Origin of the sequence: Clostridium sp. SM-530-WT-3G (assembly GCF_012843905.1) — a bacterium.
Taxonomy (GTDB): domain Bacteria; phylum Bacillota; class Clostridia; order Clostridiales; family Clostridiaceae; genus Clostridium.
The window spans coordinates 1-45,452 of sequence record NZ_JABAGC010000027.1; the positions used below are offsets into that span (position 1 = coordinate 1).

General features: G+C 27.8%; 54 protein-coding genes and 1 pseudogene. 51 read left to right on the forward strand and 4 right to left on the reverse strand.

The genetic code is table 11. From position 1 onward, the window contains the following. Nucleotides 1-252: 252 nt before the first annotated feature. The 13 genes from HF850_RS10245 (at nt 253) to HF850_RS10305 (ending at nt 9,835) form a co-directional block, all read left to right on the forward strand. Nucleotides 253-1,041: an FtsQ-type POTRA domain-containing protein gene (locus tag HF850_RS10245; RefSeq protein WP_169105346.1), complete on the forward strand. Its 789-nt coding sequence runs from the start codon at nt 253-255 to the stop codon at nt 1,039-1,041. Between the two features lie 32 nt (nt 1,042-1,073). Then, nucleotides 1,074-1,799, forward strand: coding sequence for a DUF881 domain-containing protein (locus tag HF850_RS10250; RefSeq protein WP_169105347.1), 726 nt, complete (start codon nt 1,074-1,076; stop codon nt 1,797-1,799). A gap of 12 nt (nt 1,800-1,811) precedes the next feature. Then, the gene (locus HF850_RS10255) at nt 1,812-2,204 is read left to right on the forward strand and encodes a small basic family protein (protein WP_169105348.1); all 393 of its coding nucleotides are present in this window, start codon (nt 1,812-1,814) and stop codon (nt 2,202-2,204) included. A 13-nt stretch (nt 2,205-2,217) separates the two neighbouring features. Continuing rightward, nucleotides 2,218-2,958 carry a DUF881 domain-containing protein gene (locus tag HF850_RS10260; protein WP_169105349.1) on the forward strand — a complete coding sequence of 247 codons (741 nt, stop codon included), beginning with the start codon at nt 2,218-2,220 and terminating at the stop codon, nt 2,956-2,958. An 86-nt stretch (nt 2,959-3,044) separates the two neighbouring features. Next, nucleotides 3,045-3,725, forward strand: coding sequence for a YggS family pyridoxal phosphate-dependent enzyme (locus HF850_RS10265; protein ID WP_169105350.1), 681 nt, complete (start codon nt 3,045-3,047; stop codon nt 3,723-3,725). Then, on the forward strand, nt 3,718-4,185 hold the full coding sequence (sepF, locus tag HF850_RS10270; RefSeq protein ID WP_169105351.1) for a cell division protein SepF: 468 nt from the start codon (nt 3,718-3,720) through the stop codon (nt 4,183-4,185). The genes HF850_RS10265 and sepF overlap by 8 nt, the downstream gene beginning before the upstream one ends. Nucleotides 4,186-4,194: 9 nt before the next feature. Continuing rightward, the gene (locus tag HF850_RS10275; RefSeq protein WP_169105352.1) at nt 4,195-4,452 is read left to right on the forward strand and encodes a YggT family protein; all 258 of its coding nucleotides are present in this window, start codon (nt 4,195-4,197) and stop codon (nt 4,450-4,452) included. A 5-nt stretch (nt 4,453-4,457) separates the two neighbouring features. Beyond that, nucleotides 4,458-5,222, forward strand: a complete 765-nt coding sequence (locus HF850_RS10280) for a YlmH/Sll1252 family protein (RefSeq protein ID WP_169105398.1) — start codon at nt 4,458-4,460, stop codon at nt 5,220-5,222. A 14-nt stretch (nt 5,223-5,236) separates the two neighbouring features. Then, the gene (locus tag HF850_RS10285) at nt 5,237-5,857 is read left to right on the forward strand and encodes a DivIVA domain-containing protein (protein WP_169105353.1); all 621 of its coding nucleotides are present in this window, start codon (nt 5,237-5,239) and stop codon (nt 5,855-5,857) included. Nucleotides 5,858-5,988: 131 nt separating this feature from the next. Further along, nucleotides 5,989-6,903, forward strand: coding sequence for an RluA family pseudouridine synthase (locus tag HF850_RS10290; RefSeq protein WP_169105354.1), 915 nt, complete (start codon nt 5,989-5,991; stop codon nt 6,901-6,903). An 86-nt stretch (nt 6,904-6,989) separates the two neighbouring features. Beyond that, nucleotides 6,990-7,535, forward strand: a complete 546-nt coding sequence (gene pyrR, locus HF850_RS10295; RefSeq protein WP_169105355.1) for a bifunctional pyr operon transcriptional regulator/uracil phosphoribosyltransferase PyrR — start codon at nt 6,990-6,992, stop codon at nt 7,533-7,535. Between the two features lie 18 nt (nt 7,536-7,553). Beyond that, on the forward strand, nt 7,554-8,717 hold the full coding sequence (locus HF850_RS10300) for a class I SAM-dependent RNA methyltransferase (protein ID WP_169105356.1): 1,164 nt from the start codon (nt 7,554-7,556) through the stop codon (nt 8,715-8,717). A gap of 266 nt (nt 8,718-8,983) precedes the next feature. Next, complete coding sequence (locus HF850_RS10305) at nt 8,984-9,835, forward strand: MurR/RpiR family transcriptional regulator (RefSeq protein ID WP_169105357.1); 852 nt, start codon at nt 8,984-8,986, stop codon at nt 9,833-9,835. 147 nt (nt 9,836-9,982) lie between these two features. Here HF850_RS10305 and HF850_RS10310 read toward each other — a convergent pair whose 3' ends face one another. After that, the gene (locus HF850_RS10310; protein WP_169105358.1) at nt 9,983-11,731 is read right to left on the reverse strand and encodes an NFACT RNA binding domain-containing protein; all 1,749 of its coding nucleotides are present in this window, start codon (nt 11,729-11,731) and stop codon (nt 9,983-9,985) included. Between the two features lie 251 nt (nt 11,732-11,982). On the opposite strand from HF850_RS10310, the gene dapF reads away from it, so the two are divergent. The 37 genes from dapF (at nt 11,983) to HF850_RS10495 (ending at nt 42,060) form a co-directional block, all read left to right on the forward strand. Beyond that, the gene (dapF, locus tag HF850_RS10315; protein WP_169105359.1) at nt 11,983-12,822 is read left to right on the forward strand and encodes a diaminopimelate epimerase; all 840 of its coding nucleotides are present in this window, start codon (nt 11,983-11,985) and stop codon (nt 12,820-12,822) included. 64 nt (nt 12,823-12,886) lie between these two features. After that, the gene (locus HF850_RS10320; RefSeq protein WP_169105360.1) at nt 12,887-13,903 is read left to right on the forward strand and encodes a hypothetical protein; all 1,017 of its coding nucleotides are present in this window, start codon (nt 12,887-12,889) and stop codon (nt 13,901-13,903) included. A gap of 256 nt (nt 13,904-14,159) precedes the next feature. Next, complete coding sequence (locus tag HF850_RS10325) at nt 14,160-15,395, forward strand: GspE/PulE family protein (protein WP_169105361.1); 1,236 nt, start codon at nt 14,160-14,162, stop codon at nt 15,393-15,395. After that, nucleotides 15,388-16,425: a type II secretion system F family protein gene (locus HF850_RS10330; RefSeq protein ID WP_169105362.1), complete on the forward strand. Its 1,038-nt coding sequence runs from the start codon at nt 15,388-15,390 to the stop codon at nt 16,423-16,425. The genes HF850_RS10325 and HF850_RS10330 overlap by 8 nt, the downstream gene beginning before the upstream one ends. Beyond that, nucleotides 16,422-16,856, forward strand: coding sequence for a prepilin-type N-terminal cleavage/methylation domain-containing protein (locus HF850_RS10335; protein WP_169105363.1), 435 nt, complete (start codon nt 16,422-16,424; stop codon nt 16,854-16,856). The genes HF850_RS10330 and HF850_RS10335 overlap by 4 nt, the downstream gene beginning before the upstream one ends. Before the next feature lie 41 nt (nt 16,857-16,897). Continuing rightward, nucleotides 16,898-17,320, forward strand: a complete 423-nt coding sequence (locus HF850_RS10340; protein WP_169105364.1) for a hypothetical protein — start codon at nt 16,898-16,900, stop codon at nt 17,318-17,320. Beyond that, the gene (locus HF850_RS10345; protein WP_169105365.1) at nt 17,313-17,765 is read left to right on the forward strand and encodes a hypothetical protein; all 453 of its coding nucleotides are present in this window, start codon (nt 17,313-17,315) and stop codon (nt 17,763-17,765) included. The genes HF850_RS10340 and HF850_RS10345 overlap by 8 nt, the downstream gene beginning before the upstream one ends. Then, complete coding sequence (locus HF850_RS10350) at nt 17,756-18,202, forward strand: hypothetical protein (RefSeq protein WP_169105366.1); 447 nt, start codon at nt 17,756-17,758, stop codon at nt 18,200-18,202. Before HF850_RS10345 ends, HF850_RS10350 begins: the two co-directional genes overlap by 10 nt. A gap of 30 nt (nt 18,203-18,232) precedes the next feature. After that, on the forward strand, nt 18,233-18,871 hold the full coding sequence (locus tag HF850_RS10355) for a hypothetical protein (protein ID WP_169105367.1): 639 nt from the start codon (nt 18,233-18,235) through the stop codon (nt 18,869-18,871). A 151-nt stretch (nt 18,872-19,022) separates the two neighbouring features. Then, on the forward strand, nt 19,023-19,271 hold the full coding sequence (locus HF850_RS10360; RefSeq protein ID WP_206151648.1) for a hypothetical protein: 249 nt from the start codon (nt 19,023-19,025) through the stop codon (nt 19,269-19,271). Then, nucleotides 19,264-19,635, forward strand: coding sequence for a hypothetical protein (locus HF850_RS10365; RefSeq protein WP_169105369.1), 372 nt, complete (start codon nt 19,264-19,266; stop codon nt 19,633-19,635). The genes HF850_RS10360 and HF850_RS10365 overlap by 8 nt, the downstream gene beginning before the upstream one ends. Nucleotides 19,636-19,807: 172 nt before the next feature. After that, nucleotides 19,808-20,365 (forward strand): elongation factor P, encoded by a 558-nt coding sequence (gene efp, locus HF850_RS10370; protein ID WP_169105370.1) that lies wholly within the window; start codon nt 19,808-19,810, stop codon nt 20,363-20,365. Nucleotides 20,366-20,452: 87 nt separating this feature from the next. Further along, on the forward strand, nt 20,453-20,821 hold the full coding sequence (locus HF850_RS10375) for a CD1247 N-terminal domain-containing protein (protein WP_169105371.1): 369 nt from the start codon (nt 20,453-20,455) through the stop codon (nt 20,819-20,821). A 347-nt stretch (nt 20,822-21,168) separates the two neighbouring features. Next, nucleotides 21,169-22,089 (forward strand): stage III sporulation protein AA, encoded by a 921-nt coding sequence (spoIIIAA, locus tag HF850_RS10380; RefSeq protein WP_169105372.1) that lies wholly within the window; start codon nt 21,169-21,171, stop codon nt 22,087-22,089. After that, entirely contained in the window at nt 22,077-22,595 is a 519-nt protein-coding gene (locus HF850_RS10385; protein ID WP_169105373.1) for a stage III sporulation protein AB, read from the forward strand. The genes spoIIIAA and HF850_RS10385 overlap by 13 nt, the downstream gene beginning before the upstream one ends. A gap of 154 nt (nt 22,596-22,749) precedes the next feature. Then, nucleotides 22,750-22,947 (forward strand): stage III sporulation protein AC, encoded by a 198-nt coding sequence (gene spoIIIAC / locus HF850_RS10390; RefSeq protein WP_169105374.1) that lies wholly within the window; start codon nt 22,750-22,752, stop codon nt 22,945-22,947. Between the two features lie 14 nt (nt 22,948-22,961). After that, nucleotides 22,962-23,345, forward strand: coding sequence for a stage III sporulation protein AD (gene spoIIIAD, locus HF850_RS10395; protein ID WP_169105375.1), 384 nt, complete (start codon nt 22,962-22,964; stop codon nt 23,343-23,345). Between the two features lie 8 nt (nt 23,346-23,353). After that, nucleotides 23,354-24,652, forward strand: coding sequence for a stage III sporulation protein AE (spoIIIAE, locus tag HF850_RS10400; RefSeq protein ID WP_169105376.1), 1,299 nt, complete (start codon nt 23,354-23,356; stop codon nt 24,650-24,652). Nucleotides 24,653-24,662: 10 nt separating this feature from the next. After that, nucleotides 24,663-25,268, forward strand: coding sequence for a stage III sporulation protein AF (spoIIIAF, locus tag HF850_RS10405; protein ID WP_169105377.1), 606 nt, complete (start codon nt 24,663-24,665; stop codon nt 25,266-25,268). Nucleotides 25,269-25,279: 11 nt separating this feature from the next. Further along, nucleotides 25,280-25,921, forward strand: coding sequence for a stage III sporulation protein AG (spoIIIAG, locus tag HF850_RS10410; RefSeq protein ID WP_169105378.1), 642 nt, complete (start codon nt 25,280-25,282; stop codon nt 25,919-25,921). A gap of 39 nt (nt 25,922-25,960) precedes the next feature. Beyond that, nucleotides 25,961-26,515 carry a SpoIIIAH-like family protein gene (locus HF850_RS10415; protein ID WP_169105379.1) on the forward strand — a complete coding sequence of 185 codons (555 nt, stop codon included), beginning with the start codon at nt 25,961-25,963 and terminating at the stop codon, nt 26,513-26,515. A gap of 124 nt (nt 26,516-26,639) precedes the next feature. Then, a complete protein-coding gene (locus HF850_RS10420; RefSeq protein ID WP_169105380.1) occupies nt 26,640-27,020 on the forward strand; it encodes an Asp23/Gls24 family envelope stress response protein in 381 nt (126 codons plus the stop codon). A 121-nt stretch (nt 27,021-27,141) separates the two neighbouring features. After that, the gene (gene nusB, locus HF850_RS10425; RefSeq protein WP_169105381.1) at nt 27,142-27,537 is read left to right on the forward strand and encodes a transcription antitermination factor NusB; all 396 of its coding nucleotides are present in this window, start codon (nt 27,142-27,144) and stop codon (nt 27,535-27,537) included. 225 nt (nt 27,538-27,762) lie between these two features. Continuing rightward, nucleotides 27,763-28,611: a bifunctional methylenetetrahydrofolate dehydrogenase/methenyltetrahydrofolate cyclohydrolase gene (locus HF850_RS10430; RefSeq protein ID WP_169105382.1), complete on the forward strand. Its 849-nt coding sequence runs from the start codon at nt 27,763-27,765 to the stop codon at nt 28,609-28,611. Continuing rightward, a complete protein-coding gene (gene xseA / locus HF850_RS10435) occupies nt 28,601-29,800 on the forward strand; it encodes an exodeoxyribonuclease VII large subunit (RefSeq protein WP_169105383.1) in 1,200 nt (399 codons plus the stop codon). Before HF850_RS10430 ends, xseA begins: the two co-directional genes overlap by 11 nt. Before the next feature lie 10 nt (nt 29,801-29,810). Then, complete coding sequence (locus HF850_RS10440; RefSeq protein WP_169105384.1) at nt 29,811-30,032, forward strand: exodeoxyribonuclease VII small subunit; 222 nt, start codon at nt 29,811-29,813, stop codon at nt 30,030-30,032. Then, complete coding sequence (locus HF850_RS10445; protein ID WP_169105399.1) at nt 30,022-30,891, forward strand: polyprenyl synthetase family protein; 870 nt, start codon at nt 30,022-30,024, stop codon at nt 30,889-30,891. The genes HF850_RS10440 and HF850_RS10445 overlap by 11 nt, the downstream gene beginning before the upstream one ends. A gap of 16 nt (nt 30,892-30,907) precedes the next feature. Further along, nucleotides 30,908-32,764: a 1-deoxy-D-xylulose-5-phosphate synthase gene (gene dxs, locus HF850_RS10450; protein ID WP_169105385.1), complete on the forward strand. Its 1,857-nt coding sequence runs from the start codon at nt 30,908-30,910 to the stop codon at nt 32,762-32,764. An 11-nt stretch (nt 32,765-32,775) separates the two neighbouring features. Beyond that, nucleotides 32,776-33,588, forward strand: a complete 813-nt coding sequence (locus tag HF850_RS10455; protein WP_169105386.1) for a TlyA family RNA methyltransferase — start codon at nt 32,776-32,778, stop codon at nt 33,586-33,588. A gap of 17 nt (nt 33,589-33,605) precedes the next feature. Beyond that, on the forward strand, nt 33,606-34,502 hold the full coding sequence (locus HF850_RS10460) for an NAD(+)/NADH kinase (RefSeq protein ID WP_169105387.1): 897 nt from the start codon (nt 33,606-33,608) through the stop codon (nt 34,500-34,502). Beyond that, nucleotides 34,499-34,951: an arginine repressor gene (locus tag HF850_RS10465; protein WP_169105388.1), complete on the forward strand. Its 453-nt coding sequence runs from the start codon at nt 34,499-34,501 to the stop codon at nt 34,949-34,951. The genes HF850_RS10460 and HF850_RS10465 overlap by 4 nt, the downstream gene beginning before the upstream one ends. 18 nt (nt 34,952-34,969) lie before the next feature. Continuing rightward, nucleotides 34,970-36,658 carry a DNA repair protein RecN gene (gene recN, locus HF850_RS10470; protein ID WP_169105389.1) on the forward strand — a complete coding sequence of 563 codons (1,689 nt, stop codon included), beginning with the start codon at nt 34,970-34,972 and terminating at the stop codon, nt 36,656-36,658. 317 nt (nt 36,659-36,975) lie between these two features. Further along, nucleotides 36,976-38,163 carry a SpoIVB peptidase gene (spoIVB, locus tag HF850_RS10475; RefSeq protein ID WP_169105390.1) on the forward strand — a complete coding sequence of 396 codons (1,188 nt, stop codon included), beginning with the start codon at nt 36,976-36,978 and terminating at the stop codon, nt 38,161-38,163. A gap of 615 nt (nt 38,164-38,778) precedes the next feature. After that, complete coding sequence (gene spo0A / locus HF850_RS10480) at nt 38,779-39,609, forward strand: sporulation transcription factor Spo0A (protein ID WP_169105391.1); 831 nt, start codon at nt 38,779-38,781, stop codon at nt 39,607-39,609. A gap of 182 nt (nt 39,610-39,791) precedes the next feature. Beyond that, on the forward strand, nt 39,792-40,319 hold the full coding sequence (locus HF850_RS10485; RefSeq protein ID WP_169105392.1) for an isochorismatase family cysteine hydrolase: 528 nt from the start codon (nt 39,792-39,794) through the stop codon (nt 40,317-40,319). 81 nt (nt 40,320-40,400) lie between these two features. Further along, a complete protein-coding gene (locus HF850_RS10490) occupies nt 40,401-40,736 on the forward strand; it encodes a hypothetical protein (protein ID WP_169105393.1) in 336 nt (111 codons plus the stop codon). Between the two features lie 187 nt (nt 40,737-40,923). Then, complete coding sequence (locus tag HF850_RS10495) at nt 40,924-42,060, forward strand: TIGR02391 family protein (RefSeq protein WP_169105394.1); 1,137 nt, start codon at nt 40,924-40,926, stop codon at nt 42,058-42,060. A 36-nt stretch (nt 42,061-42,096) separates the two neighbouring features. Here the strand turns inward: HF850_RS10495 and HF850_RS10500 are convergent, their stop codons facing one another. Next, on the reverse strand, nt 42,097-43,023 hold the full coding sequence (locus HF850_RS10500; protein WP_169105395.1) for an alpha/beta hydrolase: 927 nt from the start codon (nt 43,021-43,023) through the stop codon (nt 42,097-42,099). A gap of 161 nt (nt 43,024-43,184) precedes the next feature. Next, the gene (locus HF850_RS10505) at nt 43,185-44,162 is read right to left on the reverse strand and encodes a diaminopimelate dehydrogenase (protein ID WP_169105396.1); all 978 of its coding nucleotides are present in this window, start codon (nt 44,160-44,162) and stop codon (nt 43,185-43,187) included. Nucleotides 44,163-44,412: 250 nt separating this feature from the next. Here HF850_RS10505 and HF850_RS10510 point away from each other — a divergent pair, with 250 nt between their 5' ends. After that, a complete protein-coding gene (locus HF850_RS10510) occupies nt 44,413-45,039 on the forward strand; it encodes a hypothetical protein (protein ID WP_169105397.1) in 627 nt (208 codons plus the stop codon). A 242-nt stretch (nt 45,040-45,281) separates the two neighbouring features. On the opposite strand, the pseudogene HF850_RS10515 reads toward HF850_RS10510, so the two are convergent. Then, nucleotides 45,282-45,452: pseudogene (locus tag HF850_RS10515) on the reverse strand (IS701 family transposase); the annotation flags it as partial.

The window sequence follows — 45,452 nt, forward strand, 5'->3', positions numbered from 1 at the left end:
ATAAAAAAATTATAATGGTAAAACATGAATTAAAAACCAATGGTAAATTTTCTCAAATTAATGCACAAGTCAAGTAAATAACTCATTAAATTAATGAGTTATTAATTTAATGAGAAAAATATACAATATACTGAAAAAAGATTTACAATAGGAAATTAATTAATGAAAATATCATGCTAAAGTGTTATTATTATATATGAAATTATAGTGAAGGATTATGTGTAATTTAGATTATAAGAGATAGGTAAGTAAATGGTAAAAGTAAATAAGAGTAAAAAGAGAAAGAAAAAAGTAGTAAATAATAAGTTTATATTAAAGGCGCGGCGAAAAAGGCTTATTAGAAGACTTATTATTATGGCTATAATTTTATGCATTGGGATTGGGGTTTTTATTACTAGATCTGATGTATTTACAATAAAAAAAGTATCAGTACTTGGAAATCCAATTATGAGTGGAGAAGATGTCAAAGCTAATACTGAATATCTTTTAGGACAGAATATTTTTTTAATAAATGAAGGTGACATAATAAAAGAAGCAAAGAAAAATCCATATGTAGAAAATGTAACTGTAACAAGGGTATTTCCTAAACAAATAAATATAAAAATAACTGAAAAGCAAGGAATGTATGATGCTTCTTCAGAAGATGGGCAATATTATGTTTTAAGTGATGAAGGAGTTTTGCTTGAAAAAACAGATAATGTTGATAATAGAAAACTTATAAATATAGTAGGGCTTGATATGAATAATGTAAGTCTTGGAAATGAAATTTCAGATAATCATAGGGTTATGAAAGTATTAAAGATTTTTTCGGAAATTGCAAAAGCCAATACGAGTAGTTTTAATATTGATTCAATTGATATGACTGATTTGATGAATATAAAAGTATATATTGGAGAGATTGAAGGTAAGCTAGGTAATGATGATAATATACCTGAAAAGATGAATAAACTAATTCATATTATAGAAAATCCTGAAATATCAATAAAAAAAGGATATGTAGATGTAGGATTTGATGGCTCCCCAATTTTTTATAAGGAATAAACAAATAGTTAACAGGAAGGAATATAGGTAAAATGAAAATATCTAAATCACAAATATTCGTTGCACTAGTTTGTGCCCTATTAGGATTTTTATTAGCATATCAGTTTAAAGTTCTGTCCAATAAAAATACAGGGAACATAAGTGGTTTTGATCAGAATAGTATAATTTCAGAAGTTGAAACGTTGCGAAAAGAAAAAGAAGAATTAAGTGCAACTAACTCAAAACTTTCAGAAGAATTAAAGAAACTTGAAGAAGTAGCTACTAAAGATGGTAATGTAAACAAAGAAATAAAAAGTCAACTTGATGATGCGAGAATGCATTTGGGTGTTGTAGATGTAAAGGGACCTGGTATAGTCATTACAATAACTCCTAAGACATCTATTTTTAATTCTAATTCTATAGATACAAGCAGAGACTTAGGTGAAGATGAAATAATTCATTTAGTTAATCTTTTATGGTATTCTGGTGCAGAAGCAATAAGTATTAATGATATAAGAATAACACCACAGACTGGAATAAAGACTGCGGGAAATGGGATATCAATTGGCTCTGTAGGACGTATATATCCTAAAGAAAAGATAGTAATAAAAGCTATTGGAGATAAAGGAAGACTTAATGTGGGAGTATCATTTCCAGGGTCGTTAGAATATCTAGCTCTTCCTAATTATAATATAGAAGTAAAAACAGAAGATGAAATAGCTATAGGAAAATCTACTCAATCACTTAAGAGTGAATATATAAAATCAGTTAAGGAATAGGAGCGAGATAAATTGATTGCAGTTATTGGATTGTTAATAGGAATTATATTAGGCTTTGTATTAGATATAAATATATCAGATAAATTTTCTCCATATATGTCTGTTGCAATTCTTGCGTGTTTAGATTCAGTTTTTGGAGCCATAAGGGCAAATCTTTCAAAGAATTTTCATCCGGATATCTTTATTTCGGGATTCTTTGGAAATTCACTACTTGCCGCACTTCTTGCGTATTTAGGCGATAAGCTTGGGATTCCAATATATATAGCTGCTGTTATTGTATTTGGTGGTAGAATTTTTAATAATTTTGCTATAATAAGAAGACAGCTTATAGAAATGTTTAAAAACAGAAAGAAAAGTGTGGAGAATGATGGACTTGGAGATAAAGAAAATTTAAATGATGCTTAAATGAGGTGAAGTAATGAAAAAAAATAAAGCAAATTTCTTTATCTTTATTGCAACATTATTATTGGGGATGTTGATTTCACTTAATTTTAATTTTAATGCAATAACCTCTCATAATGAACTTAATACTTCTGAATATCAAAATGCAGTAGAGGAAAGAACACGGCTTTATAAAGAGATAGGTGATTTAAAGGATAATAATATAGAAGTTACTGAAAAAATAAATCAATATAAATATGATGATGAAAAAAATAATAAAATATTGGAAGATATGAAGGAACAAATTAATGACTATAGTATGTTTACAGGGAGTAAGGAAGTTGAAGGACCTGGTATAATTCTTACGATAGATGATGGAACGACTAATGTAACGAAAGAAGATATATCTGATGTTATGAGTAAGCTTCTTCATGATAGTGATATGGCACTTATAATAAATGAGCTGAGACAGGCAGGGGCAGAAGCTATATGTGTGAATAATCATAGAATTGTACCATGGTCTGGAGCTGTATGTGCCTGGGCTTTTATTCAGTTTGATGATGGAAATCGTGAATCAGCACCATTTAAAATATATGCGATTGGCGATCCTGAAAAACTTAAGGCAGCATTACTTGCAGAAGGAAGTCATATAAGAGAACTTATGGTAAGAAAGTTACATGTAAATATAGAAGAAAGTGAAAAAATATCCATGCCTGCATCTTCACAAAATGGAAATGTATCCTTTATGGAACGAGATGAGAAATCAAATTCAAAATAAATTAAATTTTTTAAAGGAAATTAGAGTTTTATATAGAATATAAATTAAATGAACAAAAAAGAATAGTTGAAATAAGGTGTTAAACAATGGGAATAAAAGAAAATATTCAAGAACTTAAATCAACAATTCCAGATGGAGTTAAACTTTTAGCAGTATCTAAAACAAAACCATTGGAATACTTAGAAGAAGCATATAAATGTGGAATGAGAGATTTTGGTGAGAATAAGGTGCAGGAGCTTGTATATAAGTCTGAAAACTTTCATGATGATGTAAGATGGCATTTAATAGGTCACCTTCAAACAAATAAAGTTAAATATTTGGTTGATAAAGTGTATCTTATTCATTCACTTGATAGTATAAGTTTACTAAATCAGGTAGAAAAGGTATTTAAGAAAGCAGGTAAAACTGCAAATACACTTATTCAGATTAATATAGGCAGAGAAGATAGTAAAAGTGGAGTGTATGAAGAAGACCTTGAAGAATTTATACAGGAAATAGAAAAATGTAACCATGTTCTTGTAAAAGGAATTATGGTAATAATACCTCAAGGCGATGAAGAAAGTAACAGATTTTATTTTAAGAAAACAAAAGCAATATTCGATAGTCTTAAGGATAGAAAATTTAAGAATATCAGTATGGAAGTATTATCCATGGGTATGACTCATGATTATATAATAGCAATTGAAGAAGGTTCCAATCTTGTAAGAATAGGAACTGGGATTTTTGGGGAAAGAAATTATAATACAGGAGGAAATGAAAATGAGTAATAATGTTATTTCAAAAGTTAAAGCTTTTTTAGGGTTTGATGAGTACGAAGATTATGAAGATTACGAAGATGAAGAATATGAAAGTGAAACAGGTGAAGAAGAGGATTCAATAGAACCTGTTATTACAAGTAAAAAAAATATAAATAACAATAAGGTAGTTAATATTCATACATCTTCATCAATTAAGGTTACAATTACAAAGCCAGTTGATTATGAAGAAGCAACTGAAATCTGTGAAGCATTAAAAAATAGAAGAATAGTATTAGTAAATACTACTGCATTAGAACTAAAGATTGCTCAAAGATTATTAGATTTTATTAGTGGTTCATGTTATGCATTAGGAGGGGAATTACAACAAATAGAAAAAGGTGTATACCTTCTTTCACCTTCAAATGTTGAAGTAACTAATGAATTAAGAAATGAAATTAGTTCTAAGGCTTTATTTAACTGGTCTAAATAAGGTGGTTTTATGATATTATATAACGTTGTTGATAGTGTATTTAGAATATTTGAAATAGCAATACTTATTGAATGTATAGCTTCCTGGATACCACAAATTAGATACAACAAATTTATAGAAATTATACACATGATTACAGAACCAGTTTTAGAACCGTTTAGAAGACTTCAATACAGATTCTTATCCAATATGCCAATTGATTTCTCTCCAATTATTGCATTATTAGCTATGGATTTTATAAGAATGATATTAGTTGCGGTATTGTAATGAGTATAAAAGAAGTAATTAGCAAAACATTTAGTGATACTGATAAAGTTGAAGCTTTGAGCCTGTATGAAAAATATGAATTGGCTAGGAATAAAGATATACCTGTATTTGGAAGTGATTTTTATCCGCCGAATATATGGAAGTGGTTTGAAATAAATACTGGAAGCAAATCATTTAAAGTTGAATGTAACGGTATTTTTGAAGAAGCAGAAAGAAGAATGATAGCTTTTAATAATATTTATGATATTCCATATCCTATGTTTCTTATAAAAATATCTCATAATTCTAAATTCTCAAATTTATCTCATAGAGATTATTTAGGTGGAATATTAGCATTAGGGATAGAGAGAAATAAAATTGGTGATTTATTAGTTGAAGGTAATAACTGTTATGTACCTGTTCATGAAGACATAAAAGATTATCTTGTATATAATATTGATAAAATAGGAAAAACATCATGTAAAGTAGAAGTATTAAATGATTTTAATGAACTTCCACAATTTAAATTTAAAGAGGAAGTTATACTAGTTTCTTCATTAAGAGCTGATGGGCTGGTATCTAAAATATGTAATATATCGAGATCAAAAGCTCAAGAGTTCATAGATCAAGGGCAGGTACTTGTAGATTATTCAAAGATAAAAGATAAAAGTCAAGAACTTAAGGTTGGGCAGAGGATAACAATACGAGGAAGCGGTAAATTTATATTAGGCGAAGAGATTGGTAATAGTAAAAGTGGCAGGATTAAAATTATAATAAAAAAATACACATAGTAGAGGTGAAAAATATGAAGTTAACTCCAATGGATATCAATAATAAGGAATTTAAAAAAGGACTTAGAGGATATAACCCTGAAGAAGTAGATGAATTCCTAGATGAAGTTGTTGATAATTTTGAAGAATTATTTAAGGAAAACACACACTTAAAAGAAAAAATTCAAAGCTTAAATGAAAAAGTAGAACATTATTCACAAATTGAGTCAACTATTCAAAATACTTTATTATTAGCACAAAATGCTGCTGAGCAAGCAAAAAATTCTGCAAGAAAAGAAGCTGAATTAGTAATGAAAAATGCTAATGAAAGTGCGCAGAAGATTTTAGATAAAGCCCATAACGATGTTGTTGAAATTAATGATGAGTATGAAAGAGTTAAACAAGAGTTTATAAAATTTAGAGCAAAATATAGAAATTTCATGAATACTCAATTAGAAACTTTTGATGATTTAGAAAAAGATTTTATTAAAAATTATAATGTTTCAGAACCAGTAGATGAAGAAGATGTTCAAGAAAAGGCAGCTGATATTTCAGAAACTGTTCCAACAGTAGAAGAAATTGTTCCTCATGAGGAAGAAGTTAAAGATGAAATAAATGATTTAGAAGAAATTAAAAGCTTTTTTGTAGAGAATTAGTTTTTAAAACAAAGCCCCATTTTCAAAAGAAAGTGGGGTTTTATTATTGAGGGAAAAAATAATTGTTAATTGTCATTTAAAAAGTATTATATTATAATATTTAAAGAATATAAGAAGAAAGGGTTTAACTAATGGATAAAACTGTATTTATAGTTGAAGAAAAAGATAAAGGAACTAGAATAGATAAATACTTAAGTGATGCTATTGAAGGAAAATCTAGATCTTTTATTCAAGGACTAATTGAAAAGGATAGCATTAAGGTTAACGGAAAAATTCCTAAAAGCAATTATAAGTTGAAGGCCCTTGATGAAATTGAAGTTATACTTCCAGAACCAGAAGTTCTAAATGTGGAAGCAGAAAATATACCTATAGACATTATTTATGAAGATGATGATGTTGTAGTAGTAAACAAAGCGCAGGGAATGGTAGTACACCCTGCACCAGGAAATTATAATGGAACTCTTGTAAATGCATTATTATATCATTGTAAAAATTTATCTAGCATTAATGGAGTTATAAGACCAGGGATAGTACATAGAATAGATAAGGACACTTCAGGAGTTTTAGTTATTGCTAAAAATGATGAAGCTCATACTTTTTTATCAGAACAACTTAAAGATCACTCTATGAAAAGAGAATATTATGCTCTTATTGAAGGAAGATTAAAGAATGATAGCGGTACTATTGATAAACCTTTAGGTAGAAATAAAAAAGATAGACTTAAAATGGGCATTGTTGAAGATGGAAAAAGAGCTGTGACTCATTATGAAGTTATTGAAAGATTTAATGGATTTACACTTATAAAATGTGTTTTAGAAACTGGTAGAACCCATCAAATAAGAGTTCATATGGCATCAATTGGATTTCCTCTTGTAGGTGATCCCCTTTATGGATTTAAAAGACAAAAAATTAAAGTAGAAGGTCAGGTACTTCATGCAAAGACTTTAGGATTTATTCATCCAAGAACTAAAGAATATATGGAGTTTACTACAGATTTACCAGAGTACTTTACAAAAATATTGGATAAATTAAGAAATGAAATGTAATGATTAACTTATTATAAATGTACTTATGTAGTATTTTTTAAAAAATATTATAAGAATATTTTATGTGGAAAGTTTAGGAGGTAACTATGAATTTAAAAGCTATATTATTAGATGAAAAAGCTATAAATAGAACTTTAATAAGAATATCTCATGAAATAATTGAAAGAAATAAAGGTGTAGAGGATATTGTATTAATAGGAGTTAAGACAAGAGGTTATCCTTTAGCAGAAAGAATTGCAGAATATATAAAAGGGATAGAGGGTAATGAAGTTCCAGTAGGGTATGTTGATATAACTCTATACAGAGATGATCTTTCAACAACTGAAGAAGCTCCAGAAGTTAAAAGTGCTGATTTAGGTACAGATATTAAAAATAAGAAAGTAATAATAGTTGACGATGTTTTATATACATGTAGAACTGTAAGAGCAGCTATAGATGCAATTATAGATGTGGGCAGACCACAAGGAATTCAGCTTGCAGTATTAATAGATAGAGGACATAAAGAACTTCCTATAAGAGCGGATTATGTAGGAAAAAATATACCAACATCTAAGAATGAAATAATAGCTGTTGATTTAAAGGAAATTGATGGAAAGGATTCTGTTAAGATTTTTGAAAATAAAAGTAACTAATAGAAGGAGAATAAAAATATGATGTACGACTTAATTGCTACTAGTACTTTTGGTATAGAAAGTATAACAGCAAAGGAATTAAGAGCTTTAGGATATGAAGATTTAAAAATAGAAAATGGAAAAGTGACTTTTGAGGGTGATGAAATGGATATAGCTATTGCTAATGTTCATTTAAGAACTGCTGATAGAGTGCTTATAAAAATGGCAGAATTTGAAGCAAGATCATTCGAAGAACTATTCCAAGGAACTAAAAATGTAGACTGGAGCAAATTGATTCCAATTGATGGAGTTATGCACGTTACTGGTAAATCTATTAAGTCAACACTTCATAGTGTTCCAGATTGTCAATCTATAGTTAAAAGAGCTATAGTAAAAAGTATGAGTGAAAGTTATGGAATAGAACAGTTTAGTGAAACAGGTCCAGTCTATAAGATTGAAGTTGCAATACTTAAAGATGTTGTTACGTTAACAGTAGATACAACAGGACCAGGGTTACATAAAAGAGGATATAGAGAACTTGCTGGTATAGCTCCATTAAAAGAAACTTTAGCTGCATCTATGTTATTAATATCAAGATGGAGAGATGACTGCGAGCTTATTGATCCATTCTGTGGTTCAGGGACTATTTTAATAGAAGCAGCTATGATAGCGCTTAATATTGCTCCTGGAGTAAATAGAGATTTTGTCTGTGAAACATGGCCATCAATGCCTAAGCATATATTTGAAAGTGTGAGAGATGGTGCTAGAAATTCAGAAAAACATAAGGATTTAAAAATTATAGGATATGATATTGACTATAAAACTCTTAAGGTAGCTATGGAAAATGCAAAAAAAGCTGGAGTAGATAGATATATTCAATTCCAAAAGAGAGATTTTATGGAGTTTTCAACATCTAGAAAACATGGATTTATTGTATCAAATCCACCATACGGTGAAAGAATAGGTGAAGGAAAGAAGCTTATAGAGTTATATAAGCACATGGGAAGAGTTAAAAAGAAATTAGACACTTGGGATTTCAATATTTTAACTTCATTTGAACCATTTGAAAAAACATTTGGTATGAAGTCAACAAAAAATAGAAAATTATATAATGGTAAGATTAAGTGTTATTACTATCAATATTTCCATAATGACATAATTAAAAATGATGGGGATACACTACTTCATGAAATGATGAGATAATATCTCAGTAAAATATATTAAGTTTATATATATAAAAACATTCTTAAATAAAAAAATTTAAGAATAAGAGTTTACAAAATAAGAAAAAGTGAAAAGCTATGAAAATACATTTACAATAAAGTTTTTTAATGGTAAAGTATTTATAAAGATATTTAGCGACAAAGGTGTCAAAAACGTTAGTTTTTGATACCTTTTTATTTTTAGCCTATATAAAATAATTAATAAAATTTTAATGGTAATTAAATTGGAAAAGGGGGAATATAGTTATGGCTCAAGTATATCAAAAAATAGCAGAAAAGATGTCTTCAATGAGTAAAGCACAAGAGAAAATAGCAAAATATATTTTATCGCATCCAAACACCATACCTTTTTTGACTGTTGAAAAACTAGCAAACCTTTCTGAAGTAAGTATAGCTACAGTAACAAGGTTTGTAACTTTTTTAGGATATAAGGGATATCCAGATTTTTTAAAGGAAACACAGGAAACTATAAAGGAACAAGTAGAATCAATCGAGAGAATTAGAATTAGAGATGAATTAGAAAGTGATACAAACAGAAAATTATATGAAGTATTTGAAGATGATGTTAATAATATAAGGTATACTATGGAAGAACTTAATATATTTGAACTCAAGAAAGCAGTAAATTTTCTTGTGAATGCAGAAAGAATATATATTGTGGCCAGGAGAAGTGCAGCATCTCTTGCTATATTCTTTAAATATTATTTGGAATTGATGTTTAACAATGTTATTTTATTAGAGAATATTGAACAGATTCCTAAGCATATTAATAGAGATACTGGAGAGGATGTTATAATAGGAATAAGTTTTGATAGATATTCTAAAAGTACAGTAGATATATTTACTCATTTAAAGAACAGAGGAGCAAAAACTATAGCAATTACGGATAATATGTTATCACCATTAGTGCCTTATGCTGATATTACACTTAAGGCTTCAGCTGGTATCAGTAATTCAGTTTTCAAAGGGTCATTTGCTGGTCCCCTAAGTCTTATAAATGCAATAATAATATCTATTGAAAATGAGAAAAAAGATTGTTACGAAAATAATGTTAAAATTTTAGAAGAAGCTCTTAGTAAGTTTGAGCTTGTTATGTGATAATATATTTAAAAGCTCCTAATAATAAATTATAGAAAGTACCCATAAATAAGACATTCTTGATGTCTGGTATATTATAGGTACTTTTTTATGATTTTAATTGCTAAGTCATTAAATAAATTAGAAGAAATTATATTGATTTAAATATTATTCTGCACATGATAATTTTTTCATTACATTATCAAATTCACCAGGATTTATTAATACTGTTTTATTTGTATGGTATATTACCATTCCAGGTTTGGCTCCATTTGGCTTTTTAAGTTCTTTAACTTTTGTATAGTCAATATCAACCTTAGGAGAATTTTTACCTTTGCTGTAGTAACCAGCTATTATAGCTGCTTCTTCTAAAGTGGTATCTGGAACATCAAAAGAACATACTATTACGTGAGAACCAGGTATATCTTTGGCATGAAGCCATAAATAATTTTTATTTGCAAATTTTAAACTTAAATAATCATTTTGAAGATTATTTTTACCTACATAAATATCAATTCCATCACTTGAAATAAAGTGATGAGGCTTTGATGTTTTTTGTTTTTTAGGAGATTTACCATTTTTCTTGAATCTTATATATCCTGTTTCAATAAGTTCTTTTTTTATTTCGTCAATTTCATCATAGCTTTCAACATTTAATATATTAGTAAGAACTGAATTTAAATATTCTTCTTCTTCTAAATTTTTTTCAAGCTGAACTTTTGCATATTCTTCTGAGGTTTTAAGCTTGTTATATTTTTTATAGTATTTTTGAACATTTTCAGAAGGAGTTTTATTTGGATCTAAAGCAATAGTCATATATTCTTCTGCATTTTCATTATAGAAGTTAAGAAGAGTACATTCCTTGTCGCCTTTCTTTATTGTATATATAAATGATGTTAAAAGATCTCCTTTAATTCTTAATGATTCTTTTTCTTCACATTCTTTTAATGTTTCTCTTAATATTTTAGATTTTTTGTGACATCTTTCTATATTTGTATGAATAAGCTTTTGAAGGTCAGTTGACTTATTTTGAAGTCTATCTTGCTTATCCTTTTTACTATAGAAATCATCCATAAGTGTATTTGGATCATCATATGGAATCAAATTATAATCATCTTTTAATGTATTTAATTTTATACAATAGAAGTCTTTTAAAATACCTGATTTATTTGTATATATATTAAATGAAAGATTTGAATCTAAATTTTCTATAAAATTCTTAAGATTTTCATAAATTTCACTTCTTGTAGGTGAAGAATTTACATTAGTAATGTTATAATATAATTCACTTGATAAGAGCTTACTTACACCTGTAAAGGTATTAGAATAAAATTTTTCATCAAATTCGATAGAATTATTGCTTATGTATGAATTAAATTCATCATATTTTGTAGTAAATGGATTAAGCTTGGTTGATTTTGGAGGATAAACATATGTTACTCCAGGATAAAGAACTCTATAACTGTTTATATCTGGAGTAATATGTTTTATGGATTCCATAACTTTATTATCTCTATTTCTTACAAGAGTTATATTAGAGTGTCTTCCCATTATTTCAATTATTAATGAATAGATACTGTCAAAGCCAAGTTCATCCCTGTTTTCGATTTCTAATACTACAATTCTATCGTTATCTAATTGATTAATTTTTGTGATTCTTCCACCTAAAATATATTTTCTAAGAACCATTAAATACATAGGAGCCTTGATTGGGTTTTCCTTGACTGTATTTGTTAAATGGATTCTTGCAAATCTAGGAGAAGAAGAAATAAGGAGCTTTATATTTTTACGTTCTTTTCTTAAGGTTAAAATAATTTCATCCTTTTCAGGTTGATTTATTTTATCTATTTTTGAATTTACAATTGATTTTTCTAAATTATTAACTAAGCTATGTAAGTATATACCATCTAATGCCATTTTAAGTCATCCTTTCTTAGTGGAATTAAGAATAGTATAACATTTTAAAGTGCTTATTATCAATTATATGAAAATAGTCAAGAAAGTAATGTTTTAGAAAATAATTTACATTTAATGTATATAATATTAAAAAATGATAAAAAATTATATTAACCATTGTATTTTTGTCATAATACTTTTATTATTTAAGAGTGGCAAAATTAATAAATTATATTTAGTTTATTTTAAAATATAGATCTGGGGGAAGTAAGATGGATTTTTATAAGATGCAAGGTGCAGGAAACGATTTTATATTTGTTGAAGATTTTAATAATGAAATTAAAGAAGAATGTAAGTTAGCAGCTAAATTATGTGACAGGCACTTTGGAATAGGAGCAGACGGTCTTGTTTTAGTGCGTAAAAGTGAAGTTGCAAAGGCAAAAATGGTAATAATAAATGCAGATGGATCTAGAGCTAATATGTGTGGTAATGCCATAAGATGTTTTGGTAAATATGTATATGAACACAAAATAGTTACAGAAACTAAATTTCCTGTAGAAACTGGAGATGGAGTTAAAGTAATTGAGATAATATTAGATGGTGAAAAAGTTCAATATGTAAGAGTATATATGGGAGTTCCTTCATATGAAGCAAAAGATATACCATTAAATGAAGTTGACAGTCTAATAAATGCAGAAATAAATGTAAATGATAGAACATACAAAGTTACAACACTTCTTATGGGAGTACCTCATACAGTTATTTTTGAAGATAATCGAGAATATGATGTTATAAGTGAAGGTTCAGCACTTGAAAAGTATAAGTATTTTAAGGAAGGAAGCAATATTAACTTTGTAAAAATAATAGATGATACTCATATAAGAGTTAATACATGGGAAAGAGGTGCAGGATTTACTTTAGCTTGTGGTACAGGATGTTCAGCTTCTGTAGTAGCAGCAAAAAAATTAGGTCTTGTAGATAAGGATAAGGAAATACATGTTAAAGCGCCAGGAGGAGAGCTTATAATAGAAGTAATAGGTGATGATGTATACATGAAAGGACCAGCAGAAGTATCTTTTGAAGGTAAGACAGAATTAGATTCAAATATTTAATGGTAGTTTGATTTGAGTGGGCTTATACAAAGAAATAATTGATTATAAAGAAGAGGGATTTAAAATGGTACTAATAAAAAGAAAGTATTTGAGTATAATAGCCTTCATTGTTCTGCCTCTGTTCTTATTTGGATGTTCAACAGCTTCAAATAAAGCTGATGCAGCAAGTAATGTAACAGAGGAGATATCATTAAATCCAGGAGCTATGCTTAAGAGCGAAGAAGGGAAATATAATCTATATAATTATGATGATGGAAAATACTTAAAAATGGATGTGGATAAGGTTATATTAGCTTATGATAAGGAAAGTTCAAATTATATAGGTATAAATGATGATGGAAAATATTTTGTGTCTAAAGGAAATAAATATGATATAAAAGATAATGATATAAGTGGTTTGAAATTATCTAAGGAAGGGAAATATATATCATATTTTATACAGGATAATGGACTTAAACTAAAAATTTACAATACATTTAACAATACAGAGAAAAAAATAAATTCAAATGTAACTATATCGGGGACACTATATGATTGGTATAATAAAGATACTCTTATTTATTATGGAGTAAGTAATGATGGAATAAATGGATTATTTACATATGATTTAAAAGAAGATAAAGAAAAATTATTGTATAAGATTAATGAAGGGTTTTTAGCGTATTTAAAAGCAACAGAAAATGATATACTATTTCTTCAAATAACATTAGAAAATAAGAGAACTATTATGGTTATAGATAAAGATACAAAGAATGTAAAGAAATTAAGTTCTACTATGGATGAAATAAAAGATGTAGTGAAATCTAATGATAAATATTATGCCATTGGAAAGGGTAAGGATAATGTTGAATCACTTTATGAATTAAAAACAGATGGTATTAAGAGAGTTGTATATGATTTTCCGGCTATTATTGAAGTGGAAAAGGGATTAGCATTAGATGATAATGGAGATGTATTGTTTATTGGTTCCAAAAAAAGAGGAAGTACTGGGCAGCAGATTTATAAATACTCAAGTGATGGAACTATAAGCCGTATTGAAGATACAGGAACAGATTATACATTTGTAGAGTATATAAAATAGTATCATATTAATAAAGTCAGTTTTGAATTAAGGATATTCGGAACTGACTTTTTTGGTTAAATTTTCTGGGAAATATGAATAAAAGATTATGTAATTGGATATTATTAAGCTATAATTTTTTAAAATTGAGGTGATATAAATAAAAGAGTATGGAATAAATAATTTAGATTTAAAGGTTGCCAAAAGCCTGAATAAAGAGATATGCAGTAAATATAAGATACTTCCCTTTAGGGAAAATAAAGATAATATTTTTATTATGACTTATGCAGATGAAGATGTTTCGGATTATATAAGATTTTTATATGATAAAGAAGTCATAATTGAGAAAATTTCAGAAATTAATTATATGAAGCTTTTGAATTCTGTATTTGGCGAAGATGATAAAGAAATGGATGATTCTATAATTTTTAATGCCATTAAAAGAGGGGCTAGTGATATTCATTTTGAACCAATGGAGTCATATGTATCTATAAGATATAGAATTAATGGGACATTATGCATTGTAAACAAGATAGAAAATGATATATACACAAGATTATGTTCTAAAATTAAGATTAGGGCTGGAATGGACATAACAGATAAGAGAAAGCCTCAGGATGGAAAGATAATTTTAAAATATAAAGAAATAAAATATGATCTTAGAATTTCATCTATACCAGTAATATATGGAGAAAAGCTTGTTATAAGAATATTATATTGCAATAATTTTAATTATAGATTAGAAAATTTAGGTTTTGATGAAGAACAGATTAAAGTAATAAGAAAAATGGTTAATTTAAATACAGGTCTAGTAGTTATAAATGGGCCCACAGGTTCTGGAAAATCTACTACTTTATACGCAATTCTTAATGAACTCGATTCAGGGAGTATCAATATTACAACCCTAGAAGATCCGGTAGAAGTGTATTTATCCAATATAAATCAGGTAGCATTAAACAGGAAGGCAGATATGACCTTTGCAAGTGGTCTTAGAAGCATATTAAGACAGGATCCTGATGTAATTATGGTTGGAGAAATAAGAGATGAAGAAACTGCAGATATTACAGTAAGAGCTTCTATTACAGGTCATAAGGTTTTTACTACAATTCATGCCAATTCACCAAGAGAAGTTTATTTGAGATTAGAAAATATGGGAGTGAAAAATTACCTGCTTCAGGATGCTTTATGTGGAATAATATCTCAAAGATTAATTAAAGTATTATGTGAAAAATGTAAGAAAGAAGATAAGGAAAATTCTCTAAAGGAAAGAAAAATATATAAAAGATGTGGATGTAAAGAATGTAATTATACTGGATATGAGGGTAGGAAGATAGTAAGTTCCATATATTTTTTATCAAGAAATGAAAAGGAAAAGTTAAAGCATATTTATGAAGATGTATCTTGTTTTTCAAATGAAGGAATGCGAAAAAACCTTAATATGATGCTTTATGACGGAATTATATCCAAAGAAGACTATGATAAATTTATTGAAGGTGAACTTTCCTATGAATAATAAAAGAGTATCTATTAAACATCTTATTATTATTTCAAAAAATCTAGGACAGATTTATAATGATGGAATATCTATACATGATGGTATAGAACTGATTAGTGAAACCATAACTAATAAAGAATATAAGCAAAGTCTTCGAAAGGTAGCTTTATATATGAAGGAAGGATTAACATTAAGCGAAAGCTTTAAAAAGTTTGATAATTTATATCCTCAATTTTTTACTGGACTAATTTCAATAGGAGAAAATACAGGGAAGCTATATGAGGTTCTTTGTGGTATAAGTTTATTTTATGAAAAGTACTTGAATATAGCACAATCTATAAAAAATGCATGTATTTATCCGGTATTTGTACTCTTATCTATAATTGCTTTAATTATTATTCTTATAGAACAGATAAATCCTAGTTTTTATGAAATTTATAAATCAATAAATGTAAGCCCTCCTCCAAGTTGTACCTTTTTATATAATGTAAAAATATTTTTTGAACGTAATGTGTATATTACTATTTTTTCTATATTATGCTGGGGAACTGTATTATGTCTGATATTTAAATGCCTATATTCCAAAATTAATGTTGAAATGTTTATAAGAGTTAAAATAGTTAAAAAGATAATTGAATATATAACAGTATTATTATTTTCTATATTATTCAGTACAGGAATAAATATTTCCAAAGGTCTTATATTTTGTGAGGATAGTATAAGTCCACAATATTTAAATGGAAAATTAAAAGATATAAATAAGGATTTAATAAAGGGTAAAGGACTTACAGATGCACTTAAAAAAAGTAACATATTATCAAAGTATACATTAACAGTGATAAGTATTAGAGAAGAAAGTGGTACTATTTCAGAAGGGTTCAAAGAGATTGCAGAAAGTATGGAAGATGAAATTTCAAAGCAGATAAAAAAATACTTATCTCTTATAACGCCAGCATTTATTTTAATTATGGCAATAGGCATTGTGATTTTTCTTGGAGTGTTTGTACTTCCTTTATATGATAGTCTTCAATTGAGGTCTGTAAGATGAGTAAAAAAGGATTTACCCTCTTTGAAACTATAATAGTACTGTTTATTATATTGACTTTATTCTCAGGAGTAGCGGCTATGGGAAGATTCGAAAGTAAAATTTATAAAAATATTGAATATGAAGGATTCTTATATGAGGTACACAATTTTATAACATATGCAAAATTAAAAAGTGCAACTAGCAATAAGACTGGAAGTCTAATTATAACACCATCTAAAAAGAATATATATTATGCATATAATAATTCACAGGCTTCTAAGTTTGTAACAGTTCCAAGTGATATAAAAGTATTCAGTAAAGAAATATCATTTCCAATAGATTCATCTGGAAGGATAAATAAGGCTGGCTCTATTCAATTTGAAAATTACTTTAATGAAGTGAAAAGTATAAAGATAAGAGTTGGAGTTGACTATATTAATTTTGATGATTAATGAGGAGTTGATAAATTATAAATATTTATAGATGTAAGAGAATGAAAGGAAGTTTAGTAATCGAAGCGGCTATAGGAATTATGATATTAAGTATTGCAGCTGCGTTTGCTGTAAATTGCCACATTGAAAGCAGTAAATTTATAAAACAAAGAATTATAAATGAAGATGTTATGAGAAATATTGTGAATTTAGAGCGAGAGATAAAATACAATTTAAATAAAAATCAACTAGATGATTTATTTGAAAACGGTGAATTACATCTTAAATATGATGAGAATTTAGGAAGAAGCCTTACAGATAAAAAAATTTATGAACTTGAAAAGGGAAATGATATAGTTATTAAAATTATAAATCAAAGTGAAGAAAAAATAGAGTTTAGAGTATATTCAAATATTGAGAAAGATTGTATAAATATAAATATTGCTGATGAGTTTGATAAGAGCTGGTGGACGTGTGATGAATAAATATAAAAGGGGATTCAGCGTAATAGAATCATTACTCTATATTTTTATGACTATAATAATTTTAAGTGAAGGCTTGAATCTAACTATTATTATGTATAAAGCATATCTTGATAATGCAGAGTTAGTCAAAGAATATAATGATATTCAAAATTTTTATATTTCTTTACAGAATATTATAGGAGAAAGAAATATAAATTCAGTGAATTGTTCTGATGAGGAAATCAGATTTTCGAAATACATTGATAATGAAGTGAAGAATAAAGCAATAGTATATAAATCTCATAACAAATCCATAGTGGTAAGAACATATGATGAATGGGGAAGGTTTTTAAATGAAAATAAGATGCTTGGTAATATATCAAATATGAGTATTAAGAAAAAAGATAACCTTATTTATTTAATAATATGTGATAATTATGGAAAGGAGTTTATTTCGTGTATATAAAAAAGAATGGTTCTGCACTTATAAGCTCTGTAATAATACTTTCTTTAATAAGTTTGCTTGGATGTATGTATTATAAAATGACTAATTATAGTATTCAGCTTGAGGCTTTAAATTATATTCATAGTGATAGATATAATATAAGTAGAAGAGAAGAGGCGGTAATTTACAAGTTTATGAGGCTGATAAATAAAAAGATTCAAGAAAGTCAGACTGACGAAGAAAATTTTGATATAGAGGAGATTTTGAGAATCATTGAATTGCCTTCAGTTGATAAAAGTATAATAAGTTATAGTATTGAAACTCAGAGGTTTATATTAAAGTATTGTTCAGAAAATAAATCAGAAAGGTATAGAGATATAGATTATAAAATAAAAGATAATAAGGTGATACTTATACCAGGTTATGTTTTTGAAGAAAAGAATGTGAAATATGATTAGTTAATTGTAGAAATTATTAAAGGAGGACAAATGAATAAGGTTAAGATATTGTTAAAGCAACATTCATATTTATACAAAAATAATGAGTATGACTTTTATAATACAAGTAATGTGGTTGATACAAATAATTCAAAAATGCAAATTATCATTTTAGAGGAGCCTCTTTTCACAAAAATATTTCAAGTTGATAAAAGTATAGGGAAAATAGAAAATTTTATTGATGAAAAGATAAAAAACATATTCCCACAAAATGGGGATATATTATATGATTATGAAAGAATAAGAACAGAAGGATTGTTATCTATTTATTCAATAAAAGGTAAGAAAAAAGTTGAAAAACTTATAAAGGAAGCTAAAGATGTTCAAGTGATTCCAATACAATTTTTCATAAGAGAAGTGATGATTAAAAGAATGAAAAATAAAAAGCTTACATGTGGAGTAATTATTCAAATAGGTAAAAATTATTACTTTGTTTATATAAAAAGAGGACTTATTACTTGTAATTATATAAGCTCTAATTTAGATGAAATAATAAATAAAATAGAGCTTCAGCAAATAAAAGATGAAGTATATATAGATGAATCTATAAATTATGTAGATACTTATGAAAATAATATAAGATTTATAAAGTTAAATATAAAGGACCAAATATATGAAAAATTATATTAAGAATAAAGGATTTATCCCAGAAAACTTTATCACTAAAATTCACAATAATAATTTTAAAAATGAAAAGAAAATTTTATTGATTTTATTGTGCTTTAATTTGATTTATCTTCCCTTAAATATTGATTCAATATATAAAAATAACCATAAACCTGTGGAAAATTTGAATATAGAATCATATAGTGACAAAAGAGACAGTTATTCAAGAAATATTTATAATATTGCAGAAGTTTTATTTTCAGATGACGTTAAAGAATGTGATGTAACAAGTATTGGTGGAAGTGTAGTTGTACAGGGGATGTTGAATGTAGATAAAATTAGTGATAAGAAAGTGTTAAAAGTAAAAGAGATTGAGCTTAAGCATGATGGCTGTTTTGAGCTAAAGGTAGATAATTATGAATAAGATATTTATTAGGTTGGCCTGTATTATTATTGCTTTATTATCTTTTATACAAGTAGAAATAAACCACAAATTTTCTAAACAAAGAGAAGAAATAAATAATATTGAAGAGATGCATAAAGATTCGAGTATAAAATATAAAACTTTGAGTAAACTAAATGATGAAGTAAGTCGTTTAAAAATGTGTAGCCTTATAGGTGCTAGCAATGATACAGAAAAATGGAAGGTAGAAGTGATGGTGAATGGAGATAGTGAAAATATATTAAATCAGCTTACTAAATTGCAGAAATATGAAATAACATCGTATCACATAGTAAAAAATGATGAAGAAAAATTTATTGTTTTAGAAATGTATGGAACTGAGTGACACTTTAGACAATAAATCTGCAATTTTTTTAGTAGAAACTAAGCAGAAATAATTGCAATTATCACTGTCTTTTGATAAAATATCATTGTTATGTCAACGACTAAGTATTTAAATTAATATTTAAGTTTAAAATTTGCATTGTAATTATTTTATAAATTTGGAGGGATATTTTATGATATCAGCAGGAGACTTAAGAAAAGGAACTACTTTTGAGTTCGATGGACAAGTGTTTACGGTAACAGATTTCTTACACGTTAAACCAGGTAAAGGTGCAGCATTCGTAAGAACTAAACTTAGAAACGTAATTTCAGGAGGAGTTGTAGATAGAACTTTCAACCCAACTGAAAAATTACAAGAAGCAGTTATTGAAAGAAAAGAAATGCAATATTTATATAATGATGGTGAATTATACTACTTCATGGATCAAGAAACTTTTGAACAAATTCCTTTAAACCATGAAAAAGTTGAAGAAGCAATCAAATTCTTAAAAGAAAACATGTTTGCTACAATCAAATTCTTCAAGGGAGAAGCTTTCTCAGTAGAAGCTCCAAACTTTGTTGAATTACAAATCACTCACTCAGAACCAGGAGTAAAAGGAAATACAACTACTAATGCTTTAAAACCAGCTACAGTTGAAACAGGTGCTATAATCAGCGTACCAATGTTCGTTAACGAAGGAGACGTTATAAGAATAGATACTAGAACTGGCGAATACATGGAAAGAGTTTAGTATTATATTAGATGGGGTTGCTAGGCAGATATGCTTAGCAGCTTTATTTGTATATACAAAAAATTTAAAGTATAGGAAGTGAAAGATATGGAAGAGCTTAGAAAAGAAATTGATAATCTAAAAATATCTTTATCAAAAGTACAAGATAAAGAATATAAGGAATGCTTTGAAGGAATATTTTCAGTTTTAAATACAATGAGCGATAAAATTGAGGAGCTTTTTGTCAATCAAGAAGCCATGGAAGAAAAAATGCAGTATTTAGATGAGGATGTAAGTGGTATTCAGGATGAGCTATTTGAGGAAGTATCAATAGATGAATTAAATGATATTGAAGATGAATATACTGAAATAAATTGTGCACATTGTAATAAACCAATATTTATCGAAAAATCAGCTTTGGAAAACAATGCTCAAATTCCATGTCCTTATTGTAATAAAAATATAAAGGAAAAGTAAGAGGTTCTAATTATGGAATCCTTTGCTTTCTTAATATATACGAAAATATTATATAAGAATTTTATAAGATAGGAATTAATTATAATTAAATATACAGACTAAAAATTATTTGATTTTTTGATATCATACTAATCAATTATACATAACATTTATAATTTAATTAATAAATTTCCTTATAGAAAATTAAATAATTCAATTAAAATAAGAAAAATCCTATGATAAATTTCATTATTGGAGTTTATCATAGGATTTTTTGTTTTACATATTTTTATGAGAATTAGTAATAATCTGAAACATAAATAAATATTAATTTAATATATAAGCATGAGAGGAGGAAGTGATATTCATTGAAAAATTTAAAGGGAATTATGGATATATTTCCAATTAAGATAGGACAGCTTCTTAAGGAGAGGCTGGTTAATGAACATATATATGAAATTAGAATTAAAGCTGAAAGTCCAATTTTAATTTATTCCAAGTATGGTGAAAATATAATTAATTATTGTCCTACAAGAGAGGAATTAAAGAATATGATGCAAAAAATATCTAACTATTCATTGTATGCATATGAAGAAGATATACGTCAGGGATTTATAACTATTAAAGGTGGACATAGGATAGGGATTGCTGGGGAATGTGTTATGGAAAATGGGAAGGTTAAGACTATAAGAAATATATCATCTGTAAACATAAGAATTGCAAATGAAATAATAGGATGCTCAGATAAAATACTTCCCTATATAATTTCAAAAAACAGAGTATATAACACAATAATAATATCTCCTCCCAAATGTGGCAAAACTACAATCTTGAGAGATATTACAAGAAATATATCAAATGGTGTTGAATCTCTACACCTTTATGGTAAAAAGGTAACTGTAATTGATGAGAGAAGTGAAATTGGTGCATGTCATTTTGGAATACCACAAAATGATTTGGGAATGAGGACTGATATACTAGATAACTGCTTAAAAAGAGAAGGTATGATAATGGCTATAAGAAGTCTTTCACCAGAAGTTTTAATATGTGATGAAATTGGAACTAAAGGAGATATAGAAGCTCTTATGATGGCTTTTAATTCTGGTGTAAATATAATAGTGACAATTCATGGATTTACTATAGAAGATTTATATAAAAGGCTTGTATTTAAGGAACTTTTAGATAATAAAATTCTTGAAAGAGCAGTTATTTTGAGTTCAAGAAATGGAGTAGGCACAATTGAAGATGTCTATGATCTAAGAGGGGGAAAAAGCATATGCTTAAATTGAGCTTAGGGATAGTTATATTTATAGTATGCAGTTATGTTGGATTTCAGTATGGAGAAATATTTAGAAAAAGAACAGTATTTTTAAAAGAAATACTTAAAGGCTTTGTAATACTACAAAATGATATTTTATATGGATCGATGCCGCTTCCAGAAGCATTTAATAATCTAAGTAAAAAACTTACTAAACCCTTAAGTACTTTTTTATCAGGAGTATCAAAGAGGCTTATTGATGGAAGCGTAGATAGTGTTTTTCAGGGAATCTTATCAGAATATAAATATTATGAAAATGAATTTTACTTATGTGATGAAGATAAGAAAGTGTTAGAAGATTTTTTTAAATCTTTAGGGGAATCAGGAGTTTATGGTCAGGAAAAAATATTTACACTTGCGATTGAAGGCATAAAAGTTAACCTAAAAGATTCAGAAGAAATTGCAAAGAAAAATATAAAACTATACAGATATCTTGGTGCATGTATTGGAGGAATGATTGGGATATTTATTTTATAGATTTGTGATTTTTAAAAACTATAAAATTAAAAAATACAATCATAAACAGTAAATAAACGCAATATTTATAAAAGTAAAATTAATGAAATATATAGATGGAGGTATATACCATCAGAATATTAGGTTAAATTTAAGTTTGAAGGAGCGGGAGTGTATGAATGATATAAGTGTTTTACTTAAAATAGGTGGAGCAGGGATTATTTTACTGGTATTAGATAAGGTATTAACAAGTAGTGGTAAAGGTGAGATAGCAGCTATTACTAATATTGCAGGTGTTGTAATAATTCTTCTTATGATAGTTTCCATTATAGGAGATTTATTTAGTACATTAAAAACTATGTTTATTATGTAGTGGGTGATTATATTATGTTAATTATTAAGGTGGTAGGTATAGCTTTTATAGCATTATTCATAATGCTGCTTCTAAAAAATTCAAAGGGTGAACTCAATCCGTTAATAGCTCTTACTACAGGAGCAATAATATTCTTCATTGTGATTGATCCATTAAAAGAAATTATAACTTTTTTGCAGACAATAGCAGATAAGGCCAATATAGATACGGTTTATATTGGAATTGTATTAAAAATATTAGCTATTGCTTATATAGCTTCTTTCTCAAGTGCATTGTGTAAAGATGCAAATGTGGATAGCTTAGGAACTCAGATAGACTTTGCAGGAAGAATTATGATTCTTGTACTTGCAATTCCAATACTTATGGCTGTATTAAATTCTATTCTGCAGATAATGTAGGTGTTGTTATGAGGAAGATAAAAAGAATTACAGTTTTATTATTAAGTATTATTGTCATTTTTGCAACTGGATTTAATTTAGATAAAGTAGAAGCATATGGGGATATTTATTCAAACAGAGAAATAGGAGTATACAATACAGGCAATACTATTAATAATAAAAATAATACGGTTGAAAAAATTGGAAACAAAGATGAAAGCAACAGTATAAAAGATGAGATAAATATAGATGACTTAGATGGTAAGGCAAAAGGGCAGATAGAGAGTTTATATGAATATATAAACAAAATGAAAACTGATGTGGAACTTATGGAGTATCTTAATCCTAAAGAATATATACAATCATATATTTCTGAAGGTAAGGGAAATTTGTCCTTTGATGTGCTAGCTAAAGCAACTTTAAGTTTATGCTTTAAGGAAGTAAAAAGTGTGTTGGTACTTGTAGTATCCATAACTACAATAGCCATAATATGTGCACTTTTAAAAAATCTTCAAGACGCATTTGCTGATGAAAGTATATCAAAAATAGCATTTTATGCATGCTTTGTACTTGTAATAATGATACTTTCAAAAAGTTTTATAATATCTATTTCATTAGCAAAAAATGTGATAAATAATATATCAGAATTTATGAATGCTCTGTTACCAATATTGGTTACGATGATAGGACTTGCAGGAGGGGTTACTTCTGCTGTTGCATTAGATCCATTTGTTCTTGGAGCAGTAGTATTGATTCCTAAGATATATACAACAATAATAATTCCATTTATACTTATGGAATTTGTATTAGAATTTGCAAATAATTTATCGGAAGAACATAAGATAACTAATTTATGCGGACTATTAAAGCAGTGCATACTTTGGTTTCAAGGAATTATAGTTACAGTGTTTATAGCTCTTTTAACTATAAGAGGCATAACTTCAAAAACACTAGATGCAGTAACATTAAAAACAGCTAAATTTGCAATAGATAATTTTATACCTATAGTAGGAAAAACTTTTTCAGATGCTATAGCTTCAGTAGCTGGATATTCTCTGATTATAAAAAATGCTATAAGTTCAATTGGTCTTATAGTTATAGTATTTATATTATTATATCCAATAATAAAGCTTGTGATGATGACTTTTATATATAAGCTGGCAGCTGCACTTGTAGAACCCATAAGTGATTCGAGAATAACAAAATCTTTAGAAGCAGCAGGAAATTCAATGGTATTGATAATATCATGTGTTTTAACCATAAGCCTTATATTCTTTATATTAATTGCTATTATGGCTCAGGCTGGCAGTTTTGTAATAGGAGGGTAGGTTAAGTAGTATGGAAGCATTAAAAAGTTTAGTTGCTACACTTACAACAGTTCTTATATTTATAAGTGCAGTTGAGCTTATAGCACCTAAAAATAAAATTAAGAAGTATATAAGTTTTGTTCTTGGATTAATTCTTATAAGTGTAATTTTAAATCCTATAATAAAATTTATATCTAATGGTGAAAGAAGCATTCAAGCTGGTATTGAAAATTATACCTCAGTATTTTCAAAAAATGAAAATAGAATTAATAGTGAAGGTGATATTGATTCATCATTTGAGAATAACAGTACTAATAACAATTCAAGGAAATCAGCATTCATAAAAAATTTTAATAAGAATTGTGATAGTATGCTTAAAAATAAATTTCCCAATCTAACTTTTAAAAGTAATGTAGATTGTGATGTAGATTTTGTTAACATCAATATAAATATAAAGAAACTGCGAATAGGCATTAAGGATAAATCAATAAAGAAAATAGAACCTATTATGATAAATGATGATAAACAGGAGAAAAATGAGAATTTAAATAATGAGTATGGAGACATAATAACTTATGTGTCATCAGAATTAAAAATTCCAAAAGAAAAAATAGAAGTATATAGGTTAGATGAATAGGAGGGATTTATATGGGGAAAAGTAGGATAATAGATGAATTTGATAAAATGCTCAAAGACAAAAAGTTTAGAAACATAATTATACTATGTCTTGTAACAATATTTGTTTTAATTGCAATCAATGTGTTTCAAGATAGCCCAAGCCTAGGGAATAAACTTACTGCTATAACTAACAAAAATAATAGAAATACAAATGAAAGTACAACAACTACAACAAATAATACAGATACTTCAGGGGCAAAGGCAGTTACAGAAAATGAATATGAAGAACAGCAGAAAGCAAATCTTATAAACATACTAAAGAAAATGGACGGTGTTGGAGACGTAGATGTATTAATTCATTTTGAAAATGGAGAAAAGAAAGTGCCAGCTTATGATAATACAACTCAAAAATCTACTACAGAAGAAACTGATAATCAAGGGGGAAAAAGAGTAAATGATCAGAATACAGATAATTCTAAAGTTGTTATGACAACAAAGGATGGAGAAAATCAACCCTTTATAATAACTACTATAAAACCTAAAATTGTAGGAATTGTTGTTGTTGCAGAAGGTGCTCAGAACAGCAAAATAAAATATGAAATAGAACAGGCAGTTTCAAAATTATATAACTTAAGTTTAGATAAGGTTAATGTATATAGTATGAAGAAGTAGCATATAATTTTATAGAAAAGGAAGGGGAGGAATTTTATTATGACAAAAAAACAGTGTGGGATTATATTTACATTACTAGCATTAATATTATGTACAGGTATGCTAGCAGCCAAGCTTAATAATGGAGGACTTAATGATCCAACAGATTTAAGTCAGGTTATTTCATCATCAGATACATCTAATTCATCCGGTATTGATATAAATGCAAATGCTAATACATCTAATGAGAATACAGCAGCAGTTAGTCAACAAAACTATTTTTATGATTCTAGAAGTGCTAGGGAACAGCAAGATTCAGCTACAATTCAATCATTGAATGCTATTATAGCTGATAATAATACATCAAAAGAACAAAAAGATGCTGCAACTAAGGAATTAACTAAAAAAACTATGGTAAAAGATAATGAAGCAAGAATTGAATTGAATGTTAAAAATAAAGGATTTGAAGATGCATTCTGTATGTTGGAGGATAATAAAGCTACAGTAATAGTTAAATCATCAACTGGTATAGAAGATGCAGACAGTGTTGCAATTCAGGAAATTGTTCAGGATGTTTCTAATATAAAAGATGTTATTATTGAAGTTCAAAAGTAATATAGAAGGTATTAATATAGAATTTACAGTTTGCAGTTAATATTGTAATGTTAATTTTTATTTGATATAATAAACATAAGATTAGCATGTTTTGTCAATACAAAACCGAGGAGGCTTAGATAGCATGGAAGATTTTAATAAAGATGAAAATATCGGAGTTATAAAAATCTCTGATGAAGTAGTTAGTGTTATAGCTGGAATAGCAGCACAAGAAATCGATGGGATTATAGATTATCAAAGCAGTGTTGCAAGTAATTTAACAAATATACTCAAAGGTAAAAAAAATGCTCCTAAGGGAACAAAGGTTACGTTAGAAGATGATAAAGCTATTATAGATATGAACATAGCAGTAGAATATGGTAAAAAAATTATGGATTTAGTAGCACAGGTTCAAGATAACGTTAAAAAGACAGTTGAAGCAATGACAGGTTTAAGTGTATCAGCTGTAAATGTATGTGTTCAAAGCATCTATTTACCTAAGAAAGAAGAAAGTGAAACTAAATAGTTTGATTTTCACCCTCTGAAATTTCAGAGGGTGTTTCGTTTGGGTGGGGTTTAAAAGAATTAAAAAGTGTGTATAATGTTAATGTACATAATTAATAGTCGTTATATTTTAGGAGGATTAAATGAACAGAAAATTATCTAGGGAAAAAACAATGGAGTTATTATTTGGGATGACTTTAAGTAAAGATACAGTAGAAGAAGCAATAGAAAATTTTGTAGATAACTACGAAGGAAACATAAAAGAAATTGATTTAACATATGTTAAGCAAACTTTAATAGGTGTTGAAAATAATAAAGAAGCTATTGATGAAGTGATAGCAGCTAATTTACATAACTGGAAAATAGACAGAATTTCAAAGATTAACTTAACTATATTAAGATTAGCGGCTTATGAATTATTATATAATGAAGAAGTTCCAAAGGGTGTAGCAATAAATGAAGCATTAGAAATTACAAGAAAATATTCTGATGAAAAAAGTATATCATTTATAAATGGAGTTCTTGATAAGATAAAATAATTATTTTAGTATAGAATTTTATATTAATGTGAAATACTATAAGTAAAGGGGTAGTACTTATATATTCCACATTGGCAATATTAAAGGCTTGGGTAAAGTGACTGATATAAGGTGGCTGTATCTGAGTCCTTTTTCAATTTTAAGATGATATTGTTTTTGGTTGAAAAAATGGTAAAGTAAAGTTAAAATAAACACAGGATAAAACTTAAGAAAGTTGGGATAATTATGGGGCAAATAATCAATGGAAAAGAAATAGCATTAAAAGTAAAAGAAGATATAAAAAATTTTGTTAGCGAAAGACAAAAGAGCAATTTAAGAATACCTAAGATAGCATCTATTTTAGTTGGTGATGATGGGGGCTCTATTTATTATATGGAAAGTCAGGAGAAGAATTCAAAAGCTCTTGGAGTTGGTTTCGAAAAAATAATACTGTCAGAGCAGATTTCAGAATCAGAAATTATAGATAAGATTCATGAACTTAATGAAGACAAAAACATACAAGGGATAATATTACAGCTTCCACTTCCAAAGAAGTTTAATGAAAAAAAGATAGTAAGAGAGATATCACCTTCTAAAGATATTGACTGTCTTACATTTGAAAGTCAGGGAAAACTATATATGGGAGAACCAGAATTTCTTCCATGTACACCTAATAGTGTGATTACACTTATAAAGAGCCTGAATATAGATATTACAGGCAAGAAAGCAGTTGTTATTGGGAGAAGTAATATAGTTGGTAAGCCTGTGGCTCAGCTTTTGCTAAATGAAAATGCTACAGTTACAATATGTCATTCAAGAACACAGAATTTAAAAGAAATATGTAAGGAAGCAGATATATTAGTTGCAGCAATAGGAAAACCTAAATTTATAGACGATACTTATGTAAATGAGGATGCAGTTGTAATTGATGTAGGAACTTCACGCTTTAATGGGAAAATAACTGGGGATGTTGATTTTGATAAGGTTGTAGATAAATGCAAGGCTATAACTCCAGTACCAGGTGGTGTAGGAGCTCTTACAACAACTCTTCTAATTAAAAATGCATGTGAGGCTTTAAAGAAAAATGAAAATTAAAACATTAACAGTTTCAGAAGTGAATAGCTATATAAAAAGAATTCTGGATAATGATTTTATTTTAAGTAATCTCTCTGTAAAAGGAGAGATTTCAAACTTGAAATATCATAGCAGCGGTCATATATACTTTTCATTAAAAGATGATAATGGAAAGGTAAACTGTGTTATGTTTAAAGGAAATGCAGCCTATCTAGATTTTGAACTTGAAGAAGGTATGGAAGTAGTAATTACAGGAAGGGCATCTCTTTATCCTGCTACAGGATCTTTTCAACTTTATTGTGATGAAATAAAAAAAGAAGGGCAGGGAGAACTTTTTATTAAGTTTGAAAAGCTTAAAGAAAAACTTTCAAAGCAGGGATTTTTTGATGAAGACCATAAAAAAGAACTGCCAAGATATCCAAGAAGAATAGGAGTTGTAACTGCAGAAACAGGAGCAGCTATAAGGGATATAATAAATGTAGTAACAAGAAGAAATAAATATGTAGATATTGTTCTTTATCCAGCAAAGGTTCAAGGTGTAGGTGCATATAAAGAAATAATAGAAGGAATAAAATATTTCAATAAAAATAAAAGTGTTGACCTTATAATAGTAGGAAGAGGAGGAGGATCCATAGAAGAATTATGGAATTTCAATGAAGAAGAGCTTGCAAAAGCTGTATATTTATCTAGTCTTCCTGTAATATCTGCAGTAGGTCATGAAATAGACTTTACTATATGTGATTTTGTAGCAGATATGAGAGCTGCTACACCTTCGCAAGGAGCAGAAATAGCTGTACCTTTAGATAGTGAAATGATAAATAACATAAAAGATGCTTCAAAAATGCTGGATATGAATATTCAAAATAGAATAAAAAGTTGCAGACTAGAAGTAGAAAATGCACAAAGGATATTACGGATACATTCTCCAATTAGTAGTATAGCAAATTCTTATTTAGAAGTAGATAAATTAAGAGAAAGATTGAATTTTGTAATTAAAAATAAAATAAACAGAGAAAAAAATAAAATTGAAGGATTAAATAACCTACTTACTGCTTATAATCCTATAAAAGTAATAAGTAAAGGATATGCTATAATAGAAGATGATGAAAATCAATTGATTGTATCTAAGGAGCAATTAGCAGAAAATAAAAATATAAAAATTTCTCTAAGAGATGGAGAAGTCAGAGGAGAATTCATTCCTCAAAAGTAAGGAGTTTAATATGGCAAAAAAAGAAAGTTATGAAGAGATGTTATCTAAACTTCAGACTATACTAAATGATTTAGAAAATGACGAATTAAATCTTGAAGATTCTATGAAATCATATGAAGAAGGAGTAAAATTAGTTAATAAGATATATAAAACTCTTAATGCGTATGAAGGGAAAATTTCAGTTGTAAAAGATGAAAAAGAAGTGGAGTTTAATGAAAGAGATGGAGATTAGCATTTTACAGAAGGATATAAATGAATATCTTGATAATTACTTTAAGGATAAGGGACACCATAATAAGATAATATATGATGCATCTGCCTATAGTGTAAATGTAGGTGGAAAAAGAATACGACCTATATTATTTATATTGGGATATTATATTTATAAAAAAGGATATAAGAATATATTACAGATGGCATGTGCTATAGAAATGATACATACTTATTCTCTTATACATGATGATCTTCCTTGTATGGATAATGACGATTTAAGAAGAGGAAAGCCTACAAATCATAAGGTTTTTGGTGAAAATATAGCTGTACTTGCAGGTGACAACTTGTTAAATGAAGCTATGATTACTATGATGGATTATGCATTAAAAAATGGAGGATGTTCATTAAAGAGTGCATATGAAATAGCTTTTTCAGCAGGAGCTGAAGGAATGATAGGTGGCCAGGTTGTTGATATAATATCAGAAGGAAAGAGTATTTCTAAAGATGAACTTGAATATATGCATGCAAAGAAAACTGGTGCTCTTATAAGATCTTCAGTAGTAGCAGGAGCAATTTTAGCAGAAGCACCAGAAAAGGATATAGAGCTTCTTCGTGAATATGGAGAAAAGTTGGGATTAGTATTCCAGATAAAGGATGATATTTTAGATGTTATTGGAGATGCTAAATTATTAGGAAAAAATATTCATGTAGACCAAGAAAACAATAAAACTAATTTTATTACTGTTTATGGTTTAGAAAAATGCCAGAATCTATGTGAAATTTTAAGTGATGAGTGTGTAGAAATATTAAAAAGATTATCTGTGAATGCAGATGAATTAATTGAATTAACATACAGGCTTTTAAAACGAGAAAACTAATAGAGGGAATGGTATTATGAAATTATTAGATAAACTGAAATTTCCAGAAGATATAAAGAAATTGAATGATGAGGATCTAGAAGTTTTAAGTGAAGAAATAAGAAATTTTCTTATTGAAAGTGTATCAAAGACGGGAGGACATCTAGCATCAAATCTAGGAGTTGTTGATCTGACTGTTAGCTTATTTAAAGCTTTTGACTTTAATAAAGATAAAATAGTATGGGATGTAGGGCATCAGAGCTATGTATATAAGATTCTTACAGGAAGAAAAGATGAATTTAAAAATTTAAGAAAATTTAATGGAATAAGTGGTTTTCCTAAAAGAAGTGAAAGCAAGTATGATTTTTTTGATACGGGACACAGCAGTACATCAATTTCTGCAGCATTAGGAATAGCTCGTGCAAGAGATATTAAAAAGGAAAAATATAATGTTCTTGCAGTTATAGGAGATGGAGCACTTACAGGTGGAATGGCATTAGAAGCTCTTAATGATGTAGGATATAGAAAGACAAAAATGATTATAATACTAAATGATAATCAGATGTCTATTTCAACAAATGTAGGTGGAATGTCAAAATGTCTAAATAAGGTAAGAAGTAATCCTAAATATAATGAATTAAAAATGGAAATTAACGAATCATTAAACCAATTTAAAGTAGGAAAAAATATAGCAGGAAAAATATCAAAAGTAAAAGATAGCATAAAACATCTTGTTGTTCCATCAACGTTATTTGAAGATATGGGAATAAAATATATAGGACCTATAGATGGACATAATATAAGCAGTATGATAGAAGTGTTTAATCAAGTTAAAAATATTGATGGACCAGTATTATTACATATTCTTACACAAAAAGGAAAAGGCTATGCATTGGCAGAAGAAAGCCCTACAAAGTATCATGGAGTAGGACCATTTGACCTGGAAAGTGGGGAAATGAAGGTTTCTCCTAAAAATAGTTATTCTAAGGTGTTTGGAGAAGCACTTATTAATTGCGCAAAGAAAGATAGCAGTATAGTTGCTATATCAGCTGCAATGCCTGAAGGAACAGGACTTAGCTGTTTTGCACAGAAATTTAAGGAAAGATTCTTTGATGTAGGAATAGCTGAACAGCATGCAGTAACACTTGCTGCTGGAATGGCGAGTAACGGACTTAAGCCTGTATTTGCCGTGTATTCAACATTTCTTCAAAGAGGATTTGATCAGATTGTTCATGATGTATGCATTCAGAATCTTCCTGTAGTATTTGCCATAGACAGAGCTGGAATTGTTGGAAATGATGGTGAAACTCATCAGGGAATTATAGATTTATCATATCTTTCTATAATACCTAATATGACTATAGTTGCACCAAAATGTCTTGAAGAGGTTGAATTACTTCTTAAATGGTCATTTGAAAAAAATGCACCAGTAGCAATAAGATATCCTAGAGGTGGTGATATTGTAGATGATATTAAGCCACTAAAGGAAATCAAAGAAGGAAAATGGGAATTAATTCATAAAGGTTCAAAGGTATGCATAATAGCTACAGGAAAGATGGTTCAGCATGCTAAACTTGCTATGGACATGATGTATGAAAGAGGATTAAATCCTACACTTATAAATGCAACATTTATAAAACCTATAGATACAGAATTATTAGATGAAATAATAGAAAAGGGATATAATATTTTAACAATAGAAGATAATATTCTGCATGGAGGTCTAGGGTCTCTTGTTGAGAGTTATTTATTAGAAAATAATTTTAATGGGAAAATAAAAAGATTAGGCTACGATAATGTATTTGTACCTCAAGGAAGTGTAGATTTATTATATAAACAATATAAATTAGACTCTGAAAGCATAATGAATGAAATTTTAGAGCTTTACGATTAAAGGAGAAAAAAATGGCAGAAAAAAAAGAAAGACTTGATGTACTTTTAGTAGAGAAGGGAATAATTACATCTAGAGAAAAAGCTAAAGCCTGCATAATGGAAGGTAAAGTATATGTTAATGGGCAAAAACTTGATAAAGCAGGTGAAAAGGTAAGCGTAGATGCAGATATAGAATACAGAGGAGATAAATTACAATATGTAAGCCGAGGCGGATTAAAATTAGAAAAAGCTATGAAAATCTGGCCTATTACTCTAGAAAATAAAGTATGCATGGATATAGGAGCATCTACAGGTGGATTTACAGATTGTATGCTTCAAAATGGTGCATCTAAGGTATTTTCAGTAGACGTTGGATATGGACAGTTTGCATGGAAACTTAGAACTGATGAAAGAGTTGTATGTATGGAGAGAACAAATATAAGATATGTAACTCCAGATGATATTGGTGGAGAACTTTTAGACTTTGCATCAATAGATGTATCTTTCATATCATTAAAGAAAATTATGCCTGCAACTTTGGGACTTTTAAAGGATAATGGAGAAGTTGTTGCTCTTATAAAGCCTCAATTTGAAGCAGGAAGAGAAAAAGTAGGTAAAAAGGGCGTAGTAAGAGAAATGAGCACTCATAAGGAAGTTGTTTTTGATATAGTTGATTTCCTTATAGAACAAGATTTGAATGTTCTTGGAGTAGGGTACTCACCAATAAAAGGACCTGAAGGAAATAGAGAGTATTTAGTATACTTTACTAAAGATAAGAATAAAGAAAGTAATTTTAAAAGAGAAGATGTTGATACTGTTGTAGAAGCATCACATGTTGAAATTTAATTTCTTTTGGAGGGGCTATGAAAAAGATAGGTATTGCAATTAATCCGTCAAAGGATAATGATAATAAAATCTTAGATATGGTTGTAAAAAAAATTAGAGAAAAATTTGAACCTGATGACATATATGTATTTAATAGTTTTGATATAAGAAAGCAGGAGATTAAACATCTTAATCTTCTTGTTGTGCTTGGAGGAGATGGAACTCTCCTTGGAGTAGCAAGGAATCTTAAAGATGATTTTGAAGCATCTTTATTTGGAATAAACATTGGTAATTTGGGGTTCTTATCAAGCGTTGATATTTCAGAGATAGATTTTGCGCTTGATAAGATTAAAAATGGGGAGTACAGGATAGTTGAAAGAATGATGTTATCTTGTGATGTGGAAGAATCAAAAGACGGTACGATTTTATGCAATGATAATAAGGATCATGTTTTTCAAGGAGAAGAACTTAGGGCTTTAAATGATGTTGTGCTTGCTAGAGGAACATTATCTAGAATGGTGAAATTTAGAATATATGTTGATGGAAAGTTATATTCTAAATTTAAAGGTGATGGGCTTATTGTAGCCACACCTACAGGTTCTACAGCATATTCTTTTTCAGCAGGGGGACCATTTATATACCCTGATTTAGAACTTATAACCATTACTCCAATATGCCCACATACAAAAGCTATGCAGACTATTGTATTAAATGGAAATAGTAGCATAGAAATATATGCCGATAATGAAGAGGAAAATATTTATCTTACAGTAGATGGGCAGAAAGCTATTGAAGTAAATCAAAAAAAGCCAATAAAAGTAAGGAAATGTACTAAAAGTATTAAAGTACTTTTATGTGATAATTATGATTACTTTAAGGTGTTAAGGGGAAAGATTTTAAATAATTCTAGAGAATGTGATGGTGAAGAATTTTGAAATCAAAAAGACATACGAAAATTTTGGAAATTATAGGATCGAGGGAAATTGAAACTCAAGAAGAACTTGCAGAAGCATTAAGACAAGAAGGCTTTGATGTAACTCAAGCTACAGTTTCAAGAGATATTAAAAACTTAAAGCTTATAAAGATTCAGACTTCTGGTGGAAAGTCAAAATATGCAGTTTCAACAGGAGAACAGAAAAATATAATAGATAGATTAAGCAATATATTATCAAATACAGTTTTAAGTGCTGAAAATATAGATAAGATGGTTGTGATTAAGACAATAACTGGTTCTGCACCTATAACAGCGGAAGCTATAGATAATCTTGAAAGTGCTGATATTGCAGGAACAGTAGCTGGTGATAATACTATTTTCATTTTAGTAAGAACAATTGAAGGTGCTGAAGAACTTGTTGCTAAAATAAGAAAGAGAATGTCATCATAAGGTTAAGGATGGGATGAGATGTTAATTCAATTAAATATTAAAAATTTTGCGTTAATAGAAGAGATGACAATTAACTTTGATAAGGGGTTTAATATACTTTCAGGAGAAACTGGAGCAGGTAAATCTATAATGATTGATGCTATAGATTTTGTACTTGGAGGTAAATTTTCAAAGAGCCTTATAAGGACTGGTGAAGATAAAACATATGTTGAAGCAATCTTTACTTTTGAAGGTTCTAAAATTTATGATGTTCTTGATGAACTGGATATCGAGTATGAAGATGTACTTATTATTTCAAGAGAATCACATCAAAGTGGAAAAAATCTTATAAAAATTAACGGAAAAAGTTTAATTACTTCTCAACTGAGAAAAGTAAGGGCTAAACTTTTAGATATTCATGGACAACATCAGAACCAAGAATTACTACAGAGAAGTAGCCATATACTATATTTAGATGAATTTATTGATGAAGAATGCAAGGCTCCACTTGAAAAGTATACATATCTTAGACAAGAACTTTTAAAAATTCGTGATGATATTGCAAGAATTACAGGAAATCAGGATAGAGAAAAATTACTTGATTATTTAAAGTTCCAGATTGAAGATATAGAAAAAGCAAAATTGAAAGAAAATGAAGAAGAGAGTTTAAAAGAAGAATACAATATTTTGGCAAATGCCGAAAAAATAAACAATGCTCTTGTAAGCTCATATGGAATTTTAAGTGGTAATGAAGAAGTAAATGTTATTGATGGATTATCTAAAGTGCTTTCTGAACTTGGAAGCGTAGAAAAACATTTTGAAAAAATTAAAAAAAATAGAGAAGCTTTAGAAGAAGCTTTTTATACTATTGAAGAATGTAGCCGTGAAATACGTGATATGGGTGAAGAAATAGTATTTGATAATGATAGATTAGAAAAAATAAATTCAAGAATTTATGAAATAAATCAGTACAAAAAGAAATATGCACCAACTATAAAAGAAATTTTAGAATATCTTGAAAAAATTAAGATGGAATATAATGAAATAGTAAATTCAGAAAAGATTATAGAAGAACTTAAAAGTAAAGAAAAAGCTATTATTTCAAAAATGGAAGAAGCAGCAATGGTGCTTCATAATCTTAGAGTTAATAAAAGTAAAGCATTAGAAGAAAAAATATTAAATGAGCTTGCATTTGTAGGTCTTGAAAAATCAAGAATGGAGATAAGTGTAGAAAGAAGTGATAACTTCAACGAAAGAGGATTTGATGATGTATGCTTTATGATTTCTACAAATCCTGGAGAACCATTAATGCCTCTTGAAAAAGTATTATCTGGTGGAGAAATTTCAAGAATAATGCTTGCATTTAAATGTGTATTTGCAGAAAAAGATGAAATACCTACACTTATATTTGATGAAATTGATACAGGAATAAGTGGTGCAGTAGCACAGAGAGTTGGAGAAAAAATGTATCATTTATCATGTACTCACCAAGTATTATGTATTACTCACCTTCCTCAGATAGCAGTATTATCTGATCATCATTATTTTGTAATGAAGAGAGTTAAAGATAATAAAACATTCACAAGTATAAAAGTACTATCTAATGAAGAAAAACAGATGGAAATAAGTAAAATGCTGGCTGGTGATGATGTTACAGAAGCAACTATTAATAATGTAAAAGAAATGATATGTTCTGCTGAAAATAAAAAAGAAGAAATAAGAAGATAAGTATACATATACTTATTAAATTTGGAAAAGATAAAATTATAGGTAGCTATGGTTTTATCTTTTTTTAATTTATTATTTTTGTTAATAATAGGAATGAAATATGGATTTTAGAGGTAAGGAAAAATAAAAAAATAAGAAAAAATGAGAATTTAAAAGCTTTTGAAAGTCAATTATATAAGGGATTTGAAGAAATTAATTTTTATATTATAAAAATTTAGTATAGAGTAAATTTTTTGTCTTTAATAACAAGCATCTAATAGGATAAGATACTTGTCCAGTGGGGAAATTAAAATCAAGAAGTAAAGGAGGAGAGAAATATGAAGAAAAAATTTTCTTATATGATTAGTCTAATTATGACTCCAATCCTAATTCTAATTTTATTTACCACTGTTAATCTTATAGGAATACCAAGTAAGATTTACACTAAAAATGATGAAACTATGCCATCTATTGCTCCTATAGGAAATACCATAAGAAAGGTAGGAAATAAAGATGAGTATGAAATAAGATTTTTAGGAATGATTCCAGTAAAATCAGTTCAAGTACAGAATATAAATGAATTGGAAGTATATCCAGGAGGAATTCCAATTGGTGTAAGAGTTAATTCGGAAGGTGTATTAATAGTAGGATATTCAGATATATCTATAAATAATGAAAAGCAAGAGAGTCCAGGAAAAGCTGGAGGGCTTGAAATAGGCGATGTAATATTGAAAGTTAATGGAATAGAAATGGATAATGCACAAGATTTATTAAAGACATTAAAGAACTTAGATAAAGATGTTATAAAGGTTGATATATTAAGAAATGGTCAGACTATGACCAAAGTAATTAAACTTCAAAAAGAAAATGAAAAAGATTACAAAATAGGTTTATGGATACGTGATTCAACAGCAGGTGTTGGAACATTAACATTCTATGATAAAGTAACAGGAAAGTTTGGTGCATTAGGTCATCCGATTACAGACTGTGACACAAACGAAACATTTTTAATAAAAGATGGTGATGTGGTAGAATCAAGCATAATAAGTGTAAGAAAAGGTGAAAAGGGATGTCCTGGTGAGTTAAAAGGAATATTTATAAATGAGAATAACCCAAATGGAAAGATTGAAAAAAATACTCAAAGTGGAATTTTTGGTGAAATAAATAATTGTAGTAATATATTAAAAAATTCTTCACCTATGAAAATAGGACTTAGAAATGAAATAACTGAAGGAAGTGCAAAAATAATAACTACAATAGATGAAAAAGGACCACAAGAATTTAATATAGAAATAGAAAAATTGCTCAATCAAAGTACTCCAGGTTCAAAAAGTATGGTGATAAAGATAACAGATCCAAGACTTATAGAGAAAACAGGTGGAATAGTACAGGGAATGAGTGGAAGCCCAATAATTCAAAATAATAAGATAGTAGGTGCTGTAACACATGTTTTAATAAATAAACCTGATACTGGATACGGCATATATATTGAATGGATGCTTGAAGATGCAGGAATAATTAAATAATATAACAAAAAGTTGCTTTGAAATATAAATTATAATATTTTGAAGCAGCTTTTTATAATATGAAATATATTGAGAATATTTGATAACATAAATAATAGAACGAACTTGAAATCAGAAGATTGATTCTTGAATTTTAATAAGTAAGTATGTTTATGTATTATAACGTTAAGAATTGATTTTGTATCTTATTAAAAATAGTATTATATAATTTTATATATAAAATTAACCTAAAAAGTAATTTTCAACCTAAAATTGATTGTAGAAAATACGATAATATAATATAATGTAAGTAGTAAAGTGTTAATAATTGAAAATATTTTTAGTATCATATTAGTATAATAAATGAATTAAAGGTATAACTTTTGTGTTAAGTATTTACTTATAGCAAAAAAAAGTGTATAATTTACAAATAGTGGAAGATAATTGAAGATTACTGTATTATCTATAATGAGAATTATATACTGATATCTTAATGAAATATACATACCCTTAAGAAATAAAATATATTGTTTTGTAGAATTTATATTATTATAAAAATAAAAACATCTGCAGAAAGATATTTGTGGGGTAAAATATTATAAACATAATGCAATAATAGATAAAGGAGAGAATAAAATGGAAGATTCAAAAATATCAGTACTTATTGCGGATGATAATAAAGAATTCTGCAGTATATTAAATGACTACTTATTAAATCAAAGAGATATAGTTGTTACTGGAATAGCTAAAGATGGTAGAGAGGCATTAGAACAGATTGTAGAAAAGAAACCAGATTTAGTTATACTTGATATTATTATGCCACATCTTGATGGATTAGGTGTATTAGAAAAATTAAATACAATGAGTTTAGAAAAAACACCAAGAATAATTATATTATCAGCAGTAGGACAAGATAAGATAACTCAACAAGCTATAACATTAGGAGATGATTATTATACTGTAAAACCATTTGATATGGAAGTGTTCACAAAGAGAATCAGAGAAATGTTTAACAGTGCACCTACTCCAGCAAAGAAAGTAAATACAGGAAGAATAACTTTCCCAGCTCAAACACCAGTATTCAGTAGCTTAACACAAGAAACAAAATCACCAGTTGATCTTGAAACTGAAATTACAAACATAATCCATGAAATCGGTGTACCTGCACATATTAAAGGATATATGTATTTAAGAGAAGCTATTACAATGGTAGTAAACGATATGGAGCTTCTTTCAGCAGTAACAAAGGAATTATATCCTTCAATAGCTAAGAAGTACAACACAACAGCTTCAAGAGTAGAAAGAGCAATAAGACATGCTATCGAAGTAGCTTGGGGTAGAGGACAAATAGAAGCAATAAACAAGTTATTTGGATACACTGTTCATAACGATAAGGGTAAACCAACTAATAGTGAATTTATTGCAATTATTGCAGACAAGCTTAGATTGAAAAATAAAGTATCATAGTATATTTTACTAGATTTATAAATGTATGAAGATTTAATAAGATACTGAATAATCAGTTGAAATCACTGATTGTTTAGTATCTTATTTTTTCCTATATGTATATTTATTATATTGAACTCGAACACAAAAAATGGTATTTTATAATTGGAATTATTTGGGGAAGTTATGAGGGGTGAATTATAATGGGGAATAAAGCATTGTTAATAATAGACATACAAGAAGACTACACAGGTATTAATTCAGATAAGAAGACACGATATAGTGGGGCTGATGAATTAGTCATGAGAGTTAATAAAATTATTGAGGAAAGCAAAAGAAATGGTATGGATATAATCTATATAAAGCAGGAATTTGCAGGTGTTATTCCAGTATTATTAACTAAATTATTTTCTCATGGTACTGCTATAAAGGGAAAGCCTGGAACAGAATTTGATAAGAGGCTGAATATAATTTCTAATAACTGTTTTTCAAAATCAGTACCAAGTGCATTTTCTAATGATGAGTTAAAAAAGTATCTTAAGGAAAATAAAATAGAAGAATTAGATGTTGTAGGGTTAGATGGGCAGTTCTGTGTTAAAGAAACTATAAAAGCAGCTATAAAAGAAAATTATCATGTTAATCTTATCAGTAATGCTGTTTTATTTAAGAATGAAAATAAAAGACAAGATGTTTTTGAAAATCTTAAGAAACTAGGCGTTCAGATAATCTGATTAAAATTTATGTATTAATATATTATATAGTAGTAATATTCTTCTTTTTCAAGAGTATATTTATAGAAAAGGAGTGATATTATGTATTCTGAAAAGCAAGTAGTTAACTTAATACAAAATGAGTATAGGAACTTAAATGATAATAATCTATTTGATGAATGTATAAGAAAGAGCAAGAATATACTAATAAACAATTTGTATGATGAATTTGTATCTACAGAAGTTAATTGTGACCCAGATAAGTTTATCAAGACTATAAACTGCTGGTACAGAGATAGCGTAAGTGAAGATGATCTTAATATATTTTTATTAGACAATGAAGTGAATTCGTTTATAAAGAATTTAATCGTATGGAGACGTAATTTAGAGATTAATAATTTGAGTTTTGATAAGTGTATAAGCAGTATTATAAGATAAATCTGTCATTTATTATTAATTAGATTACCTGGTTCGGGTAGTCTTTTTTTATTATATAAAGAAATATGAAAGTCTGATAATCTAATGACATATATACATAATGATTATTGTAAAAATATAGCAAAAATATATAATAATATTATAGACTATAAATTGGAGATAACATTTACAAAAGGAGTTATACCATATGGATTTAAGAAGAAATATTGAAAAAAAGTTATGGCTGAATATTAGTGAAAACTATGAAGAAGCCAATTATTCAAATGCTATTTTAGATTCAATACATATGTTGACACAAATTATAAAAAGTAAAACAGGATTAGAATTAGATGGTAGTCGATTGGTAGAGAAAGCTTTTAGTGGAGATATACCTAAGATTAGAATAAATAAATTACAAACTAAATATGAAAAAAGTATTCAAAAAGGTATACAGGAAATATTAAGAGGTATATATATAGCTATAAGAGATCCAAGAAATCATAATAAATTCAGCGATAGAAAAGAAGATGCTGACGCAATTATATATTTTGTTAATTACTTATTTAAAATTATTGATTCATCTGAATCAGCATTTGAGGAAGAAGCTTATTTAAATAGAGTATTTGATAAATATTATGTTAAAAGTGAAGAATATTCAAAGCTATTGGTAAAACAAATTCCTGATAAAGAGAAAATCAATATAGCTATAAAGATTGTTTTAAAAATAGATAAAGGAGACATATATGCTCTTCAATATTTTATGAAAGCTTTATTAGAGGAGTTGGATACTGATGATAAAAAGCAGTTATTTAATTTAATTAGTGACTTATTAAAGCTGACAGATAATTATCCAGTTATACGAAGTTTATTATATATAATTCCAGGAGAGTATTGGGTTAATATTGATAGAGTTGTTGGAATTAGGTTAGATAATATATTACAATCAGATGTTAAGATGGGGATGTATGATTTAAAAAATGATATACTTTGTGATGATTCCTATGGAGCATTAGGAACATGGATTACTAAAGAACATTTAAAAAGTTTCTGTAATATAGAAGAATGGACAAATCTCCTTGTTGATAAGCTTGAAAGTAATAATGAATATGAAATACAGTATGTATTAAAATATTTTTGGGATATATTATGTGATATTAATTATGAAATTATAAATAAAAGATTAATAAAATATTTTAAAAATCAGCTAAGGGCAGATAATAAGGAAATTATAGAAAGATTTTTATATAATATTATGTTTAATAATATTCATCCTTGGTGGGATGTTTTCAAAGAAGAATTAGATGGATATTCTGATATATTATATGTAGATAGAATAGAAGAGTAGATTATTAATCAAATAATCATTTAGAAATACAAATGATTATTTGATTTTTATTCCTACAATATCAGTGATCTTATTAATTACATCTTTTGCCTCTGGTATAGGATAAACCATAAATATATGATTCATATTTGGATAAACATAAGTGGTTATATCTACATTTTGTGAATTTAATAGTTCATCGAATTTTACCGTTGAAGGATATAAAATATCATGTGTTCCAATAAATGAAGTTATTTTAGTTGTGTTTCTAAAATCCCCGTAAATAGGACTTAGTATAGGATTATCTAATGGAGTATTGCCTTGATAATATTTAACTGGGATTAAAGCTCTTTTTACTATAAGAAGTGGGTCTTGTTTTTCAGCAGCGTACATTTCTGGAGTGTCAAAATTCATATCTGTACATGGAGATAAAATAATAGCATTAGAGGGTTGGGGTAGATTATACTGTTTAATTAATTGTATTAAGCCTAATGTAATATTGCCACCACAAGAATCACCCATAATAGTTAGCTTGTTGGGAGTAGTATCTTCTAATATTTTTGTATATAGATTTATTAGTTTATTATAAGCTACTTTGTAGCTGTTTGGTGTCTTTGGATAAATAGGAACTATTATTTTTGCATCAAGTTTCTCTGCAAGTTTGTCTAAAAATTTCCAATGGAGTGACAGAGGTTGAAGAGTCCATCCACCACCATGAATATAGAATATATTTTTTTGTGATTCGCTTTTCTTATCATTAATAGTAAATAATTGCATACTTGAATAAGTTGATTCAGTTATTGTGTTTATAAATTTAGAGGAATTGATAATAACAGGTTCAAGTTCATTTTTATAGCGGTTTTCTATTAAATTTACTAAATCATCTGTACCTTTTTGTCTTACTTTCTTTCTAAAGGCAGATATAAGTATCTCTATTAACCTGCTTGATAATGAACGTTTTAATTGTACTATTTGTGTACTCATTAATTTCTCCTAAAAAAGTAATATGTATATTTTTAATGTTTATTATATATAAATATGATAGATATGAAGCTAATAAAAATAGCAAGTAAAGTCATTATATATTATATGCAAATATTGTAAAATAAGAACAACCTCCTAAAAAGGAAGCTGTTAAAAATTTATTATAATAATTCTTTTCTTAATTCAGCTGGTGATTTTTGTGAAAGATATGCAGGTGGAATATCAAATACTGTACATGCACCAGTTCTTCCTTCTTTAGCCATTTTATTTATAGCTCTTGCATAAGCAGTTAAAACATTTGCTGTGAATTCTGGATTGCTGTCTAAATCAAGAGAGAATTCTATTTTTTCTTTATTTCCATCACCAGTTACTCCAGTTCTAATTACAAATCCTCCGTGAGGCATACCTGAATGATTTTCCTTTAATTCTTCTTCACTGATAAAATTTACTTCTGTATCATAGTCAGAGAAATAATTTGGCATAGTTTTGATTGCTTCTTCAACTTTACTACTATCTGCACCTTCTTCTAATACTACATAGCATACTCTAAGGTGTTTGTCCCTAGTAGTAAGTTCAGGATTTTCTCCATTTCTAACTTTGCTTAAAGCTTCTTCCTTTGGCACTGTATATTGTTTAGCATCTTTAACCCATTCTATTCTTCTTATGGCATCTGAGTGACCTTGACTTACACCTTTTCCCCAGAAAGTATAATCATTTCCTTGTGGTAAGATTGCATTAGCATATAATCTGTTTAATGAGAATAATCCTGGATCCCAACCTACTGAAATGATACTTAATGTACCGGCATTTTTTGCTACTTTATCAACATTTTCAAAGTATTCAGGAATTTTTGCATGAGTATCAAAGCTATCTACAGTATTAAACATTTCAGCTATTTTTGGAGTTTGTTTAGGAAGATCAGTAGCAGAACCACCACAAAGTATCATGACATCAATTTTATCTTTATATTCTTCAATCTTTGATATATGTATAGCTTTTGATCCATCTTCCATTATAAGACCATCTCTTCTTGTAAATACAGCTACAAGTTCCATATCATCATTTTGCTTTAGTGAGTTTATAACTCCTTTACCTAAGTTTCCATAACCTAGTATACCTATTCTAGTTTTTGTATTCATATTTTTATCCCCCATTTTGAAATATATATTTTATTAAATATATAATATTTTAACATATTTAAATTAAGTTGTGTATTTTATTATGCTTTTTTTGATTTTTGTTGAATTTAAATTGATAAAATGATATTTTGCCAATCGTTTAGTTATAATAAAAAATTAATACTTATTAATTTACAAATTGGTATTTTATTACAAAATTAAAGGTTGTATAATAAATATAAATAAATATTAAGAAAAAGAGATGATCAATATGGTTTTGTGTGATGAAATTTTTGCGCTTAATAATTCAATTGATTTTCTCAAAATATATGATGGAAAAAGACCTTACTATGGAGGTACTCAGTCATGGTTTCAAAATCATGCCTTAAGAAAAGTAGGATGTAGCATAGTTGCAGCAGCAAATATAACAGCATATATTGCAAAAAAAATTAAAAATCAAATATTGTATAATTATGAGGATATGAGTAAGGAAAATTTTCTTGACCATATGGAGAGTGTAGCAAAATTTATTCATCCTGATGTAAAAAAAGGTGTAACTTCAGTATCTTATTTCAATAATGAAGTTATAAAATTTGCTAAGGATAAAGGAGTCACTATACAGGCACGTATGATTACTACTGAAGATGATTTTGATAATATACGATTATTTGTAGAGGAGGGTTTAAGCAAGGACCAGCCTATAGCTTTACTTATGTTGGAAAACGATATACTTAAGGAGTTTGATTGGCATTGGATGACTGTAACTAAGCTTTTTAAAAATATGGACAAGTATTATGTTGATTTTTCAACATGGGGAGAGAGAAGGATTTTTACTTTAGAAGATTTTTATAAGTACAGCAGTTTTGGGGCATTAACATATTTTGAAGTTGTTAAATAGCAATCATTGTTGTTTGCTTTTAGAATCTACAAGAATTAAACAAATCATCAAGAACTTTAATTAAGATTCTTGATGATTTGTTTTTTAAGAGTGATAATTTTACATAAAACTATAATGCCAATATAGTTTTAAAATTTGTAAGCATTTATATCTATAAATTAAATTTATTAATCTATGTGCATATTTATTATAAATATATTTTATAAATAATTTACTAGACTTGTGCAGTAAATAGGAAAAATTTAAGCTACTAGTCCTAATTTGGAAATGGTAGACTCTAGACTAATCCCGTTATCTGCACATTCATGTGCAAATGCAACTATTTTTACCAAATAATTGTTTCGGAAGTGTATTATTACATCTCCAATATTCTTTAATTTATACAATTTACCATATTTAACTCTGAAAAGTTC

Excerpts from the sequence above, each read along its gene's own strand:
- HF850_RS10290 (WP_169105354.1), top strand. The coding sequence starts at position 5,989 with ATGGATAAAACTGTATTTATAGTTGAAGAAAAAGATAAAGGAACTAGA.
- HF850_RS10445 (WP_169105399.1), top strand. The coding sequence starts at position 30,022 with ATGGAGATTAGCATTTTACAGAAGGATATAAATGAATATCTTGATAAT.
- HF850_RS10265 (WP_169105350.1), top strand. The coding sequence starts at position 3,045 with ATGGGAATAAAAGAAAATATTCAAGAACTTAAATCAACAATTCCAGAT.
- xseA (WP_169105383.1), top strand. The coding sequence starts at position 28,601 with ATGAAAATTAAAACATTAACAGTTTCAGAAGTGAATAGCTATATAAAA.
- sepF (WP_169105351.1), top strand. The coding sequence starts at position 3,718 with ATGAGTAATAATGTTATTTCAAAAGTTAAAGCTTTTTTAGGGTTTGAT.
- HF850_RS10460 (WP_169105387.1), top strand. The coding sequence starts at position 33,606 with ATGAAAAAGATAGGTATTGCAATTAATCCGTCAAAGGATAATGATAAT.
- HF850_RS10310 (WP_169105358.1), bottom strand. The coding sequence starts at position 11,731 with ATGGCATTAGATGGTATATACTTACATAGCTTAGTTAATAATTTAGAA.
- HF850_RS10385 (WP_169105373.1), top strand. The coding sequence starts at position 22,077 with ATGCTTAAATTGAGCTTAGGGATAGTTATATTTATAGTATGCAGTTAT.
- spoIIIAD (WP_169105375.1), top strand. The coding sequence starts at position 22,962 with ATGTTAATTATTAAGGTGGTAGGTATAGCTTTTATAGCATTATTCATA.
- HF850_RS10325 (WP_169105361.1), top strand. The coding sequence starts at position 14,160 with ATGACTTATGCAGATGAAGATGTTTCGGATTATATAAGATTTTTATAT.
- spoIIIAE (WP_169105376.1), top strand. The coding sequence starts at position 23,354 with ATGAGGAAGATAAAAAGAATTACAGTTTTATTATTAAGTATTATTGTC.
- spo0A (WP_169105391.1), top strand. The coding sequence starts at position 38,779 with ATGGAAGATTCAAAAATATCAGTACTTATTGCGGATGATAATAAAGAA.
- HF850_RS10505 (WP_169105396.1), bottom strand. The coding sequence starts at position 44,162 with ATGAATACAAAAACTAGAATAGGTATACTAGGTTATGGAAACTTAGGT.
- spoIIIAG (WP_169105378.1), top strand. The coding sequence starts at position 25,280 with ATGGGGAAAAGTAGGATAATAGATGAATTTGATAAAATGCTCAAAGAC.
- HF850_RS10335 (WP_169105363.1), top strand. The coding sequence starts at position 16,422 with ATGAGTAAAAAAGGATTTACCCTCTTTGAAACTATAATAGTACTGTTT.
- dapF (WP_169105359.1), top strand. The coding sequence starts at position 11,983 with ATGGATTTTTATAAGATGCAAGGTGCAGGAAACGATTTTATATTTGTT.
- dxs (WP_169105385.1), top strand. The coding sequence starts at position 30,908 with ATGAAATTATTAGATAAACTGAAATTTCCAGAAGATATAAAGAAATTG.
- spoIIIAF (WP_169105377.1), top strand. The coding sequence starts at position 24,663 with ATGGAAGCATTAAAAAGTTTAGTTGCTACACTTACAACAGTTCTTATA.
- HF850_RS10305 (WP_169105357.1), top strand. The coding sequence starts at position 8,984 with ATGGCTCAAGTATATCAAAAAATAGCAGAAAAGATGTCTTCAATGAGT.
- HF850_RS10345 (WP_169105365.1), top strand. The coding sequence starts at position 17,313 with ATGAATAAATATAAAAGGGGATTCAGCGTAATAGAATCATTACTCTAT.
- HF850_RS10250 (WP_169105347.1), top strand. The coding sequence starts at position 1,074 with ATGAAAATATCTAAATCACAAATATTCGTTGCACTAGTTTGTGCCCTA.
- HF850_RS10365 (WP_169105369.1), top strand. The coding sequence starts at position 19,264 with ATGAATAAGATATTTATTAGGTTGGCCTGTATTATTATTGCTTTATTA.
- HF850_RS10260 (WP_169105349.1), top strand. The coding sequence starts at position 2,218 with ATGAAAAAAAATAAAGCAAATTTCTTTATCTTTATTGCAACATTATTA.
- HF850_RS10430 (WP_169105382.1), top strand. The coding sequence starts at position 27,763 with ATGGGGCAAATAATCAATGGAAAAGAAATAGCATTAAAAGTAAAAGAA.
- HF850_RS10495 (WP_169105394.1), top strand. The coding sequence starts at position 40,924 with ATGGATTTAAGAAGAAATATTGAAAAAAAGTTATGGCTGAATATTAGT.
- HF850_RS10500 (WP_169105395.1), bottom strand. The coding sequence starts at position 43,023 with ATGAGTACACAAATAGTACAATTAAAACGTTCATTATCAAGCAGGTTA.
- HF850_RS10275 (WP_169105352.1), top strand. The coding sequence starts at position 4,195 with ATGATATTATATAACGTTGTTGATAGTGTATTTAGAATATTTGAAATA.
- HF850_RS10485 (WP_169105392.1), top strand. The coding sequence starts at position 39,792 with ATGGGGAATAAAGCATTGTTAATAATAGACATACAAGAAGACTACACA.
- HF850_RS10510 (WP_169105397.1), top strand. The coding sequence starts at position 44,413 with ATGGTTTTGTGTGATGAAATTTTTGCGCTTAATAATTCAATTGATTTT.
- HF850_RS10330 (WP_169105362.1), top strand. The coding sequence starts at position 15,388 with ATGAATAATAAAAGAGTATCTATTAAACATCTTATTATTATTTCAAAA.
- efp (WP_169105370.1), top strand. The coding sequence starts at position 19,808 with ATGATATCAGCAGGAGACTTAAGAAAAGGAACTACTTTTGAGTTCGAT.
- HF850_RS10455 (WP_169105386.1), top strand. The coding sequence starts at position 32,776 with ATGGCAGAAAAAAAAGAAAGACTTGATGTACTTTTAGTAGAGAAGGGA.
- pyrR (WP_169105355.1), top strand. The coding sequence starts at position 6,990 with ATGAATTTAAAAGCTATATTATTAGATGAAAAAGCTATAAATAGAACT.
- HF850_RS10285 (WP_169105353.1), top strand. The coding sequence starts at position 5,237 with ATGAAGTTAACTCCAATGGATATCAATAATAAGGAATTTAAAAAAGGA.
- recN (WP_169105389.1), top strand. The coding sequence starts at position 34,970 with ATGTTAATTCAATTAAATATTAAAAATTTTGCGTTAATAGAAGAGATG.
- HF850_RS10375 (WP_169105371.1), top strand. The coding sequence starts at position 20,453 with ATGGAAGAGCTTAGAAAAGAAATTGATAATCTAAAAATATCTTTATCA.
- HF850_RS10415 (WP_169105379.1), top strand. The coding sequence starts at position 25,961 with ATGACAAAAAAACAGTGTGGGATTATATTTACATTACTAGCATTAATA.
- spoIVB (WP_169105390.1), top strand. The coding sequence starts at position 36,976 with ATGAAGAAAAAATTTTCTTATATGATTAGTCTAATTATGACTCCAATC.
- HF850_RS10420 (WP_169105380.1), top strand. The coding sequence starts at position 26,640 with ATGGAAGATTTTAATAAAGATGAAAATATCGGAGTTATAAAAATCTCT.
- HF850_RS10320 (WP_169105360.1), top strand. The coding sequence starts at position 12,887 with ATGGTACTAATAAAAAGAAAGTATTTGAGTATAATAGCCTTCATTGTT.
- HF850_RS10355 (WP_169105367.1), top strand. The coding sequence starts at position 18,233 with ATGAATAAGGTTAAGATATTGTTAAAGCAACATTCATATTTATACAAA.
- HF850_RS10300 (WP_169105356.1), top strand. The coding sequence starts at position 7,554 with ATGATGTACGACTTAATTGCTACTAGTACTTTTGGTATAGAAAGTATA.
- HF850_RS10245 (WP_169105346.1), top strand. The coding sequence starts at position 253 with ATGGTAAAAGTAAATAAGAGTAAAAAGAGAAAGAAAAAAGTAGTAAAT.
- HF850_RS10490 (WP_169105393.1), top strand. The coding sequence starts at position 40,401 with ATGTATTCTGAAAAGCAAGTAGTTAACTTAATACAAAATGAGTATAGG.
- spoIIIAC (WP_169105374.1), top strand. The coding sequence starts at position 22,750 with ATGAATGATATAAGTGTTTTACTTAAAATAGGTGGAGCAGGGATTATT.
- nusB (WP_169105381.1), top strand. The coding sequence starts at position 27,142 with ATGAACAGAAAATTATCTAGGGAAAAAACAATGGAGTTATTATTTGGG.
- HF850_RS10440 (WP_169105384.1), top strand. The coding sequence starts at position 29,811 with ATGGCAAAAAAAGAAAGTTATGAAGAGATGTTATCTAAACTTCAGACT.
- HF850_RS10340 (WP_169105364.1), top strand. The coding sequence starts at position 16,898 with ATGAAAGGAAGTTTAGTAATCGAAGCGGCTATAGGAATTATGATATTA.